The 57,671-nt window shown below is 31.6% G+C and carries 59 protein-coding genes (1 of these 59 running past the window's edge); 25 read left to right on the top strand and 34 right to left on the bottom strand.

Annotated features, from left to right (window positions below):
- The 5 genes from ACZIYX_RS11890 to ACZIYX_RS11870 form a co-directional block, all read right to left on the bottom strand.
- Positions 1–1,114, bottom strand: the beginning of a protein-coding gene (locus tag ACZIYX_RS11890) for a TonB-dependent receptor domain-containing protein (protein ID WP_462682463.1). 1,439 nt of this gene lie to the left of the window's left edge; the window shows 1,114 of its 2,553 coding nt (coding positions 1–1,114); it begins with the start codon at positions 1,112–1,114; the stop codon falls past the left edge of the window.
- A gap of 9 nt (positions 1,115–1,123) precedes the next feature.
- Positions 1,124–2,035 (bottom strand): FecR family protein, encoded by a 912-nt coding sequence (locus ACZIYX_RS11885; protein ID WP_462682462.1) that lies wholly within the window; start codon positions 2,033–2,035, stop codon positions 1,124–1,126.
- A 113-nt stretch (positions 2,036–2,148) separates the two neighbouring features.
- Positions 2,149–2,673 (bottom strand): RNA polymerase sigma factor, encoded by a 525-nt coding sequence (locus tag ACZIYX_RS11880; RefSeq protein WP_462682461.1) that lies wholly within the window; start codon positions 2,671–2,673, stop codon positions 2,149–2,151.
- Positions 2,674–2,991: 318 nt separating this feature from the next.
- Entirely contained in the window at positions 2,992–4,446 is a 1,455-nt protein-coding gene (locus ACZIYX_RS11875) for a SusD/RagB family nutrient-binding outer membrane lipoprotein (RefSeq protein WP_462682460.1), read from the bottom strand.
- A gap of 11 nt (positions 4,447–4,457) precedes the next feature.
- A complete protein-coding gene (locus ACZIYX_RS11870) occupies positions 4,458–7,706 on the bottom strand; it encodes a SusC/RagA family TonB-linked outer membrane protein (protein ID WP_462682459.1) in 3,249 nt (1,082 codons plus the stop codon).
- A 661-nt stretch (positions 7,707–8,367) separates the two neighbouring features.
- Here ACZIYX_RS11870 and ACZIYX_RS11865 point away from each other — a divergent pair.
- A complete protein-coding gene (locus ACZIYX_RS11865) occupies positions 8,368–9,543 on the top strand; it encodes a hypothetical protein (protein ID WP_462682458.1) in 1,176 nt (391 codons plus the stop codon).
- Positions 9,544–9,550: 7 nt separating this feature from the next.
- Here ACZIYX_RS11865 and ACZIYX_RS11860 read toward each other — a convergent pair whose 3' ends face one another.
- Genes ACZIYX_RS11860 through recF form a run of 3 tightly spaced genes read right to left on the bottom strand, consistent with a single transcriptional unit; the run spans position 9,551 to position 11,371 of the window.
- On the bottom strand, positions 9,551–9,847 hold the full coding sequence (locus tag ACZIYX_RS11860) for a DciA family protein (RefSeq protein WP_462682457.1): 297 nt from the start codon (positions 9,845–9,847) through the stop codon (positions 9,551–9,553).
- A complete protein-coding gene (locus ACZIYX_RS11855) occupies positions 9,847–10,263 on the bottom strand; it encodes a lipocalin family protein (RefSeq protein WP_462682456.1) in 417 nt (138 codons plus the stop codon). Before ACZIYX_RS11855 ends, ACZIYX_RS11860 begins: the two co-directional genes overlap by 1 nt.
- A gap of 28 nt (positions 10,264–10,291) precedes the next feature.
- The gene (recF, locus tag ACZIYX_RS11850; RefSeq protein ID WP_462682455.1) at positions 10,292–11,371 is read right to left on the bottom strand and encodes a DNA replication/repair protein RecF; all 1,080 of its coding nucleotides are present in this window, start codon (positions 11,369–11,371) and stop codon (positions 10,292–10,294) included.
- Between the two features lie 136 nt (positions 11,372–11,507).
- On the opposite strand from recF, the gene ACZIYX_RS11845 reads away from it, so the two are divergent.
- The 8 genes from ACZIYX_RS11845 to ACZIYX_RS11810 all read left to right on the top strand — a co-directional run bounded on the left by ACZIYX_RS11845 (position 11,508) and on the right by ACZIYX_RS11810 (position 18,317).
- On the top strand, positions 11,508–12,278 hold the full coding sequence (locus ACZIYX_RS11845) for a tetratricopeptide repeat protein (RefSeq protein WP_462682454.1): 771 nt from the start codon (positions 11,508–11,510) through the stop codon (positions 12,276–12,278).
- Positions 12,279–12,298: 20 nt separating this feature from the next.
- The gene (gene ribH / locus ACZIYX_RS11840) at positions 12,299–12,802 is read left to right on the top strand and encodes a 6,7-dimethyl-8-ribityllumazine synthase (protein WP_462682453.1); all 504 of its coding nucleotides are present in this window, start codon (positions 12,299–12,301) and stop codon (positions 12,800–12,802) included.
- 24 nt (positions 12,803–12,826) lie between these two features.
- Positions 12,827–13,282, top strand: coding sequence for a DinB family protein (locus ACZIYX_RS11835; RefSeq protein ID WP_462682452.1), 456 nt, complete (start codon positions 12,827–12,829; stop codon positions 13,280–13,282).
- A gap of 205 nt (positions 13,283–13,487) precedes the next feature.
- Positions 13,488–13,781, top strand: a complete 294-nt coding sequence (locus ACZIYX_RS11830) for a hypothetical protein (protein ID WP_462682451.1) — start codon at positions 13,488–13,490, stop codon at positions 13,779–13,781.
- Complete coding sequence (gene mutL, locus ACZIYX_RS11825; RefSeq protein ID WP_462682450.1) at positions 13,782–15,653, top strand: DNA mismatch repair endonuclease MutL; 1,872 nt, start codon at positions 13,782–13,784, stop codon at positions 15,651–15,653.
- Positions 15,654–15,660: 7 nt separating this feature from the next.
- The gene (locus ACZIYX_RS11820; RefSeq protein WP_462682449.1) at positions 15,661–16,413 is read left to right on the top strand and encodes a rhomboid family intramembrane serine protease; all 753 of its coding nucleotides are present in this window, start codon (positions 15,661–15,663) and stop codon (positions 16,411–16,413) included.
- 1 nt (position 16,414) lies between these two features.
- Positions 16,415–17,293 (top strand): rhomboid family intramembrane serine protease, encoded by an 879-nt coding sequence (locus ACZIYX_RS11815; RefSeq protein ID WP_462682448.1) that lies wholly within the window; start codon positions 16,415–16,417, stop codon positions 17,291–17,293.
- 4 nt (positions 17,294–17,297) lie between these two features.
- Positions 17,298–18,317, top strand: coding sequence for an endonuclease/exonuclease/phosphatase family protein (locus ACZIYX_RS11810; protein ID WP_462682447.1), 1,020 nt, complete (start codon positions 17,298–17,300; stop codon positions 18,315–18,317).
- 236 nt (positions 18,318–18,553) lie between these two features.
- On the opposite strand, the gene ACZIYX_RS11805 is transcribed toward ACZIYX_RS11810, so the two are convergent.
- The 14 genes from ACZIYX_RS11805 to ACZIYX_RS11740 all read right to left on the bottom strand — a co-directional run bounded on the left by ACZIYX_RS11805 (position 18,554) and on the right by ACZIYX_RS11740 (position 31,830).
- On the bottom strand, positions 18,554–19,321 hold the full coding sequence (locus ACZIYX_RS11805) for a M949_RS01915 family surface polysaccharide biosynthesis protein (protein WP_462682446.1): 768 nt from the start codon (positions 19,319–19,321) through the stop codon (positions 18,554–18,556).
- A gap of 93 nt (positions 19,322–19,414) precedes the next feature.
- Positions 19,415–19,723, bottom strand: coding sequence for a DUF6122 family protein (locus ACZIYX_RS11800; protein ID WP_462682445.1), 309 nt, complete (start codon positions 19,721–19,723; stop codon positions 19,415–19,417).
- A 79-nt stretch (positions 19,724–19,802) separates the two neighbouring features.
- The gene (locus tag ACZIYX_RS11795) at positions 19,803–20,738 is read right to left on the bottom strand and encodes a hypothetical protein (protein WP_462682444.1); all 936 of its coding nucleotides are present in this window, start codon (positions 20,736–20,738) and stop codon (positions 19,803–19,805) included.
- A gap of 10 nt (positions 20,739–20,748) precedes the next feature.
- Positions 20,749–22,134, bottom strand: a complete 1,386-nt coding sequence (locus ACZIYX_RS11790) for an MBOAT family O-acyltransferase (RefSeq protein ID WP_462682443.1) — start codon at positions 22,132–22,134, stop codon at positions 20,749–20,751.
- A 63-nt stretch (positions 22,135–22,197) separates the two neighbouring features.
- Positions 22,198–23,391, bottom strand: coding sequence for a cytochrome P450 (locus tag ACZIYX_RS11785; protein ID WP_462682442.1), 1,194 nt, complete (start codon positions 23,389–23,391; stop codon positions 22,198–22,200).
- Positions 23,370–23,600: an acyl carrier protein gene (locus ACZIYX_RS11780; protein ID WP_462682441.1), complete on the bottom strand. Its 231-nt coding sequence runs from the start codon at positions 23,598–23,600 to the stop codon at positions 23,370–23,372. The genes ACZIYX_RS11785 and ACZIYX_RS11780 overlap by 22 nt, the downstream gene beginning before the upstream one ends.
- Before the next feature lie 143 nt (positions 23,601–23,743).
- On the bottom strand, positions 23,744–24,367 hold the full coding sequence (locus tag ACZIYX_RS11775; protein ID WP_462682440.1) for a WbqC family protein: 624 nt from the start codon (positions 24,365–24,367) through the stop codon (positions 23,744–23,746).
- Positions 24,368–24,438: 71 nt separating this feature from the next.
- Positions 24,439–26,016, bottom strand: a complete 1,578-nt coding sequence (gene lepB, locus ACZIYX_RS11770; RefSeq protein WP_462682439.1) for a signal peptidase I — start codon at positions 26,014–26,016, stop codon at positions 24,439–24,441.
- A 53-nt stretch (positions 26,017–26,069) separates the two neighbouring features.
- Positions 26,070–26,768: a 4-hydroxy-tetrahydrodipicolinate reductase gene (dapB, locus tag ACZIYX_RS11765; RefSeq protein WP_462682438.1), complete on the bottom strand. Its 699-nt coding sequence runs from the start codon at positions 26,766–26,768 to the stop codon at positions 26,070–26,072.
- 46 nt (positions 26,769–26,814) lie between these two features.
- Complete coding sequence (locus ACZIYX_RS11760) at positions 26,815–27,423, bottom strand: DUF5683 domain-containing protein (protein WP_462682437.1); 609 nt, start codon at positions 27,421–27,423, stop codon at positions 26,815–26,817.
- Positions 27,413–28,324, bottom strand: coding sequence for a ParB/RepB/Spo0J family partition protein (locus ACZIYX_RS11755; RefSeq protein WP_462682436.1), 912 nt, complete (start codon positions 28,322–28,324; stop codon positions 27,413–27,415). The genes ACZIYX_RS11760 and ACZIYX_RS11755 overlap by 11 nt, the downstream gene beginning before the upstream one ends.
- Before the next feature lie 11 nt (positions 28,325–28,335).
- Positions 28,336–29,100, bottom strand: coding sequence for a ParA family protein (locus ACZIYX_RS11750; RefSeq protein ID WP_462682435.1), 765 nt, complete (start codon positions 29,098–29,100; stop codon positions 28,336–28,338).
- A gap of 319 nt (positions 29,101–29,419) precedes the next feature.
- Positions 29,420–30,496, bottom strand: a complete 1,077-nt coding sequence (cydB, locus tag ACZIYX_RS11745; protein ID WP_462682434.1) for a cytochrome d ubiquinol oxidase subunit II — start codon at positions 30,494–30,496, stop codon at positions 29,420–29,422.
- A gap of 2 nt (positions 30,497–30,498) precedes the next feature.
- Positions 30,499–31,830, bottom strand: coding sequence for a cytochrome ubiquinol oxidase subunit I (locus ACZIYX_RS11740; protein WP_462682433.1), 1,332 nt, complete (start codon positions 31,828–31,830; stop codon positions 30,499–30,501).
- Between the two features lie 149 nt (positions 31,831–31,979).
- Here ACZIYX_RS11740 and ACZIYX_RS11735 point away from each other — a divergent pair, with 149 nt between their 5' ends.
- Both ACZIYX_RS11735 and ACZIYX_RS11730 read left to right on the top strand, forming a co-directional pair.
- Positions 31,980–32,393: a hypothetical protein gene (locus ACZIYX_RS11735; RefSeq protein WP_462682432.1), complete on the top strand. Its 414-nt coding sequence runs from the start codon at positions 31,980–31,982 to the stop codon at positions 32,391–32,393.
- Between the two features lie 34 nt (positions 32,394–32,427).
- Positions 32,428–34,536: a TonB-dependent receptor domain-containing protein gene (locus tag ACZIYX_RS11730; protein WP_462682431.1), complete on the top strand. Its 2,109-nt coding sequence runs from the start codon at positions 32,428–32,430 to the stop codon at positions 34,534–34,536.
- Positions 34,537–34,622: 86 nt separating this feature from the next.
- On the opposite strand, the gene ACZIYX_RS11725 is transcribed toward ACZIYX_RS11730, so the two are convergent.
- From ACZIYX_RS11725 to udk, 8 genes are all read right to left on the bottom strand, one after another.
- The gene (locus ACZIYX_RS11725) at positions 34,623–35,504 is read right to left on the bottom strand and encodes an SDR family oxidoreductase (RefSeq protein WP_462682430.1); all 882 of its coding nucleotides are present in this window, start codon (positions 35,502–35,504) and stop codon (positions 34,623–34,625) included.
- A 70-nt stretch (positions 35,505–35,574) separates the two neighbouring features.
- Positions 35,575–37,707 (bottom strand): methylmalonyl-CoA mutase, encoded by a 2,133-nt coding sequence (scpA, locus tag ACZIYX_RS11720; protein ID WP_462682429.1) that lies wholly within the window; start codon positions 37,705–37,707, stop codon positions 35,575–35,577.
- 1 nt (position 37,708) lies between these two features.
- A complete protein-coding gene (locus tag ACZIYX_RS11715; protein WP_462682428.1) occupies positions 37,709–38,350 on the bottom strand; it encodes a hypothetical protein in 642 nt (213 codons plus the stop codon).
- A 101-nt stretch (positions 38,351–38,451) separates the two neighbouring features.
- Positions 38,452–39,078, bottom strand: coding sequence for a hypothetical protein (locus ACZIYX_RS11710; RefSeq protein ID WP_462682427.1), 627 nt, complete (start codon positions 39,076–39,078; stop codon positions 38,452–38,454).
- A 151-nt stretch (positions 39,079–39,229) separates the two neighbouring features.
- Positions 39,230–39,874: a hypothetical protein gene (locus tag ACZIYX_RS11705; RefSeq protein ID WP_462682426.1), complete on the bottom strand. Its 645-nt coding sequence runs from the start codon at positions 39,872–39,874 to the stop codon at positions 39,230–39,232.
- A 78-nt stretch (positions 39,875–39,952) separates the two neighbouring features.
- Positions 39,953–41,314, bottom strand: a complete 1,362-nt coding sequence (locus ACZIYX_RS11700; RefSeq protein ID WP_462682425.1) for a methylmalonyl-CoA mutase subunit beta — start codon at positions 41,312–41,314, stop codon at positions 39,953–39,955.
- Entirely contained in the window at positions 41,307–41,666 is a 360-nt protein-coding gene (locus ACZIYX_RS11695; protein WP_462682424.1) for an FtsB family cell division protein, read from the bottom strand. The genes ACZIYX_RS11700 and ACZIYX_RS11695 overlap by 8 nt, the downstream gene beginning before the upstream one ends.
- 38 nt (positions 41,667–41,704) lie before the next feature.
- Entirely contained in the window at positions 41,705–42,313 is a 609-nt protein-coding gene (gene udk, locus ACZIYX_RS11690) for a uridine kinase (RefSeq protein WP_462682423.1), read from the bottom strand.
- 421 nt (positions 42,314–42,734) lie between these two features.
- Between udk and ACZIYX_RS11685 the strand changes: the two genes are divergently transcribed.
- The gene (locus ACZIYX_RS11685; RefSeq protein WP_462682422.1) at positions 42,735–42,959 is read left to right on the top strand and encodes a hypothetical protein; all 225 of its coding nucleotides are present in this window, start codon (positions 42,735–42,737) and stop codon (positions 42,957–42,959) included.
- A 110-nt stretch (positions 42,960–43,069) separates the two neighbouring features.
- Here ACZIYX_RS11685 and ACZIYX_RS11680 read toward each other — a convergent pair whose 3' ends face one another.
- From ACZIYX_RS11680 to ACZIYX_RS11670, 3 genes are read right to left on the bottom strand one after another with little or no spacing between them, the layout of a single operon-like run.
- Positions 43,070–43,903 (bottom strand): DUF6503 family protein, encoded by an 834-nt coding sequence (locus ACZIYX_RS11680; RefSeq protein ID WP_462682421.1) that lies wholly within the window; start codon positions 43,901–43,903, stop codon positions 43,070–43,072.
- Complete coding sequence (locus tag ACZIYX_RS11675; RefSeq protein WP_462682420.1) at positions 43,878–46,232, bottom strand: TonB-dependent receptor; 2,355 nt, start codon at positions 46,230–46,232, stop codon at positions 43,878–43,880. The genes ACZIYX_RS11680 and ACZIYX_RS11675 overlap by 26 nt, the downstream gene beginning before the upstream one ends.
- A 3-nt stretch (positions 46,233–46,235) precedes the next feature.
- Positions 46,236–46,844 (bottom strand): YceI family protein, encoded by a 609-nt coding sequence (locus ACZIYX_RS11670; RefSeq protein WP_462682419.1) that lies wholly within the window; start codon positions 46,842–46,844, stop codon positions 46,236–46,238.
- A 230-nt stretch (positions 46,845–47,074) separates the two neighbouring features.
- Here ACZIYX_RS11670 and ACZIYX_RS11665 point away from each other — a divergent pair, with 230 nt between their 5' ends.
- The 13 genes from ACZIYX_RS11665 to ACZIYX_RS11605 all read left to right on the top strand — a co-directional run bounded on the left by ACZIYX_RS11665 (position 47,075) and on the right by ACZIYX_RS11605 (position 56,658).
- On the top strand, positions 47,075–48,136 hold the full coding sequence (locus ACZIYX_RS11665) for a sensor histidine kinase (RefSeq protein ID WP_462682418.1): 1,062 nt from the start codon (positions 47,075–47,077) through the stop codon (positions 48,134–48,136).
- Positions 48,133–48,843: a LytR/AlgR family response regulator transcription factor gene (locus ACZIYX_RS11660; protein ID WP_462682417.1), complete on the top strand. Its 711-nt coding sequence runs from the start codon at positions 48,133–48,135 to the stop codon at positions 48,841–48,843. Before ACZIYX_RS11665 ends, ACZIYX_RS11660 begins: the two co-directional genes overlap by 4 nt.
- Positions 48,844–48,938: 95 nt before the next feature.
- Positions 48,939–49,229, top strand: coding sequence for a hypothetical protein (locus tag ACZIYX_RS11655; RefSeq protein WP_462682416.1), 291 nt, complete (start codon positions 48,939–48,941; stop codon positions 49,227–49,229).
- A gap of 295 nt (positions 49,230–49,524) precedes the next feature.
- Positions 49,525–50,205 (top strand): CPBP family intramembrane glutamic endopeptidase, encoded by a 681-nt coding sequence (locus ACZIYX_RS11650; RefSeq protein WP_462682415.1) that lies wholly within the window; start codon positions 49,525–49,527, stop codon positions 50,203–50,205.
- A gap of 207 nt (positions 50,206–50,412) precedes the next feature.
- A complete protein-coding gene (locus ACZIYX_RS11645; RefSeq protein WP_462682414.1) occupies positions 50,413–51,300 on the top strand; it encodes a helix-turn-helix domain-containing protein in 888 nt (295 codons plus the stop codon).
- 80 nt (positions 51,301–51,380) lie between these two features.
- Positions 51,381–52,673: a retropepsin-like aspartic protease gene (locus ACZIYX_RS11640; protein ID WP_462682413.1), complete on the top strand. Its 1,293-nt coding sequence runs from the start codon at positions 51,381–51,383 to the stop codon at positions 52,671–52,673.
- Positions 52,674–52,680: 7 nt separating this feature from the next.
- Complete coding sequence (locus tag ACZIYX_RS11635) at positions 52,681–53,169, top strand: DUF2306 domain-containing protein (protein WP_462682412.1); 489 nt, start codon at positions 52,681–52,683, stop codon at positions 53,167–53,169.
- Between the two features lie 16 nt (positions 53,170–53,185).
- The gene (locus tag ACZIYX_RS11630; protein WP_462682411.1) at positions 53,186–53,938 is read left to right on the top strand and encodes a hypothetical protein; all 753 of its coding nucleotides are present in this window, start codon (positions 53,186–53,188) and stop codon (positions 53,936–53,938) included.
- An 18-nt stretch (positions 53,939–53,956) separates the two neighbouring features.
- Positions 53,957–54,550, top strand: coding sequence for a YceI family protein (locus tag ACZIYX_RS11625; protein ID WP_462682410.1), 594 nt, complete (start codon positions 53,957–53,959; stop codon positions 54,548–54,550).
- A gap of 57 nt (positions 54,551–54,607) precedes the next feature.
- Positions 54,608–54,994: a DUF6265 family protein gene (locus tag ACZIYX_RS11620; RefSeq protein ID WP_462682482.1), complete on the top strand. Its 387-nt coding sequence runs from the start codon at positions 54,608–54,610 to the stop codon at positions 54,992–54,994.
- Between the two features lie 159 nt (positions 54,995–55,153).
- Positions 55,154–55,573 carry an SRPBCC family protein gene (locus ACZIYX_RS11615; RefSeq protein WP_462682409.1) on the top strand — a complete coding sequence of 140 codons (420 nt, stop codon included), beginning with the start codon at positions 55,154–55,156 and terminating at the stop codon, positions 55,571–55,573.
- Between the two features lie 25 nt (positions 55,574–55,598).
- A complete protein-coding gene (locus tag ACZIYX_RS11610; protein WP_462682408.1) occupies positions 55,599–56,087 on the top strand; it encodes a hypothetical protein in 489 nt (162 codons plus the stop codon).
- A gap of 145 nt (positions 56,088–56,232) precedes the next feature.
- Positions 56,233–56,658 (top strand): VOC family protein, encoded by a 426-nt coding sequence (locus tag ACZIYX_RS11605; protein WP_462682407.1) that lies wholly within the window; start codon positions 56,233–56,235, stop codon positions 56,656–56,658.
- A 482-nt stretch (positions 56,659–57,140) separates the two neighbouring features.
- On the opposite strand, the gene ACZIYX_RS11600 is transcribed toward ACZIYX_RS11605, so the two are convergent.
- Positions 57,141–57,671, bottom strand: a 531-nt coding sequence (locus ACZIYX_RS11600) for a hypothetical protein (protein ID WP_462682406.1), incomplete at its 5' end; no start/stop codon positions are given.

Below are 57,671 nucleotides of genomic sequence, written 5' to 3'. Positions count from 1 at the left end.
CGGCAATTTTTGTATTCTGAAAAACACGTTTGGATAACTGTTTGTAAGTGATAGTTTCTAGAACATCTGTATAAGATCTTCTTCCGGATACTTGAAACGATATTTTATTTTGCAGGATAGGGATATGAGCTACCATATCGGCATTAATCATATTAAAACCAGCTCCGCCTGTAATTTTTTTTGCAATTTTATTTTCGGATTTGATGTCTATAACTCCCGCAATTCGATCCCCGTATTTAGCATTAATACCACTTTTGTAAAAACTAACTTCCTTTGCTACATAGGGGTTAAAGGCAGATAGCATGCCAAAAAGATGCCCTTGATGATACGTTTTTATGCCGTTCCATAGAACTAAATTTTGGTTAGGAGCACTTCCCCGAACATATATTCCAGAGGCTGTTTCAAAAGGATTGTTAACCCCGGGGGTTAATTGTATGCTCTGCAAAATGTCTGGCTCTGTTCTGCCGGGCAAAATCTCGACATTATTCAAATCAATATGAATTATTTTTTTGTTTTGGGTAATACCTTTGGTTAGATACTCTTGGATAAAGACCTCATCCAGGACTTCTTCTTTTAGTAAACTAAGATATATGGTATCACATTTTTTATTTAAAAATGATTTGGTATTTAATACTTTTTGTCGAAATCCGGGAGCACTAATTAAAATAACGGAATTGTTTGGAACTTTTTGGGTTTCAAAATACCCTTTTTCGTTAGTAACAGTATTAGTTCGATTTGCTTTAAAAAATACACCAATATTCGGGATTGGTTTTTTTTCTTCGTCCAAAATATATCCACAAACAAATATGGTATCTTTTTTTTGTAAAGGGCTAATAGTAACAAAATTGGCTCCTGTTATTTTGAAATTTAGCTCAGTTTGTTTTTGTAGCTCAGAAATTACGTTTTCTAACGAAAGCTGAGGGTTTATATGGATTGATATTTTTTTGTTATTTATTAAGGCATCGATATAAGAAAACTTAATAGAATATAGCTGTTCAATTATAGGGATAGCATCATGTAATAATTTATTATTGATATGAGTACTTGTTGCCTCTTTTTGAGAAAAGACAGAAATGCTAAATAAAAAAAGATATACCCATAAAAGTTTTATCATTTCCCTTAATTATTCTAATACCACAGTCTTGCCATCTTTCGATATACTATACTCCATGCCTAAGGTACTAAAAACTGTTTTAAGGGCGATATCTTTATTGTTGTTAGGAAAAGTTCCTGTATATACAGTTTCTAAATCTATGTCAATTGTTTTTATTTGTAAATTATATTGTTCTTCAAGCTCTTTAAAGACATATTTAAGAGGGATGCTTTTAAAAGAACTGGTATTAGAAAGCCAAGAAGGGGTAGTGTCTATAAAATCCCAACTTTTTGGTTGGGTGTTTTTTATATTTCGGTATCCTTTTCCTGCGGTGAGTATTTTTTCATTTTTTTGATGAGTTATACTAACCTTTCCTTCGTAGCATGTAATTTCAAAAAAATCATTTTGGGATTGCACATTAAATTGTGTTCCTAATACAGAGATTTTTCCGTTATCTGTGTTTACAGTAAATTTGCTTCCTTTTTTTACTATAAAAAAAGCTTCTCCTTTCAATGTCAATGTTCTGTTTTCTTTCCATTTCTTTTCATTGAAGCTAGCAGTGGATTTAGCATTTAAAACCATCTCAGAGCCATCTGGTAAAGTTATAGCTAATTGTTCTCCATAATTGGAGTGAAAAGATGTATTGGGGTTAAATAAAAATATTCCTAAAATAATTGCAATAGAAGCAGCTACTGCAAAGTAAGGCCAAAATTTAACCATCAATCCAGATTTGTTTTTGATCCTGTTTTGTTGCTTGGACTTTAAGCCAGAAAGTTCTTTTTCTACATCATAATCTTTTAAATCTAAAGCTTCTATACCAGCCATCATTTTTGCATAATGGTTGTATTCTGGATGTAACTTAAACTCTTGAAGTTCTTCCTCAGAGAGTTCTTTGTTAATCCATCTGGATAAGAATATATCATCTTTTTTATCGTCTAGCATAACTTTGATATATATATGTGAACGTTCTATTTAATAAATACCCTACTTTTTAATAATTTTAATACACCGTAAAAAACTTAACTTCTTTTTATATCAAAATCGAAGATACTTTTTTATATATCATTTCCTATTTTGTTTCGTAAAGATAATAATGCTTTATGCATAAGCTTTTCTATTGCTTTAACAGAAACACCAGATAATTCTGCTATTTCTTTATATGTTTTTTTGTCGATCCTATTTAAAAGAAAAACCTCTCTTTGCCTTTCTGATAAATCGGCAATGGCGTTTTTAAGTTTTTCTAAGTATTCTTGTTCTAAAAGTATAAACTCTGGAGATTCATTATTAACATCTCTTGAGCAATGTGTAATATAATCTTTGTATTTAAACCTAACTTTTTGATGTCTGGTATTACTAATGCCAATATTAGTTGCTATAGTGTAAATATAGCTTTTTGCTTTGTCCAGGGGTACCTTAGAGCAATTGTCCCATAGTTTAATAAATGCATCTTGAACAATATCCTCAGCCAGATCCAAGTCTCCAAATTTGTAATAAATATAATTTCTCAAAAGTTTAGAATTGCTTTTGAAAAATTGGTCAAAAACTTTTTGATTGCACGTAGAGTTTTTATTGTTGGGCATTAGGAGTATAAAAATGTATTACCAAACATAAATTATTTTTTTATGCTATCAAAGAAATAAAAGATAAAGTAAAGGGTAGGGTATTTTTTTAAAGAACCGTTTTGTTTATAAGAAGCGGACATGCTCTGGATTTTTAAAAAAAATATATTAGGTAATTTGGACTCATAATAAAAAAATAATTAGTTAGGTTAGATTAATTAGGTTAGTTCCCTGAAAGTATGGCCATGCTTTTGGGGAATTTTTATTTGGAGTATTTTATCTTGAAAAAAGGGCGAGATTTTTATCCCGCCCCAATTATCATTTATTTTAAAGTTTTAATTAATTCAAATCCCAAAATAATTTAGTTTCAGGAAGATCACCACCAATTGCACCAGATGCAGCTTTCCAGTTTGTCGGATTTAAAGTTTGCTCAAGAACAGGATATGTGTATCTGTTAGGGAAACCTGATTTAGCTCCATCAGGAATTGCTAATATTGGATAATCTAAAAGTCGGATTGAAGTCCAGGCTTCTAGCCCTCGATTAAAAAGCGCTATCCATTTTTGATTACCTATTGCTTCTTTCCAAGGAGTAGTTGCAGTACTGTTGGCAATAACTGTATTGTAATCAACCGTTGGTTGCAGAAGATATGTTGAAGCATCAGCGTTTGTGCCACCCCAATTTACAATAGATGCAATGATGCCTGCATCATAATGTTCTTTGATAGTACCACCAACTGCAAAGTTTCTTGCTGCTGCTTCGGCTAATAAAAATTCTACTTCTGCATAATCCAAAATTACACCTGGAGCTGTTGCTGCCTCTATCTGTGGCGATACATGAGAATGTGAATCAAAGTCAGAGGTTAAACCAATACCTCCTCCTATATATGTACCTGTTGCAGGTACTTTTAAGAAATACAAAGGTCTTCTGGGATCATTAAGGGTGTTCATCATATCAATAATTGTAGCAGCTGCAACAAAATCACTTCTTCCACTTAGAACTAAATTATTATGGATAGGGTTTATATTTGGAGCAGATGATAGATATTTGAAATAAGCATTATCTGCAGAGCTGGTAAATACTCCGGTAGCTACAGCTTCTTCTACCGTGCTTTTAGCAAATGTATTATCTGTGTCAGATAATAAAATCCCCATTCTTAGTTTTAAAGAAGCAGCAAATTTTTTCCATAAAGTTGTATTTCCTTCATAGATGTTGTCTGCAATTCCAAAACTCCCTTTGCTAAGATCCAAGGCATTTATAGCTATTGTTAATCTATTGATTAGATCTTTATAAACCGTTTTGCCATCATCATACACAGGGAGAAGGTTATCAATATCTAAGGCTTTTGTATAAGGAATGTTTCCAAAAGTTTCTACTAGTATACTGTAGGTGTAGATAGTTAAAATTTCTATTATTTGTAGCTTGTTGGATTTAACATCAATGTCAGGTTTTAAAACATATTTGGTGTCATTTATGACTTTACTAGCTTCATTTAGGTCTTTTAAAACATCTTTATAAAGGAAACTCCAGTGATTATCAGGAATAGATCTGGTTATTTGATCATATTGACTCTCTTGTAGATATGTCGTTTCTTGTAAGTATTGAGACCAAAGTTTAGTGTTGTTATTATTTACATTAAGGGTGACTATTTGATCAACAAGACTTTTTTGTGCACTAGTAAATAAGGTTTCTCCCGGAACAGAAGAAGGATCTTTAATATTCTCGTTCAAACTTTCTATATTGTCAGAGCAAGATGCTATAATTACTGCTGTAATTAGTATTAATATTTTTTTCATTTCGATTTTTTTTAGAATTGTAATTTTAGATTGAAGCCAAAATCCCTTGTTGTAGGTAATGATCCTGTAGAATACCCTTGTAGGTTACCAGAACCTAAACCTCCTTCAGGATCTTCATGAGGGATGTTTTTGTCTATTATCCATAAATTAGATCCTATTGCACTTACAGAAATATCATTTAAAAATGTACGGTCAACTATTTTTTTAGGGAAAGTATATGTTAGTGAAACTTCGCGTAGTTTTACATAGCTGGCATCGTATACAAAAGCCGAATCAGGAAAGCCTCCATCCGACCCAAAAGGAGTGTATCCATTAGCATCTACTCTTGTTGTATTTACAGCGCCATTAGAAGTAACACCAGGGTTAATTAATCCACCACCATCTGCTAAAGTATTCCTTACTGGATTACCCAAATCATTAATAAAAGATGTTTCAGCGTACAAACCAGTACCTAAACCATAGTATTGATCCAAAGCAAAAATGTCTCCTCCTTTTTGGATGTCAATTAAAAAACTGAAAGTTAGGTTCTTGTAATAAAATTTATTTGAAATACCCATTAGCCAATCTGGATTTGTATCACCAATTATATTGTTAGATGCAGGAGTTTTTTCATAATGTCCGTCAGCATTTACAATTCTCTGACCATTTAAATAAGTGTAATCCGTACCGTAAATGACACCATACGGTTGGTCTATAGTTGCATTTATTGTAATCCCCCCTTGAAAAGAACCTAATTGTAAGTTTTCTATACCGTCTTCTAAAGAAATTACTTTATTTTCATTTTTAGACCAGTTTACATTTACATTCCAAGAGAAGTTATCGGTCTTTACAGGGGTTCCATTTATAGATAATTCAATCCCTTTATTTTCAATTTTTCCTGCATTCAGGATTTTGGATATAAAACCAGTTGCTCTACTAACAGGTACTCCAAAAATTTGATCAACAGAGTTGTTTACATAATATGCAACATCAAATCCTAGTCTGTTTTTTAAAAGTTTCATTTCCAACCCAAATTCGGTACTAGTAGTACTTTCTGGTTTTAGATTGGGATTCTTTTTTGTGTCTCCAACAGAGGTGCTAGCACTTCCTATAGGAGTATTTACATTGTAACTGTCATATAAAAAGTCAAAAGGAGCACTGTTTCCAACTTCAGCATAATTAGCCCTTATTTTACCAAATGAGATAAAATCGGCATTAATAAGATTAGAAAAAACAAAACTACCAGCAATAGAAGGGTAATAGAAAGTACTATTTCCTTTTGGTAAAGTAGAAGAATGATCTCTTCTTATGGTACCATCTAAAAATAACATGTTTTTGTATCCTATAGACATACTAGCGTAAATACCATCTACTCCAATTTTTTCATCTATTTCTTCAGGCAAGGGAAGTGGCCCCACACTGTTTTGTAAAGAATATAATTTAGGAACACTAAGACCTCCGCTTGTAGAAGCATAGATAGACTGAATATGGTTTCTTCTTATGTTAGTTCCTAAAATTCCTTTGACATTAAATTGATCATTTAAATCTTTATCAAAATTAAACATCAAATCATAGTTGGTTTCTGTGTTTTGAATATTCTTTCTACCATAGCCAGAAGATACATTTCCTCGGTTATCCACGGTTCCTCCTCCTGGATTAACCCCAAAAGAAGTAGCGACACTACCATTTGCTCTTCGTTCTTCTTGTAGTTCAGAATAGGTGTCGGTAGCAACTCTACCGGTAATGTTAAACCAATCTGCTATCACATAATTCAGAGAAACATTTCCTAAAAAACGATTTCTGGTATCGTTTTGATAGTTTTCATATCGTGTCCAATATGGGTTGTCCCAATAAATAGGAAGAGATCCAGCTTCTATACTAGCAGGGTTCCAGGTAACGTTTCGTCCCGTAGCAAAATAGATATCTTTTTGCTGTTGTATATCTACATTGGTTTGCCACCATTGTTTAAAATTAGATATTATATTATCATTATAACCGGTTGAGTTACGCCCTAAACCATCTGTTTTGATATAATTAGCGTATCCGGTAGCGGTTAATTTATCTGTAAGTTTAAAGTTACCACTCATAGAAAAATTATTTCTTTTAATAGAGCTGTTAGGTAACAGACCCGTTTGGTCAAATTGAGTATAGTTTAAACGAAAAGAACCTTCTTTAAATCCTTTGTCCAAAGATACAGAGTTGGTAATAGTAACAGGGGTCTCAAAAAAGGTAATAGGACCATTTTTAGCATTAACCCATGGTGTAGCTGTTTTGTAATTAGGAGAGTCCGGATCAAAAGCATCCCATTGGTATACGAGTATGTTAGGATTAAAAGCAGGACCATAAGAAGCATCACCTCTATGACGAACAGTTAGATCATTAGCAGTACCATCTTCATTAATATCTCTTTGGTAAAAACTTGGGTCATAACCACCACCATATTGCGTTTGATATTTAGCAAAGGTGCTTTTATCAACAGACCCAAATGTTATCCCCGAATTAATTGTAATTCCAATTCCTTTGGTCTTGCCACCTTTTTTGGTAGTAATCATAATAACTCCATTGGCAGCTCTGGAGCCATAAAGAGCAGATGCTGCTGCACCTTTTAGTACATTTATAGATTCAATATCCTCAGGATTAATGTCAGAAGCGGCATTTCCATAATCATATTGTCCTCCCCGTGCTTGTCCTTGAATTTTTGAGTTAGTATTTGTATTGTTAATAGGAACTCCATCAATAACAAACAATGCCTGGTTACTTCCTGTAAGAGATGCATTTCCTCTAATAACAACATTAGTAGATCCTCCCAAATTATTATTCCTCTTTATTTGTACACCAGATGCTTTACCAGATAAAGAATTTACGAAGTTTGCAGTTTTTACCGTATTTAAATCTTCTCCGCTAACTTCTTGAGTAGAATATCCTAAAGACTTTTTGTCTCTCGAAATACCAAGGGCTGTGACAACTATTTCGTCTAATTGCGAGGCTGTAACTTCTAATTGTACATCGATTGTTTTTTGCGCTCCAACTGTAATTTCTTTATCGGCAAAACCAAGATAAGTAAATAAAAGAGTGTTTCCCGGCGTTACTTGCAGAGAATAAATTCCGTCAAAATCTGTTTGAGTACCATTATTACTTCCTTTTACGATAATATTTACCCCGGGCAGAGGCATACCTTCATTATCTGTAACCTTTCCGGTTACTGTACTTTCTTGTGCAAATGAAAATTGTGTCACTAATACTGACAAGAGTACTATCAAATTTTTTGTTAATAATTTCATTATTTATGTTGATTTGTTGTTAACTACGGAAAAAGTATTAAGAAAATTGTCGTTATAATATTAAATATGTTTTTTTTAACAAAAAAATAACTTAATGTTTGTAAAGATTTTTTTGAAGACGACTAAGAAAAACTGTTTTGTTTTTTCAATACTTTCGGGATTTCATTATTTTGACAGTGTTTTTGCATGAAATAGATTAATAGATAATACAGATTTTAACTTTGTTATATTGATTTTAAGCTTTTAGCACAAAAATATAAGTGTTAAAAAAATTATGATTTAATATTGCTTAATTGAATAAAAGAAAAACTGTTTTTGTAATTCTTAAACATAATCATTATATAGAAAGGGCGGATTATTTTGGTTAATATAAAAAAGAAAATTTAGTATCCCTATACAAGTGTTTTATCTTGAAATATGGGGTAAAAAGAAATGATTTTGGCAGATGGCTTCGTTCAAGAATTGAATTAATTATATATTTAGGGATTTTTGAGAGATTTAGTTTAAAAACAAAGATCTTGAATTGTTTCTTTGTACAGTTAAATAGGAAAAAAGAATGTTGTTTTATAGATTTATATATCTTAATATAGGTTTTTATAAAAAGAAAAGGTAGGGGAAGATATATTGTTAAGCGTTACATACAAAAGAAGATAAAGTTACATTGAATAATTTGAGAATATATCATAATGGATTATTACTAATATTTTTATTAGCAGTATGCTCATGTGTAAATGATGATAGTTTTTTTTCGGTTGATAGCGATAATAAAAAAATAACATCAACTATAGCTATGATGACAGTTTTTAACGATTTAAAAACTAAAGATTTAGGACTAAGTGAAAGAGATATATGCTTTTCTTTTAAATACCCTCTTGTATTAGGGTATAATAATGATTCTACAATACAGATTAATAATTTTGAAGGCCTGCTAAGCGCTATTGCTAATCAGAACAGAAATTTTTATTTAACAGGATTACAATTTCCTGTACAAGTTGCTTATCAAAACAAGGACGTTTTATCTGTTATAGAAAAGGAAGAGGATTTTATTACGGTTCTTAAGGAATGTCAAATACCAACATTTAGAAATGAAATAGATACTTTATTTAAACAATGTTTTAAATTTAGTTACCCTGTTCTTTTAAAAGATAAGAATAATAAAGATACTATTGTTGATAATGAAAATAGTTTTGATCGTTTTCTACAGGATAATGGAAACGAATATCAACCAGATTTTAAATTCCCTGTAGAAGTGTTGGTTGCTCCTAAGTTTACTGCTACAAAAGTGTCGTCATATTATGAATTTTATGAAATAATAAATAATTGTATTGGATGTCCTGATACAAAATTTCAAATAGAGTCATTAGCAAATAATAGATATAGATTTGTTCTTAATTTTGAGGTTAAGGATGGATATCGATTGTTCTTTATAATTAATGAAAAAATTCATGGCGAAATTATTGATGGTAATCCCTTTGAGAAACTATTAGCTCCGGGAGATTATGATATATGTATCAAAGCAATAACACCAGATTGTTTGAATGGTAAAGAATTTTGTAAAAAACTTAAAGTTGAGCCTGCTTGCCCTGAGATAATAATTGACTATGAAGAGATTTCTCCTCAACATACTACTTATCGTTTTACTCCCAGAGTTACAATGTTAAATGAGGATGTTACTGTGAGTTGGTATCTAAATAATACTTTTGTTAAGGACGAGTTACTTAGTGTAGGGTATGTTGATATAGAATTAGATCAAGGAACAAATACGGTTTGTGCAGATTTGAAAACAGAAAATTGTCCTGACGGGGTACGATCTTGCGCAGAGGTTATACTACGATAAATCAGGTCTATCTAAGTACCAATTTAGTAATTAAATTTTTTTCTAATTCTTCATTAAGGTTGTCAATTATTTTTTGCTTTCCATAGCTTAATTCTTCTCTTAGTACAGACGAAGTGAGTTCAACATATAAAGTCTCTCGTTCAAACTTAATGTTATGTGTGTATTTTGTTATGGCAGGCCCCATTACCTTTTCCCATACATCACGTGCAGCTACTTTGTCTAACCCTTTTTGAAGGTTGTTGTCTGAAACAAAATTTTTGAGAACCTCTCCCAAACTTTGGTGTTCTTGATGACGTTTTGCCATTATAATTTAATCTTTTTATGTCGCTCATAAAAGTAAACATTTCCAGCTTCATTTTTAACAGCGATATAGTTTTCTTTTGCAGATATGATCGTTTCTTTCCATGTCGACAGTGTGGTTTTATAATATAATCTAAGGCTGTCATCTTCAATTTTTAAAGTAAAAAATTCATAGTCATTATTAGCAGTAAAGCTTCCATCCAGTTTTGGTTGCACTTTTTTTCGAATACCTGTGGAGTCTTTGATTTTAAAAAAATCAATGCTTTGGTTGAATTTATACTCTTTTTTGCTTCCATCGGATAATATTACTTTTTTTATTTCCCAATATCCATTTAAGTATTGGATTTGGTCTTTAGGGTTATTCTTTCTGCAAGAAATAAAGAACAATATCAACGTAATAAATAGTAAAAATCGATACATATTTTGTGAACTGTTTTTTTTAATTGTTTTATAACCGGATAATTTTATAAGATTGGGATATTTTTTTAATTACATTTTCTGTTCTGTCTGCATGTGTATCGCTAATAAATAGTTGTCCAAAATTTTGATCGTCTACCAATTTTATAATATGTTCTACCCTTTTTTCGTCAAGTTTGTCAAAAATATCATCAAGCAAAAGAATTGGGTTTGTTTTGCTATATTGTTTTATACAATCAAATTGAGCCAGTTTTAAAGCAATGAGAAATGATTTTTGTTGTCCCTGGCTACCAAATTTTTTAATAGGAAACCCTTCTATCTCTAAAGACAGGTCATCTTTATGGATTCCTGAACTTGTATATTGCAAAGCTCTGTCTTTAGAAATGTTTTGTTCTAAAAGGGATAGTAAATCATATTCAGACAATCTACTTTGGTAAGAAAGGGATACTTTTTCCTGACCAGAGCTTATAGCCAGATACCTCTTTATAAAAATGGGTATAAAGGTGTCTAAAAAAGCTGTTCTTTTTTTATAAATACTACTGCCATGCTCATGCAGTTGTTGGTTGTAAATTTCAAGAGTTGTGGGGTCAAAGGTGCTATTGACGGCAAAATATTTTAATAAAGAATTACGCTGAGATAGTATTTTTGAATACTTTAATAACGAGTTTAAATACAAAGGATCGCTTTGAGAAATTACCCCGTCTATAAATTTACGCCGTGTATCACTACCCTCTGTAATCAAGTCCCTGTCTGCCGGAGAAATAATTACTAATGGCAAAAAACCAATATGTTCACTAAAAGTATCATAAGCTTTTCCATTACGTTTAATTACCTTTTTTTGTCCTCTTTTGGCACTTACAACAACTTTTTCCTCTCTTTCTTCTTTCGTATAAAACCCGTCGATAACAAAAAAATCAGCATTATGATTTATGTTTTGACTAGTAATAGGATTAAAATAACTTTTTCCAAAAGACAGGTGATAAATAGCATCCAGAATATTCGTTTTTCCAACACCATTATGACCAACAAAACAGTTTATCTTATCATCAAATTCAAAATTGATGGCGTCAAAATTCTTATAATTAAGTAAAGAAAGAGATTTTAAAATCATAAAACACTGATGGTCAATAGGTCTTTGTTTTGGTGGAATCCGTAATTAATTCACGCAAATTATTGAAAAATAACAAATATTTTCCCTTTTAATTATGAATAAAAATTTTATTTTTGCCGTTCATTAAAGAAAATTTATGGCAACTTACAAGAAACGAGGACACAAACCTAAAAATAAAGCTGAAGAAGTTGAGCAAATCGAAGATAAATCAACAACCGCAGAGGTATTTAACACCCTGGACGAGGGAGCTTCTAAAACCGAAGAGTGGGTTGCAGCTAACCAAAAATATATACTGGGCGCAGTAGGAATAATAGCTATTGTTGTATTAGGATATCTTGGGTTTCAAAAATTTATCCAGGAACCAAAAGAACAAGAGGCTGCTAACGAGATGTTTAAAGCACAACAGTATTTTGATAATGCAGTTAATGGAGACTCTACAGTTAGGGATTCGTTATACACCTTAGCTCTTAATGGAGGAGAAGGTAAATATGGTTTCTTAGAAATTATTGAAAATTATGGAAGTACAAATGCAGCTAATTTAGCAAACTACTATGCAGGTTTTTCATACTTAAACATGAAAAAATACCAGGAAGCAATTAATTATCTGGATGATTTTAAAAGTGAAGATGAAATACTGGCACCTTTAGCTCTTGGTGGGATTGGAGATGCATTCTCTCAATTAGATCAAGTAGAAGAAGCATTAGGGTATTATGAAAAAGCAGTAAAAATAAAATCCAATGATTTTACAACACCAAAGTTTTTATTAAAAGCTGCAGTAACCGCAATATCTCTTAATAAACCAGAAATCGCGATCACATATCTGGAAAGAATTAAAGAAGAGTTTCCTAAAAGTGTAGAAGCTAATCAGGTTGATGTTCATCTGGGACAAGCGCAAACAATGAAATAGTTTGTTTTTTTAAACTGAATATGGCGACAGAAAATAAAAATTTATCAGAATATGATAAAACAATAATCCCAAATGCGAAAAACTTTCGATTTGGGATTGTTGTTTCAGAATGGAACGAACAAATCACTCAAGGGTTGTTTCAAGGTGCTTTTGACGCACTTATTGATTGTGGAGCAATAAAAGAAAATATTGTTAGGTGGGATGTGCCTGGTAGTTTTGAATTGATATATGGTTGTAAAAAAATGCAGGAATCTTATGATATGTTAGATGCTGTTATAGCAATAGGATCTGTGATTCAAGGAGAAACCAAACATTTTGATTTTGTTTGTGAAGGAGTCACGCAAGGCATTAAAGATTTGAATATTAGCAGTGATATTCCGGTTATTTTTTGTGTGCTTACCGATAATACATTACAGCAGTCTATAGATAGATCAGGAGGAAAACACGGCAATAAAGGTACAGAAGCAGCAATAGCAGCTATTAAAATGGCACAATTAAGAAAAAGTGCTAAGTTTTGGAGTTAATTTAATACCTGCATAAAGGATAATATGGATGATTTAATAGCAGAGTTTTCTGGTTTGTTAAAAAAAGGAACCCGATACATTGCAAGTAGAAAAGAAGAAGAGTTAAAATATAAGACTTCTTTAAATTCATGGTCCAAAATAGAGATTTTAGGTCATCTTATAGATTCAGGAAGATATAATTTACAACGATTTACCGAAATTCAGTTTGAAAGCAAACCTTATAAAGTTAAAAGCTATAATCAGGAAGAACTGGTAAAAATAAATGATTATCAAAATGCAGACCCATTAGAGCTGTTGAGTTTTTGGTTATCTGTAAACGAAAGAATTATCCAATTGCTCAAGATGCAAAATGATGTTACATTAAGCTATCAGGTTGAATTAGAAACCAACCAAATATTTAATTTAAAGTTTTTAATTCAGGATTATATAGCACATTTAGACCATCATTTAAAACAAATAACAGACCCAAAAGCAGCTTAATAGTTTTGGGTTAATCGCAAAACCTTACAAAGTCACCTGTTCTTAATGCAGCTTGTTTTGTAGTGTGAAAACCAACTTATTAGGTAAGTTAAAAAAAATGGCATAGCTCTTGCTGTTTGTGTTTGGATGTTATTGTAATGCCAAAAGCTTTATTTTACAAAGCATTTTAAGTATATTTGGATAATCAAAAAGACAGGAACAGATTGTGAAGTTAAGTATTCCGAAAATAAGAAAAAACCGAAGGTTTAACTATACACCCAGATATTATAAGGGTAAAAGTGAGGGTAATATCTATGATTTTGAAAATAGAATCACTAAATACCGGGATACCACAAACGATATAGATTTTGGGTCACATTGGGCAGATGCCCGTGTTTCTAGCAGAAACAGAGGTAATCGCGAAATTAATAAAAGAGTAATCTACATTGTATTAATACTGGTTTTTATCTTTTTGTATATAATAGATTTTGATTTATCCATATTTACTGCACAAAAATAGATGTCTGATATCATTCAACTATTACCAGATCATGTAGCCAATCAAATTGCTGCCGGAGAGGTAGTTCAAAGACCGGCTTCGGTGGTAAAAGAATTGCTGGAAAATGCAATTGATGCACAAGCTACCTATATAAAACTAATTGTAAAAGAATCTGGTAAAACCCTTATTCAGGTAATCGATAACGGACAAGGTATGAGTGCTACAGATGCAAGGTTATGTTTTGAAAGGCATGCCACATCAAAGATAAGAGTAGCAGAGGATCTTTTTAAATTAAATACTAAAGGGTTTAGAGGAGAAGCACTAGCCTCTATAGCAGCTATCGCCCATGTAGAATTAAAAACAAAACAGGAAGAAGACGAAGTAGGAACAGAAATAAAAATAGAAGGTAGTGAGGTAGTATCTCAGGAAGTATGTGTTACACCCAAAGGAACTTCTATAAGTGCCAAAAATTTATTTTATAATATTCCTGCCCGTCGAAATTTTCTGAAATCAAATACAGTAGAGTTGCGTCATATTATCGATGAGTTTCATCGGGTGGTTATGGCACATCCCTCTATACGATTTGATATGTACCATAATAGTAGTGAGGTTTTTAATTTGCCAATTACAAATTATCGCCAAAGAATAGTAAATGTATTTGGAGGAAAAACAAATGAAAAATTAGTTCCTGTAAAAGAAGAAACAGATTTGGTTACTATACATGGATTTGTAGGGAAACCAGAATATGCTAAACGAACCAGAGGAGAGCAATTTTTCTTTGTTAATGATCGATTTATTAAAAGCGCGTACTTAAATCATGCCGTTAGTTCTGCTTTTGAAGGTTTGCTAAAAGACAAAGCACATCCAAGTTATTTTATATATCTTACTGTAGACCCTAACTCTATTGATATAAATATACACCCTACCAAAACCGAAATTAAGTTTGAAGATGAACACTCGTTGTATGCTATGTTGCGATCTGCCATTAAACATAGTTTAGGGCAGTTTAATGTAGCACCTGTATTAGATTTTAACAGGGACTCTTCTATGGATACACCTTATGAGTATAAAGGTAAAATAGCACAAACACCTACTATAGAGGTAGATAGAAGTTTTAATCCGTTTAAAGAAGAAAAAACAACCAGGGATAATTCATTTTCAAATACATACTATGCTCCAAAAAAAGAAACTACCGCAAGTTGGGAAAATCTATATGTAGGATTAGAATCAGAAATGAAAACATCTAAACCTATAGAAAATGATTTTTCTTCGGTAGAGTTTGAAAGCGAGGAAGTTACCGGGTCTTTGTTTAAAGGAGATGAAAAAAAAATAGGAAACCATACTACCTATCAACTTCAAAAAAAATATATTGTTACTACGATTAAAAGCGGAATGGTGATCGTAAACCAATATAGAGCGCACCAAAGAATATTGTACGAAGAGCTGTTGCGTAATATTACTATGGCTAGTGCAGTAAGCCAGCAATTACTGTTTCCTTTAATACTGTCTTTTTCAAAAAGTGAAATACAACTTTTAGAGATAGTAAAAGAACAACTCGAAAATACAGGATTTGTTTTTGGGGAATTGTCTGAAGGAGAAGTCAAAATTACAGCAATACCATCGGTAACATCAGAAAAAGAAGTTTCGGTTTTATTAGAACAATTAATAAATGATCTGGAAAATGAAGTGCCGGATAGTGGTTTCTCACAGACAGATTTATTGGCAAGGTCTATAGCAAAAAGTATCGCAGTAAGAACCGGGGTAGAATTGGCTTCAGAACAACAGCAATATATGGTAAATAGTTTATTTGCATGTACAGACCCTGCTATTACACCAGATAATAAGCCAACTTTCATCACGTTGACTATAGATGAAATAGATAAAAAATTTTGATAAGTAAATGGGAAGAATTACAGAAACAGTAAAAGTATTATTAATAGTTAATATTATTGTTTTTATAGGAGCTTTGACCTTAGGAAATAATGCTTTTGATTTTTTTGCACTTTGGTTTCCAAAAAATGATAATTTTCAGATATGGCAAATCATTACACACATGTTTATGCATGGAGGAGAGAGCCATATTTTTTTCAATATGTTTGCCTTATATATGTTCGGAAGCCACTTGGAAGCTTCTATAGGTCAGAAAAAATTTCTTTTCATATACTTTTTTTCAGGGATGGGAGCAGCTGGTTTTCAAATTCTATTTACATATTTTCAGTTTAATCCAGGGTATCAGGCATATATAGAAGCAGGGCTTTCCTCTTCAGAAATAGGGGATTTTATACAAAATGCTGTTGCAAACCAAAAATATATTGTGTACCCTAATATACCACAGGACATAACAGAAAATATGATTAAATCGTATGCTACGCCAATGGTAGGTGCATCAGGAGCTATTTTTGGTGTTTTGGCAGCATTTGCCGTACTATACCCCAATTTGCCTTTGTACATTTTATTTATCCCGGTACCTGTTAAAGCAAAATATTTGATTGGAGGGTATTTTTTATTGAACTTATACGGAGGAATAACTGGTCAGGCTATTTTAGGGCCTTCAAATGTGGCACATTGGGCTCATATTGGTGGAGCTGTAATCGGTTTTATAACTATGTGGTATTGGAAAAAAAATTCGTTTAATCAGCATCGTTGGGACTAATATGGCAGCTAACAATTTAACATACCAGTTTAAAACAGCTAATATTATTATTAAGCTTATTGCAATTAATACCATAATATTTTTGTTTGCTAATCTTGGATCCTGGATTTTTCAAACCCAACCAGATATATTGATGCAATGGTTTGTACTTCCTACAGAGTTTAGCTCCTTGATATTACAGGTTTGGGGGGTGTTTACCTATAGTTTTTTGCATTTTGGGTTTTGGCATATTTTCTGGAATATGCTAATGCTGTATTGGTTCGGGCAATTTGTTTTAAATCTGTTTACAGAAAAAAGGTTTCTTACCATATATTTGTTGGGAGCTGTTTGTGGTGGTCTGTTATTTGTGTTGGCATATAACTTATTTCCTGTTTTAAGTGGGCAAATGGGGTACTTAATAGGTGCTTCGGCAGCAGTACTGGCAATTGTAATTTTTATAGCATCTTATGCTCCAAATACAGAAGTTAGAGTATTGGTGTTCACAGTAAAATTATGGCAAATAGGAATATTTATGGTTCTTGTAGACTTAATTCAAATTCCTAATTCGGGAAATGCGGGAGGATTAATTGCTCATATTGGAGGAGCTTTGTTTGGATATATGTATGCTATACAACTAAAAAAAGGAAATGATATTGGTTCCTGGTTCGAAAAATTAATGGATGGGTTAGTAAATTTATTTAAACCCAAAAAGAAGAGCCCTTTAAAAACAGTACACAGATCCAAAAAAAATAAATCCAGTATTAAAACAGCGACCGCCTCTTCTGTAAAAAACCCTAATCAAAAACAAATAGACGCTATATTGGATAAAATTAGTAAAAGCGGATACGATAGCTTAAGCAAAGAAGAGAAAGATTTTTTATTTAAAGCAGGGAAGGAGTAGGGGCATGAGAAAAGCAATTAATAAGATCATCTTTGGGATGAACTCTATAGCAGCTTTTGCTTTATTGTTATCTTATCTATTGCCATACGTTTCCCCAAAAATGTTTCCACTACTATCAGTGCTCAGTTTGGCTGTGCCGGTTTTGATAGTTGTTAATGTGTTGTTTTTATTATATTGGACGGTTCTTTTGAGTAAAAGAGGAATACTCTCTCTTGTTGTTTTGGTTTTAGGGATTTCTCACGTGTCGTCATTATATAAATTAAAGGGCAATTCAATGGATGAATCCAAAAACGGCATCTCTATGATGAGCTATAATGTACATAGCTTTAATCGTTTTAGCTGGATTGACTCTAAGACTATCCCTCAAGATATTTCTAAACTCGTAAAAACGCATAATCCAGATATTTTTTGTGCACAAGAGTTTTATAATAACCCCGATATTGATTTTGATCAGTACCCTTATAAATATGACTATTTTAACCATAATAGCAGGGAATTAGCATTGGTTATATTCTCAAAATATCCTTTTATAAAAAAAGGTTCTCTAAACTTTGAAAAAACAGCCAATAATGTAATTTTTGCAGATATAATAATGCCAAGAGATACGGTAAGAGTATATAATATTCATTTGCAGTCCCATAGGATTAGTTCTAAAACAGATGATTTGGCCAAACAAGATTCTCAAAAATTATTAAAAAGAATCCAGATATCTTTTAAACAACAACAGCAACAGGCAGAACAGCTTATTGCGCACATGAAATCATCTCCGTATAAAAATATAGTAATGGGGGATTTTAATAATACAGCATACTCTTACGTATACGATAAGATCAGGTCAGAGAATCTTCAGGATACTTTTAAAAAACAAGGAAAAGGGTTTGGAAAAACTTTTAAATTTGAATTATTCCCCGCACGTATTGATTTTATTTTAGTGCCAGAAGAATTTGAAGTTCTAAGTTTTAAAAGCTTTAATTTAGAACTTTCAGATCACTATCCAATATATTCTAAGATAAAAATTCCTTAATTACATTTTTCCCGATAATAAAATAGACTCTGTTATTACTATTTGCACTTTGAATTTTCCGCAATAAAATTCTCTCCTATCCGCCGGTGCTTCAAAGTTAAAATGGTATTATATCCTTAGCTCTGTACAAACGCTATGCTTGACACCAGATCAGGTCTGGAACAAACTTTTTACCATGAATGTTAAAAAAAACAGCTGATTTTCTTTTCTGGCAAGCTCAAAGTGTAACAGGCGTATTACTCTTCTATATCGGTAACTTTGTTTGCCATTTTCTTTTCCCAACCTTCAGAAAATATTGCATGTTTGTTTTTTGCCATTAGCTTCATTTTTTCTTTTACCAATTGTTGTATGGATACGGGTAAATCATAGAATTTTTTATTGATATTAGTTTTTCTTCCCCCATAATCACTGTTTTGGTGCCTTATAGCTATTCTTTTACGATTATGATATATCATGATTTTTACTCTGCCATCGGCATGCATCTCTTGCCCGGTGGTTCCATACACCAATATAAGATCTACTAACCCGTCGTTGTCCAGATCCGCTAATTCTGAGTATTTGTTCCAGAACCAAATAGATGTTTCCCATTCTTTATCGATAAAATCACTAATAGTAGACCTTTTTTTAAAATTATTGTTAGTGTAGCTTAGATTAAAGGCTTGTATTTTATCATGTATAGTATCATTTTTTTTGTCAACTATGTAGTGCTTTGTTAATAACAAGTAATGTTCTCCCGAATCATCTTTATATGAGTATGCCTGATAAATAGGATATTCAACACCAATTTTCTTTTCTATTTTTTTAGTAAAGACAGACGTGGTTTCTTTATCCGAAAGTTTATGGGCTAATTTAGTATCAAAAGGAACCGTATCTTGTCTTTTTAACTCTATTGTAGTGGTTACATCTTGTTGTGTTATTTTTTCATCAGCATTATTTTTGGGTTCTTGTGATTTTTTTTGACAAGAAAAGATGAAAAATACAGCAAAAAATAGAAATTTATTCATGAGCAAAAGTGTAAGGCTAAAAAAGAAGCTAATTAGCACCAGTTAAGTAATAAATGTAATAAATATTTTACAAATCAACAGATATAACCATAGTTACATCATCCAACAATCCAGTAAATCTGTAAAAATATGCCATAATAATGCTAGGCCAGCAATTCGTGTTTTAGTAAAAAATAACATAAAGCTATATATTGAAATCGCAAAATAGCTATGCAAAATATGAAATCCAATACTGCATCGGTTAGGATCGAAAATTGGACTGGCAAAAATATGATCCAGATCTATTAGCATAGCTGCAATAAAAAAGAGGTATACTTTTTTCCATTGTTTTGGAAAAAATAATAAAGCCATACATAAGGGGACTATAAAATGAAATCCATAATGTAGGATTGGTCTAATCATAATAATTAACTGTTTCCCATTTTTTGAGAACGAATCTAAGCCAAATAAAAGGATTTTAAATAAATTCTATATAAAGTAATTACTTTTTTTTGCCGGTAAAATAGTTTTCTAAATATGGAAGGAGCATAGTCGTGTATTTTTCTGCCCCTAAACCATTCAAATGATTACTGTCTGATAGAAAAGCAGGGTTAATGATACTAGAAATAAATTCTTTAGAATATTTTATTTTGGAGCTATCCGGAAGTGAGTTGTATATGGGGATTACAATATCTTTTTCTGCTTTTTTATTATAGGTGATAGGCAAGAAAAAAACAATTTTGGTATTATGTTGGTTACCTGATTTGAATAAATGATTTATATAGTTATGGTAAGAACTAAGGTCATTATTGGTTTTGTAGGAATTAAGCTCCTTATATCTCAAGAAAGGAGTAATAGAATTATAATTGTTTTCAGCAGATGAAACAAATCCAGCCAATTTTTCTTTATTATTAACATTAAATCGTAATATTTTTTTTAGATTCTCTTTTAATAAAATTTTCTTAAAAAAATAATGGTTTATTATATCCAGTTTAAGTATTAATCTTTTACGAAAACTTTCTTTTTTAGTTAATTTTTCAATAGAGCATAATAAATGGATATTTTCTTTGCTAGAAAAATCTATAAATTCACTTGGAAGATCAGGTATTATTGGTGATAATTCAATGAATAATATTTTTGGAGCTGATTTTTTCATCAAAAAATCAGCAAAAATACAATTACTCAAAAATGTAGAACCACTAACCCCTAAGTTGTATATATTTTTATTTTGAAAATGTTCCCTCAGGATTTTTGGATTAATACTTTTTTGAACCCTACTGGAACCAATAAAAAGAAATGAAGAATCCTTGATGCGTGATATCTCGTCTGTTATATCAGATGAGTACTCAATAGGAGATACTTTTTTCAGAATAAGTATTAGAAAAAATATAATAATACCAAAAGCTATTAGCTTGATTAATGTTTTTTTTATTTTCATAAAATTAATGTCAAAATAAAGTGTAGTAATTGTCTATTCCTGCACTTATTCCAAAAACTAAAATCATTAATACCATTTTAATATAAATAAACCATCTGTTTAATATAGGTTTATCTTGTAAATAATCATCAAAACGTTTGTTTTTTGCCTTTTTGTAATGGTAATCCATTATTGCAAAAGAACTTATAATTATTAAGGTGTTTGTGAGTTGTTTTTGTATAAATTGCTCTGGAAAATAAGGGGCATTGCTAAAAATTTTTTCAAATACTCCTGTTAAATTAGGAGAGATAAAAATCAAGGCCAGAATACACGAAAATAAAAGATGGTATAAATAGCCTGTTGCTTTCCTAAATCTGGGGTAGGGCATTTTTTTAAAATCAACTTTTTTCTCAAATATAATCCATAATCCATTCATTATACCCCAAATTAACAGGGTTAATGTAAATTCATGCCATAATGCAATTAGTATAAAAGTGATTAGCAATAGTAGATCTGTATATTTTCTTTTTTTATCATATTTTGCTATAACAAAGAAAAAATAATCTCTAAACCATTCATTGAGAGTTATATGCCATCCTTTCCAAAATTCTTGTCTGGAAGAGGAAAAATATACACGATAACCAAAATTATCCTTAAGTGTAATATTGAAAATTTGGGATATACCTTGAAAAAAATCAATAAATGAACTAAAATTACAATAGAGATAGAAAAAGAATAGCCCTCCTGGTATTAAATAATAAAATCCACTAATTTCTGTAATTAGCAGATGATTCATTAAAGAAAAAATTCTTTGTGCAATAACCATGTTTTTGAATAATCCCCAGAGTATCAAACGCATCCCTTTTGAAATAGATGTGTCTGAAACTGAAATACTCTTGAATTGCTGAATAAGATATTTTGCTCTGTGAAGAGGGCCTGAGAATATAGCCGGGAAATATGTTAAGTACAGTAGAACCAAAAAAAAGTTTTTTTCTGGTTCGATATACTTTCTTTTAATATCCATCAAATAACTTATTCCGTTAAAAGTAAAGTACGAAAGACCCATGATTTGAAATAAGGATGACCATTTAAACCATTCTAAAAGCTGTATGCTCTTAGCATTATACTCTGCAAAATGAGAATTAGTATTTGTTATTTTGAAAATAACCAATGGTATTAAAATAATGAGTACTATTGTTCTTGTTTTTGAAAGATTGCGATGTGTTATAAAACTTAATTCATATATCACATAGGAGAGTAGTACTAAAAAAACTATTTTGTAACCCACAAGCAAATAATAAAAAACCAGACTGGTTATTAAAAGAGCTTTCCATTTATCTTGTTTAGAAAAAAAAGAAATTAAAACTGCAGAACAAATTATGTATAAAAGGATTAGTAGTAAATTAAACTCTACCATTTAATTTTATTTTGTAAAATCTTATTTTATAAGATTCATTGATAGTAAAAAAGTTTTTTTTGTTTATTTCAGTTTTATGGGCAAAAAGCCAGCGGTGCGCATAAAAATTTGTCTTGTCCATTTTGCAGGTTGAGTATTATCAATAGTAAACTTTTTCAAAAAACTTACCATAGGTTTTAGACAGTACCTCATTTCTTGTCTTGCAATTTGTGCTCCTAGACAAAAATGATTTCCGCCCCCAAATGCTAAATGGTCATTAGGGTCCCTATTAGGGATTATTTTATCAGGATTCATAAAAATTTCCGGATCGCGATTAGCACTTGCTAAGCAAAGATATAATTTTGATTTAGCAGGAATTACTATGTTATCATGTTCTATTGATTCTTTACTAACTCTTATAGTATACTGTAAGGGAGAAGAAAATCTAAATAACTCTTCTATTAAAAGATTTAATTCTTTAGTATCCGAATTTAATACATGATTTATCAATTTTTGATCTTTAAGTATTTCAAATAGGGCGATAGCTAAATTATCTTTAGAGGTTTCAAAAGCTGCCATTACAGAAACAGACATAATAGAATATATGTCTTCATCAGAATACTCCAGGTTTAATTGATTTGCAAAGAATTTAATGTTCTCTTTGTATTTTGAATCATGAAAGATATCCTTGCCCCATAAAAACCATGAGTTTATCTCTTGATATATTTGTCTAGGAATAAATAAATCCTGGCTTTTAGCCAACATATTTGAATATTTTTTAACTTTTTCAAAGCTTTCAAAATTTTTGATGCCAAAAAGCTTTTCAACAATTAAAAAGATAAAATATGAACAATAATTTATTAAATCAATATTGCTTGAACTTTTGTAATATTCGTTTAGAGTATCCGTAGATTCTTCTATAATTTTTTCTAAATCAAATTCTTTAAAGGATTTTCCTATTATGGACCTCACGTTTTTATGCTCATTACCATTTAAGTACATAACCCATTTTTGAGTTCCTTTTGATAAATACGGACATGCATCTGAGTTCTTAAAAATATAAGGCTCCTTCTCTTTAAAATAAGTGTTTAATCGAGATACATTATAGTCATTTGAGCGAAGAATTTTAGATACATCTGTATATTTGAAAAAAACAAATTCGTCATGTATGCCTTTGTGTATAGGTTTTTTTTCTCTGCATTCTTTTAAATGTTGATATGGATCATTAAAATATCCTTTGGTATATGGGTTCCAAACTATTTTTGATTCTCGATCCATACAACAAGTTTATTTATGGTGTTATATTCTGAAAATATTGTTGGGTCAATTTCAGTAATATCTAGTTTTGATTCCAGATCAAAAGCTAAGGTTAGAATCGATAAAGAATCCATATTAAAGTTCGAAAATTCCAGATCACATGATATTTCTTCAATAGGTAAATTAGTCTCTTCTGCAATTTTTTCCTGAAGCCATAATGTTATATTCATAATGTGTTTTTTAATGATGTTTTACTCCTTTTTATTTGATCAAAAGTTGGTTTTGATGTATGGATAATATCTTTAGTTTAATCAATATAATTATCAACAAGGGGGTACAAAATGAAATCCATAATGTAAGATTGGTCGAATCATTACAAAATAGATTGACTTTCAAGATAGTTTAAAGTATTAGGACCTTCATTAAATAGTAAATCTAATATAGATAGATTAGGGATAAAACCTTTTTTATTTTGAAATACTTGAATATAAGGATCTAAATTATAGTTTTTTTCTTTTTTTACATTTATTAAATCTCTTAAATCTAGAATATTAGCAGGAGTTTTGTGATAGGCGTTGGTTTTGGAAACAGGAGTGTCTATTTGTAAACTATCCAGAACTACAGACATGCACTCGTAATTGAAATCTAAAAGAAACTCTTTGGGTTTTTCAAATAAAGGAGCAAATTCATCTTCATAATACTCAAAAAAAGGCGAGGTTCTGTAAGCAGACTCCAAAGACCTCCAGTGTAACAACTGCCATTTAAAATCATTTTCTATACGTACATTTTTGTATAATTGTTTTTCCTTTGTTAGGCTGTGCTTAATAGGGATGGTTAACAAAAGTTTGCCATTAGCTCCATAAATATAAGTGCGATTACGATAACTCTGTTTTTGATAATTGTCTTCATTTTCAAAAATTATCGTGTTGGATTGTATAATAGCAACATATTGTGCTATAGAACCAAAATAAGATGGATGTAGTAGTGTGGTGCTCAATGGTATTAAATTATTATATACAATCCAATCAAATTTACCGTGATAAAATTTGATTGGATTATACTAGAAGCTTAGGCTCCTTTTTTTCTTTTACGATATTGGTTATAAATAAAATATCCGGCTAATAGAATAAGAAAATATTTAAAGTAAGAAACTGGTTCTCCACTACCTCCAACTGTAGTAAACATACGTTCCCAGCGTATTTTATTAATAAGTCCTTTGGCATTAGAATCTACACTAAACCAAATAAAAACAGGCTTACCTACAATATGTGTGGCAGGAACATACCCCCAATAACGGCTATCTTCGCTATTATGGCGGTTATCCCCCATCATCCAGTAATAGTCCTGCTTAAAGGTATAGCTGTCTATAGGGGACCCATTAAGCAATACTTGTGTGCCATTAGCAGTAAGTTTATTGTCAATACCCATTTCAGAACCTTCATATACTTCGATAATTCTGCGATAAAGAGAAAAACTCTTTAAATCCATTTTAACTGTTTTTCCTGCTTCTGGTATATATATAGATCCAAAATTATCTTTGTTCCAATTTACTTTGCCATTGTTGGGAAAAATATTAGATTCTCCCTCTCCTTTTTCTGCAATAATCCTTTCAATAGAGGTTACGTTAGGATGGTTTTTAAATTTAGCAGCATTTTCAACGGTCATTCCTTTTACAAAAAATCGTTGATTATCATAACCAAACTCCCCAGGATTGTTTGCTTTTATTCTATATCTATCATATAAGTTTTGCAGGTTAAAACGATCCCCATTTGTAGTCCCTGCATACGAAAACTGTACTTGTGCTCTGTCGGGTAAATCATTCTGTTTTCCGTTAATGTATACATATCCATCTACAATAGATAAGGAATCTCCTGGAATCCCTACGCATCTTTTTACATAGTTGGATTTTTTATCTATTGGTTTATATACTGAAATTTTTGATGTATCGAAGAAAAAACGAAGCGTATCATTTGGGAGACTAAATACAACGATATCATTACGTTTTATTTTTTGAAACCCCGGTAGTCTAAAATATGGATATTGTGGTTTACTAGTATATGATTTGGTATGTAATACAGGTATTGTATCATGAACCATAGGAAAAGATACTGCAGTCATAGGAGTACGTGCTCCATAATGAAACTTACTTACAAATAAAAAATCTCCCACCAGTAAGGTTCTTTCCAGGGATCCTGTTGGGATTGTATACGGTTGCATAAAATAGGTATGCACTATAGTTGCTGCAATTACAGCAAATAGTATAGAACTTGTCCATTCTCCCGCAGCTGTTTTGGGTTTTAGATTTCTATCTTTTATGTGTGTTACATCCAACATATAGTTTACATAAAATATATAGAACCCTAGGGTAACTATTACAAGAATGGTGTCATTTGTGGAGTTTTTGCCAAAGCTTCTAATAGTTTCTACCCAAATTATAGGAAGCATAATAACATTGATTACAGGGATAAACAGTAATATTACCCACCACCATGGACGATTTATAATTTTCATTAACACTACTGTACTATATATTGGCACGAGAGCTTCCCAAGCTTTTCTGCCTGCTTTTTTATATAGTTTCCATGTTCCTAAAAAGTGAATCACTTGTAGTATTAGGAAAAAAATAAGCCATTCTGTAAATATCATCTTTAAATATGTTTTTTAAGTATAAGTACTTTTTATTTCTAAAGTGTTACATTTTATAGTCCTAAAACATCTTTCATGCTAAAACTACCTGTCTTTCCTGCCAGCCATTCTGCGGCTACAACAGCTCCCAATGCAAAACCATCACGATTATGTGCGGTATGTTTAATTTCTATGGTATCTACCTGTGATGCATAACTTACGGTATGTGTACCAGGTACTTTGTCTATTCTTTTTGCATGAATAGTAATATTATTTTCCTCATTTTTATCAAGGCTCCAGCCTTGTTTTTTGGTGTTTTCGATAATTCCTTCGGCAAGAGTTATGGCAGTGCCACTTGGAGCATCCAGTTTTTCTATATGATGAATCTCTTCCATAGATATATCATATCCTTCTAAAGGATTCATCATTTTTGCTAATTTTTTATTTAGCTCAAAAAAGAGATTAACTCCCAGACTATAGTTTGAAGCATAAATAAAGCCTCCTTGTTTTTCTTTACACAATGCAACGATAGAGTTGTAATGGTCTAACCATCCTGTAGTTCCTGATACAACCGGTACGCCTGCATTAAAACAGTTGCTGATATTGTTTACTGCGGCAGACGGGATACTAAAATCGATAGCTACATCTGCATCAGAAAGGTCGTATATGGTATCTTCTTTATCTACTTTAAGTACAATAGTATGTCCTCTTTGCTCTGCGATTTTTTCTATGGTTTTACCCATTTTGCCATACCCTAGTAGTGCGATTTTCATATTTTGGTGAGTATTTTGGTGCTATTTTTAGCAAAAAAGCATTTTTTTAAAAACTATAATTTAAAGAAACCCCGTAGCTTGGAGTTGCATTAAATTCATTAAAATTTATTTTTGGTTTAAAAGAAAGATCCTCGCTTACATTATACTGCATTAAATGAGCAGTTACATTTGCATCTACAATATTCAATAAATAAATTCCTACAGTTATTAATAGGGATAATTCTTGTTCACGACGATAACGATCTTGTAAGGATATTAACTGCTCATTACTAATTCTTGGCGCTCCTCCAGAACTAGCCGGAGCGTAAAACTCATCATCTGTAAATCCTGCTAACCTGCGTTTATAAGCATCACGCAAGCGATTATAATTGTCGTTGTTTTGAACATAAAAATAGATTCCGGTTCCTAAAGCGGCATATACAATAGGGACTTTCCAGTACTTTTTTGTATACGCTTGTCCTAGACCAGGAAGGACAGCAGAATAAAATGCGGCTCGTGCCGGAGCTAAAGGTTCATAAGGACGTACTTTACTCTTTTTTTCCTTTTTTACCGGTACTTCTTCAGTAACAACTTTTAATTCTTCATTTTCTTGAGCAAAAATGCTTTGAACAGAAAGTATTACAAAAAAAATAATATAAAAGAATTTACTCTTCACTATTTATAAGTTTCTTTAGGCGTTTAAAATCTTCTTCGGAAGAAAACGGAATGATTAACTTTCCACTTCCTTTACTAGAAACTTTTACATCAATTTTTGCACCAAAATAGTCTGAAAATTCTTTGACTCCTTTTGAAATGTGATGTGGCAAAGGATTATTTACAGCTACCTTATTTGTAGCAGGGTTTTCTACTTTGTTATTTATAGATCTAACCAAGGTTTCTGTATCTCTTACAGATAAAGATTTACTGATAATAGATTCATAAATATCCAATTGTTTTTGTTGGTCCTCAATATTGATAAGTGCTCTGCCATGTCCCATAGAAATAAATCCATCCCGCATACCTGTTTGTACAATAGGGTCTAGTTTTAATAACCTAAGGTAATTAGCGATTGTGGACCTTTTTTTGCCAACCCGGTCACTTAATTGTTCTTGTGTTAAGCTTATTTCGTCAATCAAACGTTGGTAGGATAATGCAATCTCTATAGGATCCAAATCCTGTCGTTGAATATTTTCTACCAATGCCATTGTTAATGATTCCTGGTCATTAGCAATACGAATGTAGGATGGTATTGTTTTTAATCCGGCTAGTTTTGAAGCTCTGTAACGACGCTCTCCACTTACTAACTGATAATTGTTAAAATCTAACTTTCTAACAGTAATAGGTTGTATAACACCTATTTCTTTTATAGAAGTAGCAAGTTCTCGTAGTGTTTCGTCATTAAAACTCGTACGGGGTTGAAATGGATTAACATCTATACTTTCTAATTCTAACTCAATAATATTACCTACTACTTTATCTGCGTTTTTATCCTCTACTGATTTTATATCATTTTCCGGATCTTTTAAAAGAGCAGATAATCCTCTACCTAATGCTTGTTTCTTGGTTGCCTTCGCCATGAATCCTTAACTTAACTGTTTTTTTTAATAATTTCGTGTGCCAAACTTAAATAATTAATGGCACCTTTACTAGAAGCATCATAATTAATAATGCTTTCTCCATAACTGGGAGCCTCACTTAAGCGAGTATTTCTTTGAATGATTGTTTTAAAAACCATTTCACTAAAATGCTTTTGTACTTCTTCTACAACTTGATTGGATAATCTTAATCTGGAATCATACATGGTAAGTAATAATCCTTCTATATCAAGACTTGAATTGTGGATTTTTTGCACACTTTTTATGGTGTTTAAAAGTTTACCTAACCCTTCCAGGGCAAAATACTCACATTGTATAGGAATAATTACCGAATCGGCAGAGGTCAGCGCATTTAGTGTAAGCAAACCCAGTGAAGGAGCACAATCGATAAGGATATAATCATATTTTGACTTTAATCCCTCGATAGCCTTCTTGAGCATATATTCTCGTTGATCTTTATCAACAAGTTCAATTTCAATAGCAACCAGATCGATATGTGCAGGAATAATATACACATTAGGAGCACTGGTTTCTAAAATCGCCTCTTCAGGTTTTATAGTGTGTTCAAGAATTTGATAAGTCCCTTTTTCTACGCTTTCTACATCTAATCCAAGCCCAGAGGTTGCATTAGCCTGTGGATCGGCATCGATAAGTAGTACTTTTTTCTCTAAAACACCTAGAGAAGCTGCTAAATTAACAGAGGTAGTAGTTTTACCTACACCACCTTTTTGATTTGCAATTGCTATAATTTTACCCATGTGGGGAGATTTGGATTAACAGCGATAAAAATACGATTTATTATATATTATAAAAATGAAAAATGTTAACACTATTCATAAAAAAGACTATCTGCCTGTAAGGATGGTATTGTATGCCTTTATAATTGTTGATAATTTTTTTTACTTACATGTACAAGATTGCTTACAGATCAAAACTATTATGTAAAAACTATATTATTACAGCGGATAAAAAATTGAATCCCTTATTAAGGACTCCATTCCACAAATCTTGTCTCGAAGAAGGTAAAATGTGTTTTTAGGGAGGCATACCCCGTGGGTTTGTTGTAAGGTTGTTGGTTTAATGGTCTCCATAGCCAATATCATTCATCTTACCTTTAAACACGTTGTATTGTATAAACATATAAACAGCAACCAAAACAATTGCAATTAAAAACCAATAAACCCCAATAGTTAAGCCATAATCTTCGGCAGCTACATTATATAATGTTAATGATGGGGCAATAGTATTGGTAGAAGGTAATACTTTGGGGAAAATTGAAGCTACTGAAGTTCCGAATCCGCCAAATAAAAACAATGATGAAAATAGAAAACCATAACCATCTTTTTTAAAATATTTTACTTTGAATAAACCAAATAACCCTGTAAATGTAATAATTGGAAAAATCCATAATAAAGGAATTTTGATAAAATTTTGAAAAGGGTTAGGTTCTATAATATGCCAAGTCAATAATGAAACGATAATTAAAATTAGTAGTATAAAATTAAGAGTAAAAACTACTTTTTTAAGTTTTATATTTAATTCTGAATTTGTTTTGAAAATAACCCAATTAGCTCCGTGTATAGTTAAAGCTGTAACACTTATAATACCCAACATTAGTGTAAACCAGTCTATGATGCCTAATTGTTCTGTTTGCGGACTAAAGGAAGGGTTCCAAAGGGGTAAAAAGAAATAATGGGCTTCTTGTGTTAGCTTACCATTTACAACGTTTCCTAAGTTGACCCCTCTTACGACATTGCCAAGGGCGACCCCAAAGAATAATGCAAGAAGTAGGCTCGAAACACCAAATGCTTTGTCCCATATTACTTGCCATATTTTATTGTGTAACTGACCTCTTAGTTCTAAACCTGTTGCCCTAAAAATGAGCAGCCATAAAATAATTATTAATGGTAAGTAAAAACCACTAAAAGAAGAAGCATACAATGTTGGAAAAGCAAAAAACAGGATGCCTCCGGATGCAATTAACCAAACTTCATTTGCATCCCAAAAAGGACCAATGGCATTGGTAATTGCTTTTTTGTCTTTTTCTGTTTTAGCAAAAAACAGATGAATAATTCCAGCACCAAAATCATACCCATCTAAAATTATATAAATAGCTAATATTGTCATTAATACTATATACCAAAATAATTCCATAGTTAACGATTTATAGGTTCTGGACCTTTATTAATAATTTTTCCGGTAAGCATAAGAAAGAGAAGTCCTAATAACAGGTATAACCCTACAAATCCTAGTAAAGTAAATAAAGTATTTCCTGCGGATACTGTAGGAGAAGCTCCATCTGCTGTATGTAATAGATTGTATACTAACCAGGGTTGTCTTCCCAACTCTGCAGTGTACCAACCAGTCGTATTGGCTATATAAGGAAACGGTAACATAAACATAATAGACCACAAAATCCATTTTGTTTTATATAGTTTTTTTTGAAACAGCTGGACTGAAGCTAATAGCATTAGGCCAATAAAAATAGTTCCTAATCCTACCATAATATGATAAGCATAGTATAACCCGGGAACATTTGTAGGGTATAATGATTTATCAAACTCATTAAGTCCTTTTATTTGTTGACTCCATTTTTGGTAGGTTAAAAAACTTAAAACATTTGGAACGGCTATTTTGTTATCAAGTTTTTTTTCTTGCATATTCGGTTGTCCAATTAGGATAATTTCTGACCCTCCTTTTTCAGTTTCAAAAATTCCTTCCATTGCAGCAAAGGTTACAGGTTGAAACTTGACTACATTTTTTGCCATTAAATCACCTGTGGGAAACGCAACTAAAATACTAGAAATTAAACCGAAGATGACACCGGTTTTCAAAAAGAGTTTCCCATATTCACTGTGTTTATTATTTAGAATATAAAAAGCACCTATTGACGCAACTACAAATGATGATGTAATCAAGGAAGCAGCTTGATTATGAAGATAGGATGGCAGTAGCCATGGATTACTAAACAATGCGCCAAAATTATTAAGTACAAATTTTCCGTTTTCCAATATTTCATACCCAACAGGATATTGCATCCAGGAATGCGTCGCAATAATTAAATAGCCACTTGCCCAGGAGCCTAAAAAAACTAAGAAGCCTGTTGCAAAATGTAATTTATGACCAAGGAGTTTTTCTCCAAAAAGAAATAAACCAAGAAAGGAGGATTCTAAAAAGAAGGAAAACATACCTTCCATCGCCAAAGTTTGACCAATAATACCTCCTGTAAGTTCAGAGAACTTAGCCCAATTAGTTCCAAATTGAAATTCCATAGGGATTCCGGTAACTACACCCATAGCAAAGTTGAGTGCAAAAATTTTCATCCAAAACTTTGCGGCATTATTATACTTTTCAATTTTAGATCTTAAAAATCGCCATTTAAAATAAACTATTATTAAAGATAACCCCATTGTTAATTGAGGAAACAAGTAATGGAAAGTGATAGTAAACGCAAACTGTATTCTATCATAAAAAAGCATATCTTCCATCTAACTGTGATTTTTTATAGGATAGCAAAGATAAATTTCAAAGGGTTCTTTTTTGGTAACACAAGTTACATATCCCTTTTTTTTGAAAATATTTTTTATGTGTAACTTATGTTGCAGATAGTATCCTGAAGGACTGATAATTTTGTGTTGTGAAATTTTCAGTGTCTATTTTTTTATCTATCATACTCTTAAGCAATAGCCTTAGGGTTTCAGTTGTTTATGGGTGGTATGTATTAGATGTAAAGAGTTTTGCAGAACAATTGTGTGAAAATAAAGAAAAACCGCAATTGCAATGTAACGGAAAGTGTTATCTAACCAAAATCTCAAAAGAGACAACCAAGGATAGTGATAATGGCAAGCTACCACAAATAGAATGGGAACAACTTCTTTTTTGTAAAACAGACCTATTCATAAAATACGATATATTTTTAACTAATTTTATCTATAACAACTTTGGCTATTCGGATAGCTATTGCCAGGATTTTTTTTATTCTATTTTTCATCCCCCACAAATAGTATGGCTTTTTAAAATTGATAAAAACCTTAAAATCAGGTTTTTGTAATATTGTTATTGTTTATTACTATAAAAATTATATAATGAAAACACAAAAAATAGTGCTATTTTGTGCCCTTATACCTATGGTGTTATCTGCACAGATCCCAACAAGCAAAAAACAAGATACTATTGTTAAAAAAGTTATAGAACTTAATACAGTTATTATAACCGGAAAAGAAAAAGCAGATCCGGTTTTTAGTTCTATAAAAACAAATCTTGTTAAAAAAGTAGTCCAGCCCAAAAATATAGCCGATTTGTTTAGCGATTTTAATGGTTTTTCATTAATTAAGCGAGGAAATTATGCTATAGATCCTTCCTTTAGAGCTTCACAATATGAACAATTAAATATTCAATTTGATGGAGGTACAAAAACAACGCATGCATGCCCTAATAGAATGGATCCTGTTACAACCCACATTATTCCTGAAGAGATTGAAAAAATAGAAGTGATTAAAGGACCATATACAGTAAGATATGGAGCGACGTTTGCTGGTATTGTCAATTTGGTAACTCAAAAACCACAGCTGTTAGATAACGGTTTTCACGGAAGTGTAAGTTCTGGATATGAATCTAACGGAAATGCTTTGGTTTCTTCAGTAAAGCTTCATCAAATAACAGATAAGTATGACATCATGATAAATGCTGGATATCGGGATTTCGGAAATTATGAAGATGGGGACAAAATAGAAATCCCATCTGCGTTTAGAAGTCTGGATTATGGATTACGGTTAGGATATAATATAAAGGATGATCAGAGATTGCAAGTAAACTGGAGGCAATCGTATGGGCGAGATGTTATGCATGCGGGATTGCCTATGGATACAGATAAGGACAATAGTTCTGTCTTATCAATAGACTACAAGGCATCAAATTTTAAGGGGTTTATTGAAGAAATAAATATGAAAACCTACTACTCGTATATAGACCATATAATGTCGAACACACACAGACCGTCATTTGTAGCTACCGAAGCTGTCTCTGCAATAGATGCAACCAATTATGGTGGTAAAATTGAACTAAAAATGAAACCAACAGATAAATGGATTCTTTATGGAGGCATTGATGCGAACTTAATTGCCAGAGATGGAGGAAGAACCAGAATAGTAAAACGTAATATGATGGGAATTGAACTACAAGAACCTGTTATTTTTAACGATAAGGTATGGCAAGATTCGTATGTAAACGACTACGGGTTGTTTGCAGAAAACAAGTATGCAATTACTAATAAAACGATCTTTACAGCTGGTATAAGATATGATCTTGTGGTTTCAGATATTAAAGATCCGGAAGCAGATTTTACAATATTATATTCCAATTTGGGACAACGTGAGGAAAGTAATATTTCTGCAACAGTATCTCTTAAGCAAAAAATTTTAGAAAATAATACTTTAGAGATAGCTTACGGTCGGGGAGTGCGATCTGCAAATATGATAGAACGCTATATTAACCACTTTACTGTGGGACAAGATCCTTATGAGTATGTGGGAAATCCATTTTTGGAAGCAGAAGTTAATAATCAATTCGAAATAGGAATTAAAGGAAGAAAAGCCTTTGTTAAGGGGATAAATGCTTTGAATTATGCAGTTTCTGGATACTACTCACTTTATGATAACTATATTGTCCCAGTGGTAGACCCTGCATTAGACCGTAAGTTTATGCCTAATATTCAACCTCAAGAAGTAAAGCGATTTACAAACCTAGACAAGGCATATAAAACTGGTTTTGAAGCTGATCTAAGAATTGAATTTGCAAACTATTTCAATTTTAACACGAGTCTTTCGTATGTATATACAAAAAATAAAGACCTTAATGAGTCATTGCCATTAACCCCTCCTTTTATGACACGATTTCAAATAGGATATGAAAAAGATAAATACTGGACGAGTGTTAACTATACAATTACGTCAAAGCAAAATGAGATTGCCAATAGTTTTAGAGAGCAGGAAACATTGGGATATGAAACATTAGATGTTCGTATGGGTATAAAACCGATGAAGAGGATGAATATTGGGATTGCGGTTTTAAATGTTTTTGATCAGATATTTAACAATCATTTGAATTTTTCTTTTGTAAACCAAGCTAATTTTAACAGGGTTCCGGTTAATGATCCCGGAAGGAATTTATCGGTATTTGTTCAATATACATTTTAGCTCTTTATTAAAGGATCAATTCTTTGAGATTATGCCTAGTCCTAAAAAATCGATACAGATTTTTTAGGACTAGACATAATCAAATGTTATTTATTTTTTTTAGCTCTAATCATAGCTTCTAATTGATCCCACATTGCTTCTGGGATTTGCTCCAAAAGATTAAATTGTCCAGCACCTTTTAGCCATTCACCGCCATCCAGAGTTACTACTTCACCATTAACATAAGCAGAAAAATCAGATACCAAATATGCCGCCAAATTAGCTAACTCCTGATGGTCTCCCACTCGAGCTAAAGGAACTTGCTTTGCCATATCGATCTTATCTTTTAAATCTCCCGGCAATAAGCGATCCCATGCTCCTTTTGTAGGAAATGGTCCCGGAGCAATTGCGTTAAAACGCATGCCGTACTTAGCCCATTCTACAGCCAGAGATCTTGTCATTGCTAAAACCCCTGCTTTTGCAGTTGCACTTGGTACTACATAAGCAGAACCTGTCCATGCGTATGTAGTTACTATATTTAAAACCACTGTGTTTTTATACTTGCTGTCGATCCAGTGTTTACCAAAAGCCAGGGTACAGTTCTTGGTACCTTTAAGTACAATGTCTATTATTATGTCAAATGCACGATGGGATAAGCGCTCTGTAGGGGATATAAAATTTCCTGCGGCATTATTTAACAATACATCTACCGATCCAAAGGTTTCTAAAACCTTATCTCTCATTGCTTGTACCTGTTCATATTCTCTTACGTCACACTGTACAGGCAAACAAGTTCCTCCAGTTTCAGATTCAAGTTCTTTTGCGGTATTTTGTAGTTTTTCAAGATCTCTGGAAGTAATAGCTACATTAGCCCCTAGTTCTAAGAAATATCTGGTCATAGATTTGCCTAGTCCGCTACCTCCGCCGGTAACTACTATATTTTTTCCTTTTAGCGCTCCATCGCGAAGCATTTTATCTGTATAACTCATATGTATATTATAGTAACGATATTTTTGCTAAGGTACTAAAAAAACTATGCACGCATAGTTTTTTTAGTACTTATTCGAAAGTAGAAATTAAAATTTCTAATATGGTAATTGCAGCATCACTAATTTTTGTACCTGGTCCAAATATAGCAACTGCTCCAGCATCAAACAGGTACTCATAATCATCCGGAGGGATTACACCGCCCACAATAATCATGATATCTTCCCTGTCATACTTTTTTAGCTCTTCTATTATTTGTGGCACAAGGGTTCTGTGCCCTCCGGCAAGAGAGGATACCCCTATAATATGCACATCATTTTCTACAGCTTGTTTTGCAGCTTCAGACGGGGTTTGAAATAAAGGGCCTATATCTACATCAAAGCCTATATCTGCATAACTGGTCGCGACTACTTTTGCTCCCCGATCATGACCATCTTGCCCCATTTTGGCAATCATTATTCTGGGTCTTCTCCCTTCCAGATCCGCATATTGATTTGCCAGCTCTCTGGCTTTATTAAAGGATTCGTCGTTTTTTATTTCTTTGGCATACACTCCTGTAAACGATTTAATTTCGGCTTTAAATCTCCCGAATTTTTTTTCTAATGCGTCACTAATTTCTCCCAAGGTAGCTCTTAATCTTGCCGCTTCTACTGCTAAAGCTAGTAAATTTTTGTTGTCATTGGTCGCTGCCAGAGTTAAATTATTTAAGGCATTTTGTACAGCTTTTTCATCGCGGGATGCTTTTACTTTTTTAAGTCCTTCTATTTGTTGGATTCTTACCGCCTGGTTATCTACTTTTAAGGTACTAATAAATTCCTCTTCTTCTAGGGTGTATTTATTGACTCCTATGATTATATCTTGCTGACTATCGATTCTGGCTTGTTTTCGGGCGGCAGCTTCTTCAATTCGCATTTTTGGGATTCCTGCTTCGATTGCTTTTGTCATTCCACCCAGTTCTTCTACTTCTTCAATAAGTTTCCATGCTTTATTGGCAATATCTTTGGTCAAAGATTCTACATAATAACTTCCTGCCCAAGGATCTACTGTACGGGTAATTTGGGTTTCTTCTTGTAGATATATTTGTGTGTTTCTGGCAATTCTTGCAGAAAAATCTGTGGGTAATGCAATAGCTTCATCCAGTGCGTTTGTATGCAAGCTTTGTGTACCACCAAATGCGGCAGCACTGGCTTCTATACAAGTACGTGCAACATTGTTAAAAGGGTCTTGAGCAGTAAGGCTCCATCCACTGGTTTGGCAATGGGTACGAAGCATTAAAGATTTTGGGTTTTTTGGATTAAATTGCTGAATTAGTTTTGCCCAAAGCATACGTGCTGCACGCATTTTTGCTATTTCCATAAAATGGTTCATGCCAATTGCCCAAAAGAAAGATAATCTAGGAGCAAAGGTGTCCACATCCATTCCTGCTTCTATTCCTTTTCTAATATATTCTAAACCATCTGCCAGAGTATATGCCAGCTCGATATCGCATGTTGCACCTGCTTCCTGCATGTGATATCCCGAAATGCTGATAGGATTAAATTTGGGCATGTTTGCAGAACAATACTCAAAGATATCTCCAATTATTCGCATAGACGGGGTAGGAGGGTACACATAGGTATTACGTACCATAAATTCTTTTAAAATATCATTTTGGATGGTTCCGGAAAGCAAACTTTTATCTACCCCTTGCTCTTCTGCTGCTACAATATAAAATGCCATGATTGGCAAAACAGCTCCATTCATGGTCATAGACACAGACATTTTATCTAATGGGATTTGATCGAATAGCACTTTCATATCCTCTACGCTATCGATAGCAACTCCTGCCATACCAACATCACCAAATACCCGTTCGTGATCACTGTCATATCCGCGATGTGTTGCTAAATCAAAAGCAACAGACAGCCCCTTTTGTCCTGCAGCAAGATTTCTGCGATAAAAAGCATTACTTTCTTCGGCGGTAGAAAACCCTGCATATTGTCGTATGGTCCAGGGTCTCAGGACATACATAGTTGAATACGGACCTCGTAAATATGGAGGAATCCCCGCAGAAAAATTAAGATGGCCTATATCGTTAACATCCTGTTTGGTATAATAGGATTTGATTTTTATTCCTTCAGAAGTAATATGCTCAGAAAAAGTTGTATTATCTATTGAGGGTGCAACTTTTTTTAATTGAATATGTTGAATATTTTTTCTGGTCATTTTAAAATTTCATTTTTTCAAGATATCGATCAAAGTTTACTTGAACAGGAGTTGTTAAATTGATCAAAAATGTTTGTTTATTAGCCGAAACAATGTAAAAAGTACCAAATCCTCTCATGTCGGTTTTGAAATTGTCAATCTGAAATATTGACCTGAACATTGTAAAATTTTTATTTTTTGAATAAGTAGCTGTAAGTTTCTTAAAATTTAAGTCGGTCATTAAACTTAATTTATCATTATTTTGTTTTATAATAGATAAAAGTGATTTAGCATCATTCCTGTTAAAATTTATATAAGGCAAGGTATTGATAGTATATGTTGATCCGGAGTCAGGGTCAAAAAATAAGCCGAAGGAGCCTTTTATATCCCTCATGTTTTCAAGTCTTCTTATTTCATTTGAGATACTGTTTTTTGCTATTGAAGAGTCAAGGGCTACCCTGTACTGCTCAATTGTATATCTTTTGAAGCCTTCTGGTAAAAAAGTTTTAACAGTATTCTTTTCCAGAGAGAAGTAATTTCCTGTTAAATAGTTGGAAGTACTTGAGTTAGATTTTTCAATCCAATTGCCAGCTTCTTTTATAACCGTACTACAAGAGATTAAAAATAAGGTTATACCAAAAAGAAAACCATAATTTATTTTCATTGGAAATGAATACTAATGATTGAAATGTAAAATTACGCTTTTATTGATAAACTACTTTAGAAAGCATAAATATAATTAAAAAGGTTCTTTTTGATGTGAAACTATTTAAAAGCTTTTTCAATAACCATTAAAATAGAATAGTAAATGTCAAAAGCTATAAAATTCTTTACTTCGATAGAGCAAAATTCTTTATCAGGGATGTAATAAATTCTTTGAGAAACCAATGATGTACTAATGTTTCCATCTTCTTCAAGTGTAGTAATAATCTCTTTAAAATCATCACTGGCACTAGTATTTTTAAGGCATTGTATAAAACCTCCTCTGTAATTAAAAATGAGGACTTCTTTTTCATTTTTTTGACCAGAAGTAGGAGTAGGGCTTTTTGCAACCTCTTTGTTTTCATACTCACTAAGGTTGACCCAAAGAGAATTTTTGTCAGTAGCATTTTTTTTGAAATCTCTGGCTAGCTGAATAGAATTACCAGAGGGGAGCTTTTTGAGGTCAATAGACAGACTGGCGACTTCTGCCAAAAAAGTACGGTATGTTTTTATAGAATCAGTACCAAATTTGTAATGGTTAAACAGGTCTTTTTCAAAAGAATCATAAGCCTTTTTTAAGATACCTGTTTTATCTACATTAAAACAATTAACAACAGATTGTGAGAACGTATTATTTGCACATATATATAAGCACGCAATAATGATTCTAGATCTAATCTTTAGGGGCATTGATTTAGATTTAGTTATATTAATTAGAAATTGGATTTATAAAATAAAGGAGTGAAGTTAATAATAAGTTTGTAAACATTAACATTTCTTTGTGTTTTTTTTTAATTCGAAACACATTTTAAGCACACAAATTTTACTTTTTAAGTATGTTTTATTCAAATGCTTTTTCGATTATTAATAGTACAGAGTAATAGATATCAAAGGCAATAAAACTTTTTACTTCGGGAGTATTAAACTCTTCGGTTGGTAAGTCATGAAGTCTTTGGGCAGTTAAAGACGGACTAACATTACCATCATATTCCAAAGTGTTAATAATATCTTTAAACCCATCACTGGAGCTATTGTTTTTTAGGCATTGTATAAAACCTCCACGATAATTAAAAGTCATTACTTCTTCTTCATTTTTTGGATTTGTTTCTGGGGTAGATGTTTGTTTTGAAACTTCCATTTGTTTGTCGTATGTGCTTAGCAAAACCCAAAGGGAGTTTTTGTCCTTTGCTTTTTTCTTAAATACACGGGCTAATTCTATAGAAGTACTTGAAGGTAGTTTTCGCAGGTTTATAGATAGACTGTATAGTTCTGTAAGAAACGTTCGGTATGTTCGTATAGAATCAGCACCAAACTTGTAATGGTTAAATAAATCTTTTTCAAAGGAATCGAATGATTTTTTTAATACCCCTATCGTGTCTATATCAAGACAGTCAAATTTTTTGCCATCGATTTGCGAATTACCTATAGCATTTATAGATAACACTACAAAAAATAACAGAACCTTATGTTTAATCTTTTGGGGCATGGATTAAAAATCAGTTGCAATAATAACTTATCACTTTTTTGTTAAGATACAAAAAATTAATGAGTTAGGCTTCTTTTTCTAAATATCTGCCTCGATTTTTTGTGTTAACCTTGTGATTGTAATTGGAGATAATAATGTTTTTCGTATTTTTTTCTCCGGGAATACGACTTTTTGAAAATCAGGAATATGCTCTTCAGGATTCTGATATTTATTGGATCCGGTTAATATGATTTTTTCATTATCAAATAATTCCTGTTCTTTTTCTGCACTTTCTTTAATTTTCTTTTGAATGACACCTGATTTTAATTGGTGTAAAAAACCACCACCTTCTTCTATATTTTTAAACAATTCTAAAGCTTTTTCTGCTATTTGATTAGTTAGGCTTTCTATATAATAAGATCCAGAAGCTGGATTAGAAACTAAATTAAAGTAGCTTTCGTTTTTTAGAATTAAAAGTTGGTTTAACGAAATTCTGGTTCCAAAATCATTTTCGAAATGATAAATATCGTCATAGGGCATGTTTTGCACAATATCTGCACCACCTAATACGGCACTCATACATTCTGTTGTGGTACGCAGCATGTTTACATTATAGTCCAGAATAGTTTTGTTTCTGTGCGAAGGATATGCTACTATATGGCATTCGGGTAGGGCATTATATTCTAAAGCCAATGCACTCCATAATATTCTTAAGGCTCTTAGCTTAGCAATTTCAAAAAAGTAATTGCCTCCAACTGCGATTTTAAATACGGGGATTGTATTTTTTAAAGCAGTAATAGAGTTGGATTCAAAATAATTCAAATACTCGTTGGCATGCCCTAGTCCATAGGCAAGTTGCTGCACCATAGTAGCTCCTGCATTTTGGTACAAACCAAAATCAATACTTATGGTACTTTTAAGGTTTGTATTTGTAGTTGCCTTGTTTAAAACAGCATGATCTTGAGTTAAGTTATCATACCAGTTTCCTGTTCTTGCCAGGTTGCCAATGATATCGGTCAAAACATAAATGTCAAGATGTGTTTCTTTGGCGTGATCATTAAGTTTTTGAATATATATACTGGAAAGAAATTTTGTTTCTATGTAGACAGAAATACCAGAAGGGATGTTTGATAAAAGGTCTTTTGGCAGAACCTGCTCGTTAGAGATTATAAAATGAATGCTTTCTGCGCCTCTTTTAATTTCTTTTAATGCTTTTATATTGCTTTTACCAGCATCATCTGCTATTATTTCAATACAGTTTTTCCAGATAGAAGGATGCGAAACTTCATTTTTTATGTTTATGATATCTTCTTGATTATAAAAAGGCTTGATATCAATTCCTTCTAATGATTTGTAAATCAATGCCTCATTATAATCTGCACCTTTAAGGTCAAACTGAATTTTTTGTTTCCATTGTTTTGAAGAAACGTCTTCAAAACTATTAAATAAAGATTTAGTCATCATTTTCGTTTTTAGGTACACTATCTTCATATTCGATGATGTATATTTCTTCATCATCACGTTTCATAAAATATTCTTCTCGCGCAAATTTTTCAAGTTCGTTGCTGTCTTTTAATATTTTAATATCGTTTTGATCTTTTATGATCTCTTTTATATAATACTCTTTATTATCATTAAGTTCCTGGATTTCCTGATCCAACTCTCTGTGAATTAGCCATGAATTGGTATCCAGAAACAACATCCAAATAACAAATAACAAGATAATAAGCACATATTTATTTAAAAATATGGCAAACACAGGTATCAGTGCCGGCTTGTTTTTTAATTTTTGAAAATATTGCTTTAGTTTCAAATTTAACAGATAATAATATTGGGGTAAAGGTACAAAAGTTAATTCAAGCGCTCCTTGATAATAGTACGTACAATATCAATGGCTACATTATTATAATTATTGTTTGGTATAATAAGATCTGCAAATTCTTTGGTTGGATCTATAAATTGTTGGTGCATTGGCTTTAGGGTGTTTTGGTACCGGTCCAAAACTTCATCTATATCCCTGCCACGTTCAACAATGTCTCTTTTTAACCGACGTATTAATCGCTCGTCACTATCGGTCTGCACATATATTTTAATATCAAACATATCTCTTATTTTTGGATTGGTAAGTATTAAGATTCCTTCCACAATAATTACTTTGCTGGGTTTGGTAGTAACTGTTTGGGTGGTTCTGTTGTGCTCTACAAACGAGTATACAGGTTGTTCTATGGTTTCTCCTTTTCTAAGAGCTTTTAGATGTTCACATAACAGCTCAAAATCTATGGATTGAGGATGATCAAAGTTAATTTTAACCCGTTCATCATACGTTAAGTGACTGGTATCTTTATAATAGGAATCTTGAGATATGACACATACTTCATTGTCTGGTAACTCATTTACAATTTGATTTACAACCGTGGTTTTACCACAGCCGGTTCCTCCGGCGATTCCAATAATTAGCATTCTGATTTTTTTGGCAAATTTAAAGATTGTTTTTGAGTTTTGAATATAATGTTTCTATAAGTTGGTGCTTATAAAACTGTTTGTAATAGAATTAGAGGTAAACGAATTGTCTTCTGCGGTTTTTTGTAAAAAAGATGTGGTAAGTTGCTTGAAATGTGCTTGTAATAGCTGTTATTGAGTGCTTTAAATGATAAAAGAACACTAATAATGCCAGATTACAGGGATGATTTTTTATAGAAAGGGCGCTTTATGAGATGTTTTCTAAAAGGGCTATTTTGAAAAATTATCGATGTTTATATCACTTATCAACTTAATGCTATCAATTATTGTAAAAATCAGAACAGATATAAAAGAAGCTGTTTTGGTATTTAAAAAAACAAATACTTTAGAAGTATGTTTAATCTAAAAATATATTGTTATCATGAAAGGTAAATTAGAAAATTTAAGAAAATTTGAAATGACTAAAAGTGAAGCTAAAAACATTAATGGGGGTGCCTGGACATGCTATCATGGAAACGGCACCCCTTATGCTTCTTTTATACATGCATCAGATGCTATTGCTTGGGCAGATCAAGGAGGTACAGGAAGATACTGTGTTGGAGTAGGAGCAGATGGACCTAAAGTAGAATTTGATGATAAGAAATAAATAGTACATAGATATATTATGTTTTAAAGCCCACCATAGCGATGAGCTTTAAAACATAATTAAAATTGGCTAAATCAAAAAAAAGAGTTTAAAATATGTTTATGTAGGCTTTATTTGGCTAATGCTTCTTTTTTAAACCCATTGTTGAACTTAACGTTTGTAGTGGTTTGTTCAAACAACACATTACCTTTACTGTTTCCTTCCCAATCTGCGGGGATTACTTTTCGTTTTGCCATAAAAGTATATCCCTTAACGGTTGCATATTCGATTTCCATAAGGGATACTCCCAACGAACTTCCTTTTACGGTAAACAAAAACCTATCAACAAGAAAAGTGTTTGGGTTGATGTATAAAATAAAATCATCCTGTACATCCCCAACCCCTTTTTCAAAACCTATTTTTACTATTTTGTAATTTATATTATTATAGCTTCTGTCTGGAAGCTGCTCATAAACAATACCCGGGTCTAATAATTTGGGCATCATGGTAAACCAGTAGTAATTTGCTTTACGTAAAAAATCAGAACTTAATAATACTCGTTTATCGGTTAATTTGCTGTCGTTAAGAGATACCCAAGAGTTGTTGCTTTCGTAATATTGCGTAACTATCCCTTCTTCTTTTGGAAGTACAAATGCTTCATGCTTTTTATATTGCCCCCAGGATATTTCTTCATTAAAGATATAGCGCTCTAAAGAAATATCACTTTTTTTATTGGCGGGACTATAAAAATGGTAAGTAAACTCTACGTCCTTTAATTTTTTAAGTAAGCTATAACTTCCTGTTTTAGATACCATTTTTTCAATGAGTGCTTTAGCAGGATCACCAGATGGGGTATCGCTTTTTTGTGTAAATCCAATACTAACCAGTAGCATGCAGGTTATACTTGTAATATGCGTTTTTAGTTTCATAGTGTATGTTTTATAAAAATCTATCTGCTTTTTCATTTTTGTCACGGTTTTTGCGTTTTATACTTTTGTTTTTTCCACCTCCAAAACGATAGGAAAGCCCAAAATAAACCGATTGTGTATCTCTTATAAATTCTCCTTCTTGAATAATAGTTCTATAGGCTTCAAAAGCAAACTTTTGCGTTTTAAATATGTCATTAAAATTAATACTAAAGGTTCCTTTGTTTTTTGCGAAATTATAACGAGCACCAGCATTTACAAAAAAGTTTTCCTTTAGCTCATATTGTAATATTTTTTGAGGACCTCTATAAAAACCAGCTATTTGCAACGTTATATTTTTAGATATTTTAAAGCTGTTGTTAAGCTTTGCGTTTAATAGCGTATTATTGGTTGTTACATTTTCCCCTTCGATCACTCCTTTTTGCGTTCTGGAGTACACATCTAAACTGGTGTTAAAACTCCACCATTTGGTTGGTCGATAACTCGAAGAAAATTCAAATCCATAAGCATCATTACTATCAAAGTTTGCATAATCAAGAATTAGTATGGTTGGATTATCTTCTTCAAAATATCCTATTCTGTTAATTTCATCTTTAATTTTTCTGTAAAAACTACCCAGAGTTATACTTCCTTTATTTATTTTTCTGGTATAATTAAGCTCGATGGAATTGGTAAATTGCGGGGTTAGATCAGGATTACCTATGATTATGATTTGAGGTGTACTAATTTGCCTGATAGGGTTGATCTGGTTTAATGAGGGTCTGTCTACCCGTCTGCTAAAACTTAATAAATAGGAGTTCTTTTGCTCTTCGTCCGGGGTGTATTTTAAAAACCCGGATGGGTAAATATTAAAAATATGATCTTTAAAGCTACTTTGCTCTCCTTGTGTTTCATTAAACTTAGAATCTACCGTATAGTCTTCTAACCGAACCCCAATATTGTATTGCCATTTCTTAAAATTTTGATTAAAAGTGGTGTAAAACGAATAAATATCCCTGTTGTACGAAAAATCAGAGTTTAAAAAATCAACACGACTTGTTGTATAGGTGTTTGTAGTTCGGCGTAAACGAGTTTCTAATCCTGTTTCTAAGACAGAGTTTTCAGTAATAGGATGTGTATAATCCAGATTTATGGTTGTATTTGTTCGTTTGTCTGCAACAGTTTCAGAATAGTTGTTCACAGGGGTGTTTCCTGTAAACCTAAAATCATTATCTGTATCACTCTTTAACGTATTATAGTCTAGTTCTAATTCGATACTATGGTTCTCTTTGGTAAAAGAACGTTTGTAATCTGCGTTGTAAGTTGCATTATAATTATCTGTATTAAGAGCATCAAATTGCACAAAATTAGAAGACATATTATTAAAAAAAGTAATTGCTTTCTTTCCATCAGATCTGGTGTCGAACAGATTCTGGTTGGTATATATAGAAAACGTGTTTTTATCATCGATAAAATAATCCATACCAACTTTAAACAGGTGAGATATACGCTCGTTATTATTTTTGGTTAATTGATTGGTTCGCTCCAAGGTTCGGGTTACTGTTCCGTCTGTTATTTGATTACCAAAACGGTTACTATAACTGCTATAGGTGTTAATTTTTCCTGCTCTGTAATTTAAACCTAAAGAATTATCATATCGTGCTTTTTCTCCAAAAGTAACCCCAGAGCTTAGAGTACCATTAAATCCTAAATTCGTACTTTTTTTTAAGGTGATATTTATGATCCCACTCATACCTTCGGGATTATATTTGGCAGATGGGTTGGTGATTAACTCTATGGTTTTTATGGATGACGAAGGAATTTGTTGTAACAGATCTGAGGCACTAATATTTGTTGGTTTTCCATCGATCAAAATACGAACATTTTCGTTTCCGCGAAGCGAAATTTGACCATCCTGATTAATATCTACAGTAGATATGTTTCTCATAACATCGCTTGCCGAAGCACCTGCATTGGTTAAATCCTGTCCTACATTAATTACCTTTCTATCTATTTTTTGTTCTATGGTAGATCGTTCTGCAGTAATTTCTATGGTGTCAAGAGCGATACCATCTTCTTCTATAGCAATAGTATTCAAATCAATTTCACTTTTCGATTTTGTGATCGAGACTGGTTTTAGGACTGTTTTGTATCCCATAAACTGTGCTTCAAAAATGTATTCGCCTAATGGGATTTTGTCTATCAAAAACATGCCTTGGTCGTTGGTTATTCCTCCTGTAACTACGTTATCGTTAGATTTTACTACAATAGTTGCATAGGGCATGGGTTCTTGAGTGTTTTTGTCCACTACTACTCCTGTAATGGTACCGGATTGACTATAAAATTTTATAGAGAACAGTAAAAAACATACTAATATATATCTTGTCATATTCTATTTTTGAATTAATTGAATTTCTGCAATAAGTTCAACTTCATTTCCTAGTGCAATTTTTGCAGGGGCATAATTAGTACCAACTTTAAAATCCTCGCGAAGTAGCACTCCGGTAATCGTAAAAACCTTTCTGGTGTTTTTAAATCTTGGATGTACATAACTGCCTTTATACACGGCTTTTAATGTTATTGGTTTGGTTATGCCTGTCATAGATAAATCTCCTGTAATTTCATATTCTTTATTCGATAATTTTTTAACAGAAGTGCTACTAAAGCTTATTTCAGGATGTTGTTCTGCTCCAAAAAAATCACTGGTTTTTAGGTGTTCGTCTCTTTTTTGTTGATTGGTATTTATGGATGCTGTGTTTATAACAATTTGTATAGCTGTTATATCTTCTTTATCTTCTGTAAAAGAACCCGAATACGCATCAAAAGTTCCTTTTATTTCACCAATCTTAAAATAGGGGATGCTAAATCCAATTTTGGAGTGGTTCGAATCCATTTGCCAGTTGGATTCTTGTGCATTGGTAACAAAAAGCCCTATAAAAAATAGAAGTACATATAGTTGTGTTTTTTTGGGTAGTTGATAGGGGGTCTTTTTACGTTTCATAAGTATATCGAATTAATAGTTATACCGCTAAACTAAAATTCATACTCATATCGTTTTAAATAAATAGACAAACACAAGGTAACCGTTGTTATATAGTTGTTTATCTGGTAAATATTAGTTGGTCTACCGTAAATGGGTTTTGGACTTCTGTACCCTATGGTTTGACATCCCCTGATTAATGATCTTCTTTAAATTTGTATCTTTAAAATTATTTGAGATAGAAAAATAAGATGATACAAAAGATTTATAAGTATTTAGAAGTTTCGCCCCTAAAGTATTTGGTTTTTGGGCTGGTTATATTTGCATTTTCGGCATCCAGTTCTAGTTGGTATTATGCTACTACCAGCGAATTACTTATTGTATATAGTATTAGATCCACAGTACAAATTGTGGTTGCTATACTCATTATAGAACTTTTAATACCTTTTCTTTTAAATAAACAAAAAAACATAGCTTTTATATTTTCATTAGCCTTTACACTACTTGTTTTTTATGCTGTTTGTACTGTAATATCCAAATATTATCTAGAGGCTACATACCCTGCTACTTATGTTAATTATTTAAAGCGTTTTTCAGACACCTCCTTATTAGCCAGACTTGTAAATATTAATGAGTTTATATCCAAATCACTATACTTGTTGTATCCAACTTTTTTGCTGTTGGTTTTTAAATTATATAATGACAAGCAGCATTTGCTAAAACTAAACGAACAGAAAAAGGCAACCGAACTGGCTGCTTTAAAAAACCAATTAAATCCTCACTTTTTATTTAATACATTAAATAATTTGTATGCATTAGCCTTAAAAAAATCAGATGATACCACCAAGGTGATCCAAAAACTTTCTAATATTCTGGATTATATCTTATACCGATGTAATGATAATTATGTGTCTTTGGATAAAGAAATTGACTTAATCGAGAATTATTTGTCTTTAGAAAAAATCCGTTATGCCGATAGAGTTAAAATTTCTTTTAGTAAAAACGTAACAGGTCAGGAAAAAATAGCCCCGTTATTATTGCTCACTTTTATTGAAAATGCTTTTAAACACGGTGTTAAAGAGGAAATAAATCAGGCGAGTATTGAAATCAATATTTCTAAAAAGCAAGAACAGTTAGTATTTACTGTAAAAAATAGCAAGCCGGCAGGATCTGCTGTTTCTGCAAACAAAGACTCTATAGGTCTTAAAAACATAAAAAAACAACTAGAATTATTATACCCAAAAGCGTACGATTTGATTATTGAAAACACCTCGAATTCCTTTTCGGCTAATCTTAAATTAGATATTATATGAAATATAAATGTTTAGTTATAGACGATGAACCTTTAGCCAGAGAATTAATAGAAACATATTTACAAAACTTACCCGATTTTGAGTTGATAGCATCCTGCTCCAGTGCTATTGAAGCCAGTTCGGTATTAAATGAGACTAAAATTGATTTACTTTTTCTGGATATTGAAATGCCGGTTTTAAAGGGAACCGATTTTTTTAAAAACCTGGTGTATAAACCGCAAGTAATTTTTACTACTGCCTATCGGGATTATGCAGTAGACGGGTTTGAATTAAATGCCCTGGATTATTTATTGAAACCTATATTTTTTGAACGCTTTTTTTTAGCTATTCAGAAGTTTTTGGAGCAGGAAAAAAAGCCAGATGCATATAGTACTTCAGAAAATACTGCTCCCCCAAAAAAAGATTCTGTTTTTGTAAACAAGGCAAAAAAACAAATAAAAATACCTTTTGAAGATGTTTTGTATATCGAGAGCTTAAAAGATTATATTAAAATTCACTTAGAGAATAAAACACTGGTTATAAAAGAAAGTATCTCTAGTTTTGAAAAACGTATTGATTGTCGTTTTATTCGTGTTCATCGCTCCTATATTGTAAATCAAGAAAAAATTACTGCGTACACCAAAAATGATATAGAAATTGGTGAAATAGAAATTCCTATCGGCAATAGCTACAAAGATAATATGCCTGATTTTTCAGAGGGGTTGTAGTTGTATAGAGCAAGAAAATGCATGTAAAACACAAAAAGACCTTCTGTTGGGTCAAAAAGACGCTCCGTTTCACTCCATAAGCTAAACGTTTAGCTATGGAGGTTGAAATTTTAAATAGCAGGGTTAAAATTTCAACGACCGAGGTTAAAAATTCAACAAGCTGGGTTAAAATTTCAAGGCCGTTAGTTAAATGCTTCGTCAAAAAGACGCTCGGGAGGGTCAAAAAGACCCATGACTTGCTCTTAGGGGTTAAACGTTTAGCTATGGAGGCTGAAATTTTAAGACACAAGGTTAAAATTTCAACTCCTGGACTACCTAATAAAGTTGCTATGCTAAAATCAAGAAAACAACGGTATTTTTTGTATTACTTCTTGAAAGAATACTAATTCAATTTTTGATAAATATACATTTGAGGAATAATACCAATGTCGTTTAGTTAAGCTGTATCTTTTTGAGGATTAAATGTCTGTAAAAACAAAATACCCCTTTACTTCCATCATGGATTCCAACCTACGTTGGAATGACAAGCAGAAAGCATTGTGTTTTGGTTATTTTGTCATTCCGTTGAAGAACGGAATCCACCATTAACAAACTTTAAATCAATAGTTTAAATTCTTAACTAAACGACATTGGAAATAATACTTAAATACAAATGTGTTATATAAATATTAAAAGTATAGTATGAAAACAAATTCAAATCCTCTAACAATACCTTCCAAGCATATTATAATTGTGTTAGTCTTCTTTCCATTATTATACATTGTAAATAGTTTTTTACCATGGTCTAAAGAGATTATGTCAGGTAATCGCAATTACTTTCTTACTTTTTGGTTTTCAATCCTTATGCTACATTGGAGTAATACTTTTTTGGCATATTGGTATGGTAAGAAAAGTGGATATAGTTTAAGGGATTTTGGTTATACACTTTCAAAAAAGACAACCCTAATAGCATTAACAGTTTATTTTCTTTTAGGCATTGGCTTTTTAATTCTTTCTTTAAATAGAAGTTCTGGGAATACAGTTTCTCAGTTGGACTCGATTTTATATAATTTTTATCCAATTACACTTACAGATAAAGTCCTATGGATATTTGTAGCATTAAGTGCTGGTTTTTGTGAAGAATTTGTTTATCGGGGTTTTGGAATGACAATTTTAAAATCAAGAAAATTATCAAATTGGCTTATAGTTTTATTAACATCCGTTTCCTTTGTCTTTATTCATGGAGTTGCTGCATTTGATATGTTTCCCTTCTACTTATTCTTTGGAATTTTATTTGCTATATTGCGTTTATGGAGAAAAAATATTATCCTGAATATTATAATTCATGCATTAATTGATTTATCTATAATCACAATCTCTTAGTCCAATTTGATTATGAACTATTATGAATTTGAATTTGATGTTGTTAAGATTTCACTTATATTCCTAATCTCTTTTGGCCTTTTTTCTTTGTTTGTTTTTAGAAGTTTTGTTTATAAGAACAAGCAAATCTACCTTTTAATCATTTTATCGATTCTAGCATTTGTAGACGCTTATCTATATATTTATTATCAAATAAAGCACCCAAATTTGATTCCTTCAATTGTTCTTGCACTAGGGCCATCATTATTATATTTTATAAAAAGTAAATTAAACAATAAAAAATATCATATAAAAAAAACGATATATCATTTTATTCCAAGTGTCATTCTATTGATAATAAGTATGTTGAGTTTTAACCCAATGAGTTCTCTTAATTACTATATAATTGTATTTGTGATTTTGCATTTTGGAATCTATCTTCTCGTGTCTATTAATAAATTAATTTCAAAAAAAATAGTTGTCCTTCGTTCAAGTGATTCTCAAAATTTATCTTCTTTTAAATGGGTTAATTTATTCAATGTGCTTTTAACAATCTCTTTTGTATATACAACAGCTTTAATCGAAGTTTTTACCTCTGGAGGTAATAGTATTAAATTTCGGTTTGTTGTTATAGCATTAGTCATCGGCTGTCTGTTTCTTTTAATTAGAAATTTTACGATTAATATGTTTCAAGTTTATTCTTTATTTAAAGAAAAAAAGAATAAGCGTACCATTGAAAAATATAAAGATTCTATTTTAACAAAAAGTGAAAGTAAAAAATTAGCAACTGACCTAGTTGATATAATGCAAAATAAAAAACCATACTTAAAAGAATCAATTAGTTTAAAAATATTATCAATAGAATTGAAAACACACCCTAAAATATTATCTCAAGTTATCAATGAAAATTTTGACAAGAACTTTTTTGATTATATTAATTCATATCGTATTGAAGATGCAAAGATTTTATTGGCAGACATGAATTATAAAGACTATAAAATATATGAAATTATGTATCAAGTAGGGTTTAATTCACGCTCATCGTTCAATACTTCATTCAAAAAGAATACTGGTATTACAGCAAAACAATATAGAGAAAGAAATTTATACAAATAGATAATTATTTTGTTTGACTTCCTGTAATAGTACTTTTACAACCAAATACCTGAATACATTTGCTTTTTAAGCATTCAGGTATGAAAACATCAATATGCATAGTACTTCTTTTACCTTTATTAGTATTGGGTCAATCTAAAACAATAAATAATACTAATCGAATTGCGAATGAAATAGATTCTTTGATTAATATTAAATCATATTTTAAAGCAAGAGTCCTTTTTAATAATAATAGAGGTGTACTAAGTGATTTTCACTATCTCAGATTAAAAGGAACAATATGTAATTTGTTCAACAAGTTAGAAGAATCTAATGAAGCTATTACAGCTCTTTTTATTAAATATGAAGATAAATTAAGTAAAACCGAAAAAAAAGATTTACTCAATGCTAAGCTATCAAATGCTGTCAAGCTATTTGATTATAAGTTGGCAGATGACGTTACCAATTTGATTACAACCGATTATAGAGATGTAATTACCGAGTTAGAGCTTAAAAGTACTTTAAATAATGGAAAAATATGGAAAGCTATTTCCAACTATCCTAAACAAACAATTGTTTTTGAAAGTGACTCTCAATTTAAACTTATTCCAGATAAAGCAGGCTTAAGAAACTTAACTGTTGTTAAGCAAAACAAAGAGTATCCTTTTATTTTTGATACAGGGGCAAATATTTCTACAATAGTGGAATCTCAAGCACTTAAAATGGGAATTGATATTATTGACGTAGCCATTAGTGTAAATACAATTACAGGTAAACGAGTTGACTCTAAGATTGGTGTGGCTTCTGAATTATCTATAGGAAATATGCATTTTACTAATGTGGTTTTTTTAATCTTTCCGGATGAAGCATTATACATTCCGCAAATAGATTATCAAATTAATGGAATTCTGGGTTATCCTGTTCTTTCAGTAATGAACGAAATACATTTCATTAAAAACGATGAACTTTTTGTTCCTAAAAAGAGTGAATTAGAAAAAGGCATCAATTTAGCTATAGAATACTTAACACCTATAATTAATTTGGTTGATGAAAAAGAAAATGAAATGTCTTTCACATTTGATACTGGTGCTGGAGTAACTATGCTTTATAAATCTTATTATGACTTAAAGAAGAAACACATATTAAGCAACTATTCTAAGACCAAAATTAGATTTGGTGGTGCTGGTGGAAATATTGAAATTGATGGCTATCATGTTGGATTTAAAGCAAGAATAAATGATGAAATAATTTCGCTGGAATCAGTTGATTTAATACCCGAATTGTTAAAGCCAAGTGATAGATATTCATTTGGTAATATAGGTCAGGATCTCATATCAAAATTTGACAAAATGGTTATAAATTTTGAAAAAATGTTTGTTCATTTTAGCAAATAAATCAATTATGGACTATTTATTTCAAGATATAAAAGGAGCATTACACATCATTTCATCGGTTCTAGCATTGGTGTTTGGTACTATTATTCTGATTCAAACGAAAGGTACTAAAAGGCATAAGGAAATAGGTTATTATTATGTTGCTAGTATGATTGTTTTAATTGTAACATCTTTTATGATTTACAGACTTTTTGAAAAGTTTGGCATTTTCCACTATGCATCACTTTTTTCTGCTATCAATCTTATACTAGGAATGTTACCTATGCTTTTTAAACAGCCAAAAAGAAATTTTATGTTCTTTCATCTAAACTTTATGTACTGGTCTGTCATTGGTTTGTATATGGCTTTTGCTGCAGAAATAGCAACGCGGATTCCAGACAAGCCTTTTTTTAAAATGGTATATCTCGCTAGCGGAATAATACTTGTGTTAGGATTTATTGGGTTTTTTATCAAACTCAAATATTGGAAAGAAATTTCAGGTTTGACTAAAAAATAAAAATTATGAAAAAATTATGAAAAAATTATTAACGATCATCATACTATTCATAATAAATATGGATTATTCAGTGGCTCAAAGTGCCAGTGATATTATGGATAAATACACTAAGGTTACTGGTGGTAAAAAGAATTGGGATAAAGTAAATTCCATGAAAGTAACAGGTATTGCTAAGCTATTAAATCAAGGAGGTCTGGAACTTCCATTTACACGTATTATGAAAAAAGACGGAAAGCAAATCACATCTTTAAAAGTTAATGGTATGGATTATATATCTATAGCTTTTGATGGCAAAATTGCTTGGGGTTCAAATCAACAAATGCAACCAGAAGCTAAAATTGACGATACTTCACACAATACAATGATAACTAAATACGATTTTCCCTATCCTGGACATAATTGGAAACAAAATGGATACACAGTTGATTATCTAGGAAAGGAAACTGTAATAAATACCGAAACTTATAAAATAAAACTCACTAAACTACCACAATTAGTTGATGTAAAAGAAGTTGAGAATATTCTATACCTATATTTGGATGCTAAAAAGTACGTGCCAATTCTAACAGAATCAATTGTGATGACAGGTATTGATAAGGGGAAAATATTAAGATCTTTTCTGTCTAATTACAAAGAAGTAAATGGTCTTTTATATCCGTTTATTGTCACAATGAAATATGAGGAAGAAACATTCCAAATTCTAGAAACTGAAACAGTAGAATGGAACTCAGAAATTGATGATTCTATTTTTGAAATGAAAGCAAATTAAATAATTAAAACTAAAAAAATGAAAACAAATTTAAAGAGATTAACAGTAGTAGCTTTAGTATTAGTTAGCTTCAGTTTTGTGAACAACTTTTCAAATTATACTCTAGATGTTGGTCATACACACGTTGGCTTTGAAGTCGAACGTTTTTTAGTTGGAGAAGTCGAAGGTCGTTTTAATGATTTCAACGCAACTATTTCAATGGAAGGTGAAGATTACACAACTCTTGCTATCAATGCAATAATTAATGTAAATAGTTTAGATAGTAATAATGAAACAAGAGATGGACATTTAAAAGGCGAAATGTGGTTAGATGCTAATACATATCCTGAAATTGTTTTTCAATCTACGTCAGTTAAGAAAGAAAGCAACGATAAGTATTCTATAAACGGTAAAATGACTATCAAAGGTGTCACTAAAGAAATAAACTTTCCAATTGAAATACTAGGTCCATTTAAGGATCCTACTCAAAAAGAGGCGATAGGTATAAAAGCAGATTTCACTCTCAACAGGTTTGATTATGGTATAAAATTTAACAAAAAAATGGATAACGGCTCATTCTTTATTGGAGATGTTGTAAAGATAAAATTGAGAGCCCTTACTTATAAAGAATGAGCGATGAAAAACAATTAATATTATGAAAAAACAGATAAGTAGTTTTTTTTATTTGCGATATTTTTTTCGTGTAATGCACAAATATTAACAGAATTAGATTTTCTTGAAGGGAAATGGAAAATTGAAAAAAAAGAAATATATGAAGAATGGAACAAAGAAAAAGATTTTTATGTTGGTACTTCATATAAGACAAAAGAAGGTAATAAAACAATTACGGAAACTCTTTTAATAAAGAGTGAGGACAATAAGATAATTTATATGGCGACAGTACCTAACCAAAATAACAGGAATGCAATACCTTTTATTCTTAATAGAGAAATAACCGATAAACTTTCATTTGAGAATTTAGTCCATGATTTCCCGAAGAAAATACAATATCAAAAATTAAGTCCTAAAGAAATTTTAGTAAAAGTACTTGGATCAGAAAACAAAGGGTTTTCTTAATAAATTAATAAAAGTAGAATAGCTTGATTAAAATTGTTTAGTTGAAAGAGCAATTCTATATAAAAGTACTTTTTTTAATCGCTTTGTATCGGTTAAAAGCTAAAAGTAAAATCAACGAATAAATTTTTAAAGAGTTCATAAAATTATAATTGTAAAAAAATGGCGAATATTAGACATAACTTAATGATTAATGCATCTATTAAAGAGGTATATGATGCTATAACTTTAGAAGATGGTTTAAAGGGTTGGTGGACAAATGATGCTAAAGCAAAATTAGAAATAGGCTCTATCAATCATTTTAAATTTGGAAATGAATATTTTAATAAAATGAAAATCCTAAAGTTGGGAGAACCAAATCTTATTCTTTGGGAATGTGTAGATGGAGATAGAGAATGGATAGGAACGAAGCTAAGTTTTGAACTTAAAGATAAAGAAGAAAGGACCTTTTTAAAGTTTTCTCATTTAAACTGGAATGACGAAAGTGATTTTTTTGGATTTTGCTGTCACCATTGGGGAAGGTATTTAGACAGTTTAAAATCACTTTGCGAAACTGGAAAAGGTCAGCCATTTATGGTATAAATTGTTAAATCAAGAATCAATTATTGTGTTCAATAAATTATATATAATCATAATTCTATTTGTATTTCATTTTGGCTCATTATTTGGGCAAAACTTAATAAAAGATTTCACAAAGTCTTTATGGCAAGGAGAAGGAATGTTAATGGGTGTTCCTGCGACATTTAAGATGGATTGGAAATTAGTACTAAACAATCAATTTCTTGAATTACGGTTTTCAAGTATTCGTAAAGATGAAAAAGGCAATGAGATTGTTTTTGAGGCCATAGGTCTTTATAAACTTTCGGAAGCTAAATCACTAACAGGATCGTGGTTTGATTCAAGAGGAGTAACACTGCCGTTAAAAGGTGAAATTCATAATAACCAATTAATAATAAATTGGGGTAGCAAAAAAACAGAGCAAGGTAGGACAGTTTATACTTTAATTAACAACAATAATATCATGGTTAAAGATTATGTCCTGAAAAACAATGATTACCAGGTATTTGGTGAGGTAAATTATATAAGTAAAGAATAAATCGATCTACAATAAAATGACAATAATCAAATTTAAAACAATTCATATAATTTTATTTTCATTAGTGTTTTTTACTTCATGTAAAGGCTCAAAAAAAGATAAAATTGTAAATCAAATTAATTCAACAAAGCAAAAATCAATTATTATGCAAGGCTCAAAACCAAAAGTAACCGGAATAGGAGGTATTTTTTTTAGATCAGCTAATCCAAAAAAAACTATGGATTGGTATGGTAAAAATTTGGGCCTTGCTATAGATCCCCATGGCTCGGTATTCGAATTTAGAAATGCGGATAATCCTCAAGAAATTAACTATTTAAGATGGTCGCCTTTTGATGAAAATACAGATTATTTTGAGCCGTCAAAAAAAGATTTTATGATAAATTATAGAGTTCAAAATATTGAAGCCTTGGTGAAAAAACTAAAGGATAATGGCGTAACTATAGTTGATGAAATCACAACTTATGACTATGGAAAATTTGTTCATTTATTAGACAATGATGGCAATAAAGTAGAGCTATGGGAGCCTATCGATAATTTCTTTACTGAAATAGGCGGAGTAACAACAAAATAAACTACTGTAAAAATATAGTCAATAAAGAATCTAATCAAGATGTACTTAGACGGATGCATACCTACTACTAGGTACTACCATTACCATATCCATAGGTAGAAGAAAAGGATACGTTCCTATGATATACTACTTAAATAAGGAGCAAACTTAGATTTGGTGAACCGCCTGTTACGAGACCCGTATGGGGCAGGTGGGACTTCAATAAAATTAGTGTAAATATTTGATTGTTAATGATGTAATATGGTTTCTTGTTGGGCTACTCGACTGTGAAATGTTTTTTTATTAATAATTTATAGTCAAATTTAATTCCCTAAACTCTATGGATTTTTCTTGACTTAAATTGTCAAATTCAAGGGTTAAGTGGATTCGATTTCCTTTTTTGAATCCTATATCATCACAGTTTTGGAAATGGTTTTTAAATTTTTTTCCATTGCTACTATATGGTATTTCAAACTCAGCTCTAGTGAGTTTCTTAATTCCATTTAGGTGTTCAAAGTTTTTTTTGCTATTTTTTTTTTTTTGCCTTGATACGGAAGCCTGAAGGTCCAAGGTAGCTTTGGATATTTTTCATTTGTAATTATGTCAATTGGCATCCCCTGCGGTAAGTAAGTTGGCTGATAGGTTTCACTTCTCTCAAAAAGTTTGTCAGTCGAATTAGAGTTAACTAAACACAATCCAAATGGGGAATATTCATTTTTAGAGAATTGAGAACGCTCCCAAAGTTTTGTTTTAGAGGTTAATTCACTTTGGATTTCCCTTGCGCTTACAACCCATAAAATTTCAAGATAAAAATTTTCAAAGTAGAATTTTCGGTTAGTTGTTCCTTGTCCGGGATGAACTCGATTACTTCCTTCAATCAAACCAAACCTAACTAGGTTATCAGCTTCTTTTCCGTGGTTATTAGAAAAAATAAATATGTGATCTACTTCCATGTTTACTGCTCGGTCAAAATGTTTTACAACACTAAGTGTAAGATGAGCGATAGCATCTTTGATTAAATCGTTTGCGCAGCG

Source organism: Aquimarina sp. (genome assembly GCF_977115655.1).
Note: the sequence above shows the minus strand (reverse complement) of the source record. Positions and strands in the feature narration are given on the sequence as shown.

Coding starts and splice junctions, on each gene's coding strand:
- ACZIYX_RS11885 (WP_462682462.1), bottom strand. CDS start 2,035: ATGCTAGACGATAAAAAAGATGATATATTCTTATCCAGATGGATTAAC.
- ACZIYX_RS11880 (WP_462682461.1), bottom strand. CDS start 2,673: ATGCCCAACAATAAAAACTCTACGTGCAATCAAAAAGTTTTTGACCAA.
- ACZIYX_RS11875 (WP_462682460.1), bottom strand. CDS start 4,446: ATGAAAAAAATATTAATACTAATTACAGCAGTAATTATAGCATCTTGC.
- ACZIYX_RS11870 (WP_462682459.1), bottom strand. CDS start 7,706: ATGAAATTATTAACAAAAAATTTGATAGTACTCTTGTCAGTATTAGTG.
- ACZIYX_RS11860 (WP_462682457.1), bottom strand. CDS start 9,847: ATGGCAAAACGTCATCAAGAACACCAAAGTTTGGGAGAGGTTCTCAAA.
- ACZIYX_RS11855 (WP_462682456.1), bottom strand. CDS start 10,263: ATGTATCGATTTTTACTATTTATTACGTTGATATTGTTCTTTATTTCT.
- recF (WP_462682455.1), bottom strand. CDS start 11,371: ATGATTTTAAAATCTCTTTCTTTACTTAATTATAAGAATTTTGACGCC.
- ACZIYX_RS11845 (WP_462682454.1), top strand. CDS start 11,508: ATGGCAACTTACAAGAAACGAGGACACAAACCTAAAAATAAAGCTGAA.
- ribH (WP_462682453.1), top strand. CDS start 12,299: ATGGCGACAGAAAATAAAAATTTATCAGAATATGATAAAACAATAATC.
- ACZIYX_RS11835 (WP_462682452.1), top strand. CDS start 12,827: ATGGATGATTTAATAGCAGAGTTTTCTGGTTTGTTAAAAAAAGGAACC.
- mutL (WP_462682450.1), top strand. CDS start 13,782: ATGTCTGATATCATTCAACTATTACCAGATCATGTAGCCAATCAAATT.
- ACZIYX_RS11820 (WP_462682449.1), top strand. CDS start 15,661: ATGGGAAGAATTACAGAAACAGTAAAAGTATTATTAATAGTTAATATT.
- ACZIYX_RS11815 (WP_462682448.1), top strand. CDS start 16,415: ATGGCAGCTAACAATTTAACATACCAGTTTAAAACAGCTAATATTATT.
- ACZIYX_RS11810 (WP_462682447.1), top strand. CDS start 17,298: ATGAGAAAAGCAATTAATAAGATCATCTTTGGGATGAACTCTATAGCA.
- ACZIYX_RS11805 (WP_462682446.1), bottom strand. CDS start 19,321: ATGAATAAATTTCTATTTTTTGCTGTATTTTTCATCTTTTCTTGTCAA.
- ACZIYX_RS11800 (WP_462682445.1), bottom strand. CDS start 19,723: ATGATTAGACCAATCCTACATTATGGATTTCATTTTATAGTCCCCTTA.
- ACZIYX_RS11795 (WP_462682444.1), bottom strand. CDS start 20,738: ATGAAAATAAAAAAAACATTAATCAAGCTAATAGCTTTTGGTATTATT.
- ACZIYX_RS11790 (WP_462682443.1), bottom strand. CDS start 22,134: ATGGTAGAGTTTAATTTACTACTAATCCTTTTATACATAATTTGTTCT.
- ACZIYX_RS11785 (WP_462682442.1), bottom strand. CDS start 23,391: ATGGATCGAGAATCAAAAATAGTTTGGAACCCATATACCAAAGGATAT.
- ACZIYX_RS11780 (WP_462682441.1), bottom strand. CDS start 23,600: ATGAATATAACATTATGGCTTCAGGAAAAAATTGCAGAAGAGACTAAT.
- lepB (WP_462682439.1), bottom strand. CDS start 26,016: ATGATATTTACAGAATGGCTTATTTTTTTCCTAATACTACAAGTGATT.
- dapB (WP_462682438.1), bottom strand. CDS start 26,768: ATGAAAATCGCACTACTAGGGTATGGCAAAATGGGTAAAACCATAGAA.
- ACZIYX_RS11755 (WP_462682436.1), bottom strand. CDS start 28,324: ATGGCGAAGGCAACCAAGAAACAAGCATTAGGTAGAGGATTATCTGCT.
- ACZIYX_RS11750 (WP_462682435.1), bottom strand. CDS start 29,100: ATGGGTAAAATTATAGCAATTGCAAATCAAAAAGGTGGTGTAGGTAAA.
- cydB (WP_462682434.1), bottom strand. CDS start 30,496: ATGGAATTATTTTGGTATATAGTATTAATGACAATATTAGCTATTTAT.
- ACZIYX_RS11740 (WP_462682433.1), bottom strand. CDS start 31,830: ATGGAAGATATGCTTTTTTATGATAGAATACAGTTTGCGTTTACTATC.
- ACZIYX_RS11730 (WP_462682431.1), top strand. CDS start 32,428: ATGAAAACACAAAAAATAGTGCTATTTTGTGCCCTTATACCTATGGTG.
- ACZIYX_RS11725 (WP_462682430.1), bottom strand. CDS start 35,504: ATGAGTTATACAGATAAAATGCTTCGCGATGGAGCGCTAAAAGGAAAA.
- scpA (WP_462682429.1), bottom strand. CDS start 37,707: ATGACCAGAAAAAATATTCAACATATTCAATTAAAAAAAGTTGCACCC.
- ACZIYX_RS11715 (WP_462682428.1), bottom strand. CDS start 38,350: ATGAAAATAAATTATGGTTTTCTTTTTGGTATAACCTTATTTTTAATC.
- ACZIYX_RS11710 (WP_462682427.1), bottom strand. CDS start 39,078: ATGCCCCTAAAGATTAGATCTAGAATCATTATTGCGTGCTTATATATA.
- ACZIYX_RS11705 (WP_462682426.1), bottom strand. CDS start 39,874: ATGCCCCAAAAGATTAAACATAAGGTTCTGTTATTTTTTGTAGTGTTA.
- ACZIYX_RS11700 (WP_462682425.1), bottom strand. CDS start 41,314: ATGACTAAATCTTTATTTAATAGTTTTGAAGACGTTTCTTCAAAACAA.
- udk (WP_462682423.1), bottom strand. CDS start 42,313: ATGCTAATTATTGGAATCGCCGGAGGAACCGGCTGTGGTAAAACCACG.
- ACZIYX_RS11685 (WP_462682422.1), top strand. CDS start 42,735: ATGAAAGGTAAATTAGAAAATTTAAGAAAATTTGAAATGACTAAAAGT.
- ACZIYX_RS11680 (WP_462682421.1), bottom strand. CDS start 43,903: ATGAAAAAGCAGATAGATTTTTATAAAACATACACTATGAAACTAAAA.
- ACZIYX_RS11675 (WP_462682420.1), bottom strand. CDS start 46,232: ATGACAAGATATATATTAGTATGTTTTTTACTGTTCTCTATAAAATTT.
- ACZIYX_RS11670 (WP_462682419.1), bottom strand. CDS start 46,844: ATGAAACGTAAAAAGACCCCCTATCAACTACCCAAAAAAACACAACTA.
- ACZIYX_RS11665 (WP_462682418.1), top strand. CDS start 47,075: ATGATACAAAAGATTTATAAGTATTTAGAAGTTTCGCCCCTAAAGTAT.
- ACZIYX_RS11660 (WP_462682417.1), top strand. CDS start 48,133: ATGAAATATAAATGTTTAGTTATAGACGATGAACCTTTAGCCAGAGAA.
- ACZIYX_RS11655 (WP_462682416.1), top strand. CDS start 48,939: ATGGAGGTTGAAATTTTAAATAGCAGGGTTAAAATTTCAACGACCGAG.
- ACZIYX_RS11650 (WP_462682415.1), top strand. CDS start 49,525: ATGAAAACAAATTCAAATCCTCTAACAATACCTTCCAAGCATATTATA.
- ACZIYX_RS11640 (WP_462682413.1), top strand. CDS start 51,381: ATGAAAACATCAATATGCATAGTACTTCTTTTACCTTTATTAGTATTG.
- ACZIYX_RS11635 (WP_462682412.1), top strand. CDS start 52,681: ATGGACTATTTATTTCAAGATATAAAAGGAGCATTACACATCATTTCA.
- ACZIYX_RS11630 (WP_462682411.1), top strand. CDS start 53,186: ATGAAAAAATTATTAACGATCATCATACTATTCATAATAAATATGGAT.
- ACZIYX_RS11625 (WP_462682410.1), top strand. CDS start 53,957: ATGAAAACAAATTTAAAGAGATTAACAGTAGTAGCTTTAGTATTAGTT.
- ACZIYX_RS11615 (WP_462682409.1), top strand. CDS start 55,154: ATGGCGAATATTAGACATAACTTAATGATTAATGCATCTATTAAAGAG.
- ACZIYX_RS11605 (WP_462682407.1), top strand. CDS start 56,233: ATGCAAGGCTCAAAACCAAAAGTAACCGGAATAGGAGGTATTTTTTTT.